The 57,671-nt window shown below is 64.6% G+C and carries 41 protein-coding genes and 1 pseudogene (2 of these 42 cut by a window edge); 19 read left to right on the top strand and 23 right to left on the bottom strand.

Going from position 1 to position 57,671, the window contains the following annotated elements:
* The 6 genes and pseudogenes from CAG29_RS04035 to CAG29_RS04015 all read left to right on the top strand — a co-directional run.
* On the top strand, nucleotides 1-1,091 hold the 3' portion of the coding sequence (locus CAG29_RS04035) for a bifunctional diguanylate cyclase/phosphodiesterase (RefSeq protein ID WP_085636524.1). Its footprint begins 784 nt before the window's first position; only the last 1,091 of its 1,875 coding nucleotides appear in the window; its start codon lies beyond the left edge, outside the window; its stop codon occupies nucleotides 1,089-1,091.
* Nucleotides 1,088-2,050 (top strand): cytochrome-c peroxidase, encoded by a 963-nt coding sequence (locus tag CAG29_RS04030; protein ID WP_085580157.1) that lies wholly within the window; start codon nucleotides 1,088-1,090, stop codon nucleotides 2,048-2,050. Before CAG29_RS04035 ends, CAG29_RS04030 begins: the two co-directional genes overlap by 4 nt.
* Nucleotides 2,047-3,861 carry a DAHL domain-containing protein gene (locus CAG29_RS04025; RefSeq protein ID WP_085580155.1) on the top strand — a complete coding sequence of 605 codons (1,815 nt, stop codon included), beginning with the start codon at nucleotides 2,047-2,049 and terminating at the stop codon, nucleotides 3,859-3,861. Before CAG29_RS04030 ends, CAG29_RS04025 begins: the two co-directional genes overlap by 4 nt.
* Nucleotides 3,858-5,261 carry an ATP-binding protein gene (locus CAG29_RS04020; protein ID WP_085655969.1) on the top strand — a complete coding sequence of 468 codons (1,404 nt, stop codon included), beginning with the start codon at nucleotides 3,858-3,860 and terminating at the stop codon, nucleotides 5,259-5,261. Before CAG29_RS04025 ends, CAG29_RS04020 begins: the two co-directional genes overlap by 4 nt.
* Nucleotides 5,262-5,359: 98 nt before the next feature.
* Nucleotides 5,360-5,446: pseudogene (locus CAG29_RS28710) on the top strand (helix-turn-helix transcriptional regulator); the annotation flags it as partial.
* Between the two features lie 151 nt (nucleotides 5,447-5,597).
* Nucleotides 5,598-7,217, top strand: coding sequence for an FMN-binding glutamate synthase family protein (locus CAG29_RS04015; RefSeq protein ID WP_085693879.1), 1,620 nt, complete (start codon nucleotides 5,598-5,600; stop codon nucleotides 7,215-7,217).
* Between the two features lie 33 nt (nucleotides 7,218-7,250).
* On the opposite strand, the gene CAG29_RS04010 is transcribed toward CAG29_RS04015, so the two are convergent.
* From CAG29_RS04010 to CAG29_RS04000, 3 genes are all read right to left on the bottom strand, one after another.
* Nucleotides 7,251-7,625, bottom strand: a complete 375-nt coding sequence (locus tag CAG29_RS04010) for a GtrA family protein (protein WP_085629435.1) — start codon at nucleotides 7,623-7,625, stop codon at nucleotides 7,251-7,253.
* Between the two features lie 84 nt (nucleotides 7,626-7,709).
* The gene (locus tag CAG29_RS04005; RefSeq protein ID WP_085629433.1) at nucleotides 7,710-9,215 is read right to left on the bottom strand and encodes a glucosyltransferase domain-containing protein; all 1,506 of its coding nucleotides are present in this window, start codon (nucleotides 9,213-9,215) and stop codon (nucleotides 7,710-7,712) included.
* A gap of 185 nt (nucleotides 9,216-9,400) precedes the next feature.
* A complete protein-coding gene (locus tag CAG29_RS04000) occupies nucleotides 9,401-10,822 on the bottom strand; it encodes an amino acid permease (protein WP_085693878.1) in 1,422 nt (473 codons plus the stop codon).
* A gap of 508 nt (nucleotides 10,823-11,330) precedes the next feature.
* On the opposite strand from CAG29_RS04000, the gene CAG29_RS03995 reads away from it, so the two are divergent.
* Both CAG29_RS03995 and CAG29_RS03990 read left to right on the top strand, forming a co-directional pair.
* Nucleotides 11,331-16,271, top strand: a complete 4,941-nt coding sequence (locus tag CAG29_RS03995; protein WP_085693877.1) for an NEL-type E3 ubiquitin ligase domain-containing protein — start codon at nucleotides 11,331-11,333, stop codon at nucleotides 16,269-16,271.
* 141 nt (nucleotides 16,272-16,412) lie between these two features.
* The gene (locus CAG29_RS03990) at nucleotides 16,413-19,547 is read left to right on the top strand and encodes a transglycosylase domain-containing protein (protein ID WP_085580141.1); all 3,135 of its coding nucleotides are present in this window, start codon (nucleotides 16,413-16,415) and stop codon (nucleotides 19,545-19,547) included.
* Here CAG29_RS03990 and CAG29_RS03985 read toward each other — a convergent pair.
* The 8 genes from CAG29_RS03985 to CAG29_RS03950 form a co-directional block, all read right to left on the bottom strand.
* The gene (locus CAG29_RS03985; RefSeq protein ID WP_085580139.1) at nucleotides 19,544-20,788 is read right to left on the bottom strand and encodes a hypothetical protein; all 1,245 of its coding nucleotides are present in this window, start codon (nucleotides 20,786-20,788) and stop codon (nucleotides 19,544-19,546) included. The genes CAG29_RS03990 and CAG29_RS03985 overlap by 4 nt on opposite strands.
* 57 nt (nucleotides 20,789-20,845) lie before the next feature.
* On the bottom strand, nucleotides 20,846-22,054 hold the full coding sequence (locus CAG29_RS03980) for a hypothetical protein (protein ID WP_085580137.1): 1,209 nt from the start codon (nucleotides 22,052-22,054) through the stop codon (nucleotides 20,846-20,848).
* Nucleotides 22,055-22,244: 190 nt separating this feature from the next.
* Nucleotides 22,245-22,748, bottom strand: a complete 504-nt coding sequence (locus tag CAG29_RS03975; RefSeq protein WP_085580135.1) for a CS1 type fimbrial major subunit — start codon at nucleotides 22,746-22,748, stop codon at nucleotides 22,245-22,247.
* A 65-nt stretch (nucleotides 22,749-22,813) separates the two neighbouring features.
* On the bottom strand, nucleotides 22,814-23,314 hold the full coding sequence (locus tag CAG29_RS03970) for a CS1 type fimbrial major subunit (RefSeq protein WP_085580132.1): 501 nt from the start codon (nucleotides 23,312-23,314) through the stop codon (nucleotides 22,814-22,816).
* 29 nt (nucleotides 23,315-23,343) lie between these two features.
* The gene (locus CAG29_RS03965) at nucleotides 23,344-24,087 is read right to left on the bottom strand and encodes a pilus assembly protein (RefSeq protein WP_085580130.1); all 744 of its coding nucleotides are present in this window, start codon (nucleotides 24,085-24,087) and stop codon (nucleotides 23,344-23,346) included.
* Nucleotides 24,088-24,127: 40 nt separating this feature from the next.
* Entirely contained in the window at nucleotides 24,128-25,318 is a 1,191-nt protein-coding gene (locus tag CAG29_RS03960; protein ID WP_256575639.1) for a hypothetical protein, read from the bottom strand.
* A 33-nt stretch (nucleotides 25,319-25,351) separates the two neighbouring features.
* Nucleotides 25,352-27,874: a TcfC E-set like domain-containing protein gene (locus CAG29_RS03955; RefSeq protein WP_085629421.1), complete on the bottom strand. Its 2,523-nt coding sequence runs from the start codon at nucleotides 27,872-27,874 to the stop codon at nucleotides 25,352-25,354.
* 101 nt (nucleotides 27,875-27,975) lie between these two features.
* Nucleotides 27,976-28,467, bottom strand: coding sequence for a CS1 type fimbrial major subunit (locus CAG29_RS03950; RefSeq protein WP_085580638.1), 492 nt, complete (start codon nucleotides 28,465-28,467; stop codon nucleotides 27,976-27,978).
* 525 nt (nucleotides 28,468-28,992) lie between these two features.
* Here CAG29_RS03950 and CAG29_RS03945 point away from each other — a divergent pair.
* Nucleotides 28,993-29,568: a PadR family transcriptional regulator gene (locus CAG29_RS03945; protein ID WP_085580124.1), complete on the top strand. Its 576-nt coding sequence runs from the start codon at nucleotides 28,993-28,995 to the stop codon at nucleotides 29,566-29,568.
* Nucleotides 29,565-30,347 carry a siderophore-interacting protein gene (locus CAG29_RS03940; protein ID WP_085636512.1) on the top strand — a complete coding sequence of 261 codons (783 nt, stop codon included), beginning with the start codon at nucleotides 29,565-29,567 and terminating at the stop codon, nucleotides 30,345-30,347. Before CAG29_RS03945 ends, CAG29_RS03940 begins: the two co-directional genes overlap by 4 nt.
* 155 nt (nucleotides 30,348-30,502) lie before the next feature.
* Here CAG29_RS03940 and CAG29_RS03935 read toward each other — a convergent pair whose 3' ends face one another.
* Complete coding sequence (locus CAG29_RS03935) at nucleotides 30,503-31,153, bottom strand: Pr6Pr family membrane protein (protein ID WP_085580120.1); 651 nt, start codon at nucleotides 31,151-31,153, stop codon at nucleotides 30,503-30,505.
* A gap of 1 nt (nucleotide 31,154) precedes the next feature.
* Complete coding sequence (locus CAG29_RS03930; protein ID WP_085580118.1) at nucleotides 31,155-31,385, bottom strand: VF530 family DNA-binding protein; 231 nt, start codon at nucleotides 31,383-31,385, stop codon at nucleotides 31,155-31,157.
* A 278-nt stretch (nucleotides 31,386-31,663) separates the two neighbouring features.
* On the opposite strand from CAG29_RS03930, the gene CAG29_RS03925 reads away from it, so the two are divergent.
* The 9 genes from CAG29_RS03925 (at nucleotide 31,664) to CAG29_RS03885 (ending at nucleotide 46,164) form a co-directional block, all read left to right on the top strand.
* A complete protein-coding gene (locus CAG29_RS03925) occupies nucleotides 31,664-33,025 on the top strand; it encodes a carbohydrate porin (protein ID WP_085580116.1) in 1,362 nt (453 codons plus the stop codon).
* Nucleotides 33,026-33,198: 173 nt separating this feature from the next.
* The gene (locus CAG29_RS03920; protein ID WP_085580114.1) at nucleotides 33,199-35,610 is read left to right on the top strand and encodes a glucose/quinate/shikimate family membrane-bound PQQ-dependent dehydrogenase; all 2,412 of its coding nucleotides are present in this window, start codon (nucleotides 33,199-33,201) and stop codon (nucleotides 35,608-35,610) included.
* 790 nt (nucleotides 35,611-36,400) lie between these two features.
* The gene (locus CAG29_RS03915) at nucleotides 36,401-37,561 is read left to right on the top strand and encodes an efflux RND transporter periplasmic adaptor subunit (RefSeq protein WP_085629416.1); all 1,161 of its coding nucleotides are present in this window, start codon (nucleotides 36,401-36,403) and stop codon (nucleotides 37,559-37,561) included.
* Nucleotides 37,558-40,659, top strand: a complete 3,102-nt coding sequence (locus CAG29_RS03910) for a multidrug efflux RND transporter permease subunit (protein WP_085584873.1) — start codon at nucleotides 37,558-37,560, stop codon at nucleotides 40,657-40,659. Before CAG29_RS03915 ends, CAG29_RS03910 begins: the two co-directional genes overlap by 4 nt.
* A gap of 9 nt (nucleotides 40,660-40,668) precedes the next feature.
* Entirely contained in the window at nucleotides 40,669-41,346 is a 678-nt protein-coding gene (locus CAG29_RS03905; RefSeq protein ID WP_085584871.1) for a heavy metal response regulator transcription factor, read from the top strand.
* A complete protein-coding gene (locus tag CAG29_RS03900) occupies nucleotides 41,336-42,700 on the top strand; it encodes a heavy metal sensor histidine kinase (protein ID WP_085584869.1) in 1,365 nt (454 codons plus the stop codon). The genes CAG29_RS03905 and CAG29_RS03900 overlap by 11 nt, the downstream gene beginning before the upstream one ends.
* Nucleotides 42,701-42,822: 122 nt before the next feature.
* On the top strand, nucleotides 42,823-43,047 hold the full coding sequence (locus CAG29_RS03895; protein WP_085584867.1) for a hypothetical protein: 225 nt from the start codon (nucleotides 42,823-42,825) through the stop codon (nucleotides 43,045-43,047).
* A 195-nt stretch (nucleotides 43,048-43,242) separates the two neighbouring features.
* Nucleotides 43,243-44,559, top strand: a complete 1,317-nt coding sequence (locus CAG29_RS03890) for an OprD family porin (protein WP_085693876.1) — start codon at nucleotides 43,243-43,245, stop codon at nucleotides 44,557-44,559.
* A 99-nt stretch (nucleotides 44,560-44,658) separates the two neighbouring features.
* Nucleotides 44,659-46,164 carry a sensor domain-containing diguanylate cyclase gene (locus tag CAG29_RS03885; RefSeq protein WP_085584863.1) on the top strand — a complete coding sequence of 502 codons (1,506 nt, stop codon included), beginning with the start codon at nucleotides 44,659-44,661 and terminating at the stop codon, nucleotides 46,162-46,164.
* A gap of 207 nt (nucleotides 46,165-46,371) precedes the next feature.
* Here the strand turns inward: CAG29_RS03885 and lpxC are convergent, their stop codons facing one another.
* The 10 genes from lpxC to mraY all read right to left on the bottom strand — a co-directional run.
* The gene (gene lpxC / locus CAG29_RS03880) at nucleotides 46,372-47,283 is read right to left on the bottom strand and encodes a UDP-3-O-acyl-N-acetylglucosamine deacetylase (protein ID WP_085584860.1); all 912 of its coding nucleotides are present in this window, start codon (nucleotides 47,281-47,283) and stop codon (nucleotides 46,372-46,374) included.
* 112 nt (nucleotides 47,284-47,395) lie between these two features.
* Entirely contained in the window at nucleotides 47,396-48,595 is a 1,200-nt protein-coding gene (gene ftsZ / locus CAG29_RS03875; RefSeq protein ID WP_085584858.1) for a cell division protein FtsZ, read from the bottom strand.
* 67 nt (nucleotides 48,596-48,662) lie between these two features.
* Nucleotides 48,663-49,922 (bottom strand): cell division protein FtsA, encoded by a 1,260-nt coding sequence (gene ftsA / locus CAG29_RS03870; RefSeq protein ID WP_065261511.1) that lies wholly within the window; start codon nucleotides 49,920-49,922, stop codon nucleotides 48,663-48,665.
* Nucleotides 49,923-49,937: 15 nt separating this feature from the next.
* A complete protein-coding gene (locus CAG29_RS03865; RefSeq protein ID WP_085584856.1) occupies nucleotides 49,938-50,804 on the bottom strand; it encodes a cell division protein FtsQ/DivIB in 867 nt (288 codons plus the stop codon).
* A 4-nt stretch (nucleotides 50,805-50,808) separates the two neighbouring features.
* On the bottom strand, nucleotides 50,809-51,771 hold the full coding sequence (locus CAG29_RS03860; protein ID WP_085584855.1) for a D-alanine--D-alanine ligase: 963 nt from the start codon (nucleotides 51,769-51,771) through the stop codon (nucleotides 50,809-50,811).
* Entirely contained in the window at nucleotides 51,768-53,228 is a 1,461-nt protein-coding gene (gene murC, locus CAG29_RS03855; protein WP_085584853.1) for a UDP-N-acetylmuramate--L-alanine ligase, read from the bottom strand. Before murC ends, CAG29_RS03860 begins: the two co-directional genes overlap by 4 nt.
* A complete protein-coding gene (gene murG / locus CAG29_RS03850; protein ID WP_085584851.1) occupies nucleotides 53,221-54,291 on the bottom strand; it encodes an undecaprenyldiphospho-muramoylpentapeptide beta-N-acetylglucosaminyltransferase in 1,071 nt (356 codons plus the stop codon). Before murG ends, murC begins: the two co-directional genes overlap by 8 nt.
* Nucleotides 54,281-55,498, bottom strand: a complete 1,218-nt coding sequence (gene ftsW / locus CAG29_RS03845; RefSeq protein WP_085584849.1) for a putative lipid II flippase FtsW — start codon at nucleotides 55,496-55,498, stop codon at nucleotides 54,281-54,283. Before ftsW ends, murG begins: the two co-directional genes overlap by 11 nt.
* The gene (gene murD, locus CAG29_RS03840; protein ID WP_085584847.1) at nucleotides 55,495-56,841 is read right to left on the bottom strand and encodes a UDP-N-acetylmuramoyl-L-alanine--D-glutamate ligase; all 1,347 of its coding nucleotides are present in this window, start codon (nucleotides 56,839-56,841) and stop codon (nucleotides 55,495-55,497) included. Before murD ends, ftsW begins: the two co-directional genes overlap by 4 nt.
* 5 nt (nucleotides 56,842-56,846) lie before the next feature.
* On the bottom strand, nucleotides 56,847-57,671 hold the 3' portion of the coding sequence (gene mraY / locus CAG29_RS03835; RefSeq protein ID WP_085584845.1) for a phospho-N-acetylmuramoyl-pentapeptide-transferase. The gene runs 258 nt beyond the window's last position; only the last 825 of its 1,083 coding nucleotides appear in the window; its start codon lies beyond the right edge, outside the window; it ends in the stop codon at nucleotides 56,847-56,849.

Here is a 57,671-nt window from a genome sequence, read left to right as displayed (position 1 = left end):
AATCCGACTCGGTGTTCCGCTACGGCTCCGACGAATTCGTGGTCATCCTCAGCGACATCAACCATCCCCAGCAGACCCGCGGCATCGCCGAAAAGCTGCTGGCCGCCATCCGCAGCCCGCACACCCTGGCCGGACACGACCTGACCGTCACCGCCTGCCTGGGCATCAGCATCTACCCGGACGACGGCGGCGAAGCGATCGAACTGATCAAGAAGGCCGAGACGGCCATGCGCAACGTCAAGGACAACGGCCCGGACAGCATCGGCTTCTTCATCGAGGCCATGAACCAGAGTGCCCGTGAACGGCAAAGCATCGAGTCGGGCATCCGCCAGGCCCTGGCGCGGCAGGAATTCGAGCTGCACTACCAGCCCAAGGTCGAACTGGACAGCGGCAAGGTCATCGGCGCCGAAGCGCTGATCCGTTGGTACCGGCCGGGGCATGGCTGGGTCTTTCCCTCCGACTTCATTCCCGTGGCCGAAGACAGCGGCCTGATCGTGCCGCTGACCCGCTGGGTGCTGACCCAGGCTTGCCTTCAGGCCCAGGCCTGGCGGCAGGCGGGGCTGCCGGACGTGCGCATGTCGGTCAACGTGTCGGCCATCGACTTTCGCCAGGGCGACTTCGTCGAGACCGTCGAACAGGTGCTGCAGGCCAGCGCCCTGCCGGCCTCGCTGCTGGAGCTGGAAATCACCGAAGGGGTGATGATGCAGAGCGTCGAGGCCACCATGACCGCCCTCGACCGGATCAAGGCGTTGGGCGTGCGGCTGGCCATCGACGACTTCGGCACCGGCTATTCCAGCCTGAGTTACCTGCACCGCTTCCCGGTCGACGTGCTGAAGATCGATCAGTCGTTCACCCGCACCCTCGACAGCGAAGGCGGCGATGACGCGCTGGTCGGCGCGATCATCAGCCTGGGCAAGAGCCTGCGCCTGAACGTGATCGCCGAAGGGGTCGAGACGCAGCGGCAACTGGACGTCCTCAAGGCCCACGGCTGCGAGGAAGGCCAGGGGTATCACTTCAGCAAAGCCGTGCCGGCGGACGACTTCGCCCGGCTGCTGGCCGCCGGTCCCTTGGGCGGCAGGGCAAAGCCATGAGCCGCCGGCGGACGCTTCCCCTTCTGCTGGCCGCCCTGCTGTGCGGGCTGTGTGCAGGCGCCGGCGCGGAGCCGCTGGACGAACCGCTCAAGCCCCTGCCGGACGCGCCGCCGCTGGATCCGGCGCGGGTGGAACTGGGCCGCAGGCTGTTCAACGATCCGCGGCTGTCGGCCAACGACACGCTGTCATGCGCCAGTTGCCATCACCTGGACAAGGGCGGCGCCGACGTCCGGGCCCTCTCCATCGGGTTCGACGGCAAGCCGGTCAGCGTCAATACGCCGAGCGTGCTCAACGCCAGCCTCAACTTCCGCCAGTTCTGGGACGGCCGGGCCAAGACGCTGGAGGAACAGGTCCACGGCGTGGTCTCCAGTCCTGTCGAAATGGGCAGCGACTGGGACACCGTCGTGCGCAAGATCGGCGCGGATCCCGACTACCGCCGGGCCTTTGCCGCCGCCTACCCGGATGCGGTGACCCCGGCCAACATCCAGGGCGCCCTGGCCGACTACGAGCGCACCCTGTTGAGCCCGCGCTCGCGCTTTGACCGCTACCTCTCGGGGGACACGGACATCCTGACCCTGGAAGAGAAGTACGGCTACCAGCGCTTCAAGGACTACGGCTGCATCGCCTGCCATCAGGGGGTGAACATCGGCGGCAACATGTACCAGAAGTTCGGCGTGTTCGGCGATTACGTGGCCGACCGCGGCAACCCGACCGAGGCGGACCTGGGGCGTTTCAACGTCACCGGCGACGAAAGCGACCGCGCCGTGTTCAAGGTGCCGAGCCTGCGCAACGTCGCGCTGACCGCACCGTACTTTCACGACGGTTCGGCGGCCACGCTCGAACAGGCCGTCGATGTGATGTTCCGCTATCAGCTGGGGCGCCAGCCCAGCGGCGAGGACAAGGATCTGATCATCCGCTTCCTCAAGACCCTGAGCGGACAATGGGAGGGCCAGCCATGACCGACATTTCGCGCCGCACCAGCCTGCTGCTGCTGGCCGTCATGGCGCTGGTGCTGGCGTCGATCCTGATCTTTCTGTACCTGAAGTCGAGCTCCGAGAAGACGGCGGCCTACACCGAGTCCCGGGACCTGATCCGTCAGATCAAGCAGCAGGACGCCCAATGGGAAACCGAGGTGCTCAAGGCGCGGGTGGCGATTGCCCACAACTACGACCCGCTGGTGGCGCCGATGAACGAGATGAACCGCCTGTGGGAGCGCTTCGACAGCATGGAGTCGGGCCATGGCCGCAACGACTCCGGGCTGTGGAACGATGCCCACGAGGGCTTCCTCGGGGCGATGCAGGAAAAGACCCGGCTGGTGGAGCGGTTCAAGTCGCACAATGCCCTGTTGCGCAATTCCCTGGCGTTTCTGCCCACCGCCGACGACGACATCCAGGCGCAACTGGCCAACGTGCCCCAAACCGACCCGTCGCGCCTGCTCAACATCGCCAGCGACACCTACGACCTGCTGCTCAGCAGCCTGGAGTTCGCCCAGGTCGCCTCCGACGACAAGGCCGTCGACATCCAGCTGGGGCTGAACAAGCTGGCGGTGAATGCGCAGCGGCTGCCGCAAGCGTTCCAGGATCCGATCCGGATCCTGAGCAACCATGTGGCGCTGATCCTGCGCGAGCAGCCGATCGTCAACAGCCTGCTGCAAGACATCGAAGCGGTGCCGGTGGCCGAACGGCTGGACACCATCACCGGCCTGCTCGACAGCGACCAGCAACGGGTCGAGCGGATCGATCAGCGCTACCACTTCTACCTGCTGGTGTTTTCCGGCCTGCTGGTCTTGACCCTGGTGTGGCTGACCATCCGCCTGATCCGCAGCTTCAGCGAGATCAACCGGGTCAACAAGGCCCTGCAGACCGCCAACGAAGAACTGGAGCGCCGGGTCGAGGAACGCACCCGCGAGCTCAAGGGCGCCCAGAGCGAACTGGTCGACGCCGCACGCCATGCGGGCATGGCCGAGATCGCCACCAACGTGCTGCACAACGTCGGCAACGTCCTCAACAGCGTGAACATCTCCTCCGACCTGATCTCGCGCAGGCTGCGCAGCAGCAAGGCCCAAGGCCTGGGCAAGGCGATGCAACTGATCAACGCCCACCCCGAGGACCTGGGCGAGTTCCTGACCCGGGACGAAAAGGGCAAGCTGCTGCCCGGCTACCTCAACCAGTTGGCGGAGGCCATCGCCCGGGAACAGCAGGAGATGGCCGACGAACTGACCCAGATGAGCAAGAGCGTCGATCACATCAAGGACATCGTCGCCACCCAGCAATCCTACGCCGGGGCCAACAGCCTGACCGAACCGCTGTACATCGACCGGTTGCTCGACGACGCCCTGCGCATGAACGCCGGCGCGCTGAACCGGCACCACGTCACGGTGGTCAAGGCCTATGCCGACGTGCCGCAGATCATGGGCGACAGGCACCGCCTGCTGCTGATCCTGATCAACCTGATCAGCAACGCCAAGTACGCCATGGCCGACCTGAGCAACCGCCCGCGGCAGATCACCTTGGGGGTGGAGATCGTCGACGACAGCGTTGTGCAGATCAGCGTCAAGGACGACGGCGAAGGCATCGCACCGGAGAACATGACCCGGATCTTCGCCCACGGCTTCACCACCCGAAAGGACGGCCACGGCTTCGGCCTGCACAGCTGCGCCTTGGCGGCGATCGAAATGAACGGCCATCTCACCGCCCACAGCGACGGACCGGGCCAGGGCGCGCTGTTCACCCTGCAGATCCCGTTGGTGCGGGTCACGGAGGACGCATGAGCGAACAGTCCAACCGGCGCATCCTGCTGATCGACGACACCCCGTCGATCCACGACGACTTTCGCAAGATCCTCACCCCGGCAAGGGCCGGCTCGGCGCAGCTGGACGAAATGGAAGCGGCGCTGTTCGGCAGCGAGATCAAGGCTGCCCGGCCGGCCTTCGAGCTGGATTCGGCCTACGGCGGCCAGGAAGGCCTGGGCAAGCTCATGCAGGCCCTGCAGGAACATCGTCCCTACGCCGTGGCCTTCGTCGACATGCGCATGCCCGACGGCTGGGACGGGGCGAAGACCATCGAGCACCTGTGGCAGGAGGATCCGAAACTGCAGGTGGTGGTGTGCACCGCCTACTCCGACTACTCGTGGGACGAACTGCTGGACCGCCTCCAGGCCCATGACCGCCTGCTGATCCTGAAAAAGCCGTTCGACAACATCGAAGTGCAACAGATGGCCAACACCCTGCTGACCAAATGGGAGATGACCGAACGGGCATCGATCCAGATGCATCACCTGGAACACCTGGTGGACGAAGGCACCGCCCAGTTCCGCCAGGCCAGCGAGGCCCTGCAGCGGGAGATCGACGAGCGCCGGCAACTGGAGGGGCAGTTGGTGCAGTCGGAAAAACTGGCCTCGCTGGGGCAGCTGGCGGCAGGGGTCGCCCACGAGATCAACAACCCGATCGGGTTCATTTCCTCCAACCTCGGCACTCTGGACGGCTACATCAAGCAGTTGCTGGAGATGCTCGACGCCTACGCCGCCGCCAGCCGGACGCTGGACACCGGCGCTGCGGCACAGCTTGAGCAACTGCGCGCACGGCTGGAGCTGGACTATCTGCTGGAGGACATTCCCCAGCTGATCGGCGAATCCAAGGAAGGCATCGGCCGGGTCGGCCGGATCGTCAAGGACCTGAAGGACTTTTCCCGGGTCGACACCAACCAGGAATGGCAGTGGGCCAACCTTCAGCAGGGCATCGAATCGACCCTGAACATCGTCGCCAACGAACTCAAGTACAAGGCCGACGTGGTCAAGGAGTACCAGCCGTTGCCGGACATCGAATGCCTGCCGTCGCAGATCAACCAGGTGATCATGAACCTGATCGTCAACGCGGCGCAGGCCATGGGCCCGGAACGCGGCACCATCACCTTGCGCACCGGGCAACGGGCGGACACGGCCTGGGTCGAGGTCGCCGACACCGGTTCCGGGATCGCGCCCGACACCCTGCAGAAGATCTTCGACCCGTTCTTCACCACCAAACCGGTGGGCCAGGGCACCGGGCTGGGGCTGTCCCTGTCCTATGGCATCGTGAAAAAACACGGCGGGGAGATCTCGGTGCGCAGCGAACTGGGCGCCGGCACCACCTTCCGCGTGGAGCTGCCGCTGCGCCAGAACCGGCCGGCTGCCTGAGGACAGACCGGCATTCCCACAAAACACATTCCGGACCGGACGGGCATGGCCAGCGCGACTTTCGTCGCAATGCCATGGCCGACCGAATCCCGTTCAATGGCCGCCCGATGCCCGACGGTTGCTCCACAAACGAAATCGCCCGTAAGCTGCCAATCGCCGTCGAAACCGTGCAAGCCCATAAAAAAGCCGTTCTTCAGGCGCACAACGCCTGAAAACCCTCGGCATGCAGCACCGCTCCGTGACCTGGAGATGTCTTTGCGGCGAGGGAGCTCGCTCCGTCACCGCAAGAACCTGCCTGCCGCAGACCGATACCGAGTCCGAACCCAAGGAAACCGTATGAGCCTGTCCCTCCTGAGCCGCTACGCCTTCTTTGCCGCCTGCGTGATCTTCACGCTCGCCAGCCTGCCGTTCCTCGACCATGACTGGCTGTGGCCCTTCACCGCCATCACCGGCGTACTGAGCCTGCTGGGCCTGTTCGACCTGATGCAGAGCCCCCACGCGGTGCGCCGCAACTACCCGATCCTGGGCAACATCCGCTACCTGGTCGAAGGCATCCGCCCGGAGATCCGCCAGTACCTGCTGGAGTCCGACAGCGATGCCCTGCCCTTCTCCCGGGCCCAGCGCTCGCTGGTGTATTCCCGGGCCAAGAACGAGACCGCCGACAAGCCCTTCGGCACCCTGATCGACGTGTACCAGTCCGGCTTCGAGTTCATCGGCCATTCGATGCGCCCCGCGCCGCTGAGCGACCCGAACACGTTCCGCGTCACCGTCGGCGGCCCGCAGTGCACCCAGCCGTACTCGGCGTCAGTGTTCAACATCTCGGCCATGAGCTTCGGCTCCCTCAGCGCCAACGCCATCCGCGCCCTGAACCAGGGCGCCAAGCTGGGCAACTTCGCCCACGACACCGGCGAAGGCAGCATCAGCCCCTACCACCGCGAACACGGCGGCGACCTGACCTGGGAGCTGGGCAGCGGCTACTTCGGCTGCCGCACCGCCGACGGCCGCTTCGACCCGGAGCGCTTCGCCGCCCAGGCGCAGAACCCGCAGGTGCGGATGATCGAAATCAAGATGAGCCAAGGCGCCAAGCCCGGCCACGGCGGCATCCTGCCCAAGCACAAGGTGACCCGGGAGATCGCCGACACCCGCGGCATCTCCATGGGCGAGGACTGCATCTCGCCGTCGCGCCACAGCGCCTTCTCCACGCCGCTGGAGATGATGCAGTTCATCAAGCGGTTGCGTGAGCTGTCCGGCGGCAAACCAGTGGGCTTCAAGTTCTGCCTCGGCCATCCGTGGGAGTTCATGGGCATCGCCAAGGCCATGCTGGAGACCGGCATCCTGCCGGACTTCATCGTGGTGGACGGCAAGGAAGGCGGCACCGGCGCGGCCCCCGTGGAATTCACCGACCACATCGGCGTGCCGATGCGCGAAGGCCTGCTGTTCGTCCACAACACCCTGGTGGGCCTGAACCTGCGGGACAAGATCAAGCTCGGCGCCAGCGGCAAGATCGTCAGCGCCTTCGACATCGCCAGCGTGCTGGCCATCGGCGCCGACTGGGCCAACTCGGCGCGCGGCTTCATGTTCGCCATCGGCTGCATCCAGTCGCAGAGCTGCCACACCAACAAATGCCCGACCGGCGTCGCCACCCAGGACGCCCTGCGCCAACGCGCCCTGGTGGTGCCGGACAAGGCCCAGCGGGTCTACAACTTCCACCGCAACACGCTCAAGGCCCTGGCCGAAATGCTCGCCGCCGCCGGGCTGGAGCACCCTTCGCAACTGTCGGCCAAGCACCTGGTGCGGCGCATGTCGGCCACCGAGATCAAGCTGTTCTCGCAGTTGCATGTGTTCCTCAAACCGGGGGAACTGCTCACCGGGGAGGTGAACGGTGAGTTCTACTCGCGGATGTGGCAGATGGCGCGGGCGGACAGCTTCGAGCCGCAGGACGCGGCCGTCGCCTGAACCCGGCGCCGGTCCGCCCGACGGGCCGGCGCATCAGCCATCGCTTGGGCGGAACAGCACGAACCGGAAGAAGCCGTAGCCCAGCAACAGGTTCAGCAGCGTGAACGCGACCGCCGTCACCAGCCCCGGCAGATCCCGCTCATCGGCGACCAGGCCGACGCCGTAACTGACCCCGCCCATCACGGCGATGAACAGCAGATAGGCCGTCAGCGACGTATTGAGCTCGAAGGTGTACAGCACATTCATGTAGAACGAGAACGAGGCGGCCACGCCGTAGGCCGCCACGTTGCCCTGGGCTTGGGAAAGCTGGACCGCCGTGAGCAACACAAAGAACACCTGCCAATGAATCAGCGTGGCCACCGCGCCGATCGCCACCTGAGTGAGGATTCCCTTCCAGAACATGTTCATGCCGCCGCCTCTCCCGATGTCGGGCCAACGCTAGGGCATGCGCAACGCTCGGTCTACTGACAGAAATTACAGGTCGGCGCCCGCTCACCATTGCAGCGAACGGCCGTGGGGCGGCTCCTTCATGACGATGAAACCGTAGTCGCCGATCAGGTAGATCCGGTAGTACAGGCTGTCCACCAGCGGCGGATAGCCCATTTGGCCGACATGGGTGGCATTGCGCCGCTCGCGTTCGGCGATCACATTGGTGATGCCCGCCGAGGGCAGGTTCTCGGCGAGCATGTAGAAGTCGACGTTGAGCAGGTAACGCAGCACCGGCAACGTGCGGAACGAACCGCCGGCGGCGGCCAGCCAGCGGTCGGACCAGGTCACCGACAGGTAGATCCGCTTGGCTTCGCGCAGCGCCGGGCGGGAGGCGATGTCCTGGCTGAGGCTGTGCAGGGCGCTGTCGGCGAAGGTCTTCTGCATCGTCAGCACCCGGCCGTAGGCGAACGACAGCGAGAGCGACGCCGACAGCGCAACCGCCAGCAGCAGCGGCAGCCGCCGGTGCAGCGGCGCCAGCCCCAGGTACGCCAGATAGGCCAGCAATGTCAGCAGCGCGCCGAACCCCATCAGGGTACGCGCGCCCTCGTTGAAGTCGCGGAACACCAGGGTCATGCCCGGCACCATCAGCACCGCCAGCGGCAACGTCAGCAGGCAAGCCGCACCCAACAGCGAGTCCTTCCAGGCAGGTTCCTGCCGCTGCGCCAGGCGCTGCCCCACACGGACCGCGCCGAGCAGCGCACACAGCGCCAACGCAACGGACACCCCGAGGTATCCGCCGTTGAACAGCAGCGCGACCTTCTCCGCCACCCGTCCGAGGTTGATGCCGACCTGCGACAGAGGGCTGGCGCCCCCGTTCAGCATTTCAGTGCGTGAGGCATCCGTGAACGGCAAGACCGTGACGCCGTAGATCAGCACCGCGAGCAGCAACTGCGCGAGCTTGCCGCCGATCAAGCATCCGATGTCTCGCCAGGGCAAGCGAGCCTGCACGGCGCGGATCAGCTCCACGGCGCACAGGCCGAGAAACACGTTGACGCTGATCTGGTACAGCCCGAACGCCAGCGCCAACAATGCCGCCGGCGCCAGCCAGCGCCGTATCCGGGAACCGCTGCGGTAGGTGATCGCCCAGATCACCGCCGCCAGGCTCAGCGCCGTGGCCGGCCCGTCGTACTGGTAGGACAGGTTCTGCAGCAGGAACGGGTTGTACCAGAGCGGCAACGGCACCAGGCAAGCGGCCAGGCAAGGTTGCGGGAAAAGGTGGAAGGTCAGCCGGGTCAGGGCCGCCGCCATCGCCAGCGTGGCCAGCAGCAACGGCAGCGGGAAGATGTTCGGCGCAGCGTCGCTGAACGTCAGGGCCTTGTACAGCCAGTCGACGAACAGCCGCCCTTGCCCGGCCCAGGCATTGCCGGCGGCCAGCGCCCGCCAGTTGTCGTCGATGTAGGGGTAGTCCGCGAGGATCAGCGGCAGGACATAGAGAAAGGCCGCGAACACAAAGAACCGCATGACCTGATGGCGGCTCAGCTCGCGGTCGACAAGATCGGTCATCCTCATAACCTGCGCCTCCCATCGCTGGCGGAATCGACAGCGATAGAGTTTGGAGCATGGCCCGGCACCGGAAGTCGCTGCGCACTCCCCTTTCAGACCGACGGTCGCACCGCTGCCCTCGCCAGCGCGTTGCCCAAACGCAAAAGCCCCGGCCTTGCGGGCCGGGGCTCAGGTGTTTCAGGCGTCAGGGCTTATGAAGCCGAACGCACCGCGCCCTGCTCCGCAGGGTTCGGCTGCAGCTTGAACACATAGAACAGCGCCGTCAGCAGCACCAGGAACGCAGGCCCCACGTACAGCGCCACCCGGGTGTCCGGGAAGTACGCCATCAGGCCCACCACCAGCACCAGGAACGCCAGGGCGAACCAGGAGCTGACCGGGTACAGCCACATCTTGTACTTGAGGGCGCCCCGTTCGGCGGCGCTCAGGCCTTTGCGGAACCGGAGCTGGGCCAGCAGGATCATCACCCAGGTCCAGATCGCGCCGAAGGTGGCGATGGAGGTCACCCAGACGAAGACTTTCTCCGGCACCAGGTAGTTGAGCAGCACGCCCAGCAGCAAGGCGAAGATCGACAGCAGCAAGGCGCGGCGCGGCACGCCGTTGCCGGAGGTCTTGGCGAAGCCGGCCGGGGCCTGGCCGTTCTGCGCCAGGCTGTAGAGCATGCGCCCGGTGCTGAAGATGCCGCCGTTGCACGACGACAGCGCCGCAGTGATGACCACGAAGTTGATGATGCCGGCGGCGGTCTTGATGCCCAGACGCTCGAAGGTCATCACGAAGGGACTGCCCTGGGTGCCGATCTCGTTCCACGGGTAGATCGACAGGATCACGAACAGCGCGCCGACGTAGAACAGCAGGATCCGCCAGAACACCGAGCCGATGGCGTCGGGAATGGTCTTCTGCGGGTTCTTCGCTTCGCCTGCGGTCAGGCCGATCATCTCCACGCCCAGGTAGGCGAACATCACCATCTGCAGGGACATCAGCACGCCCTGCACGCCGTTGGGCATGAACCCGCCGTGGCTCCACAGGTTGGAGATGCCCAAGGCCACGCCGTCGTTGCCGAAGCCGAAGCCGATGATGCCGATGCCGCCCAGCACCATGGCGATGATGGTGACGATCTTGATCAGGGCGAACCAGAACTCGAACTCACCGAAGGCCTTCACCGCGATCAGGTTGACCCCGCCCATGCTGACCAGCGCCGCCAAGGCCCAGATCCAGCGCGGCACGTCGGGGAACCAGATGCCCATGTACACCGCCACGGCGGTGATTTCCGCGACGCAAGTCACCAGCCACAGGAACCAGTAGTTCCAGCCGGTGAGAAAGCCCGCCAGCGGGCCGAGGTAATCCTGGGCGTAGCGGCTGAACGAGCCGGCCACCGGGTTGTGCACGGCCATTTCGCCGAGGGCGCGCATGATCACCAGGATCGCTAGGCCGCCGATGATGTAGGACAGCATGATGGCGGGGCCGGCCATCTCGATGGCCTTGGCCGAACCGAGAAACAGGCCGACGCCGATGCAGGCGCCGAGCGCCATCAGGCGAATGTGCCGTTCGCCGAGCTCGCGCTTGAGCGGGCCGCCTTGGGCGGTCTCGCCGTGGGGTGAGTGGTTGCCGACTGGCATGGGAGACATCCTCGTCTTGTTATTGGATAGGGCCACCGAGCGGCGAAGCCTTGGCCGATGGGCCGGGGCTTGCCGGTGCCGCGTCTGCCTCGTGGGCAAAGGCGTCCCCCAGGCATCGCCTGCGGGATCGGCGGGGCATGCAGTATAAAAAGCCCGCCACAGAGAGTTTCGCTTTAAAAACCACAGAAAACAGCCACACAACCTGCAGAACCGTCTTTCGACAGAACAGACCACCTGTTGTTTTGCAAAAAATGTCGTGAACGGGACGCCGCGGAGTATCGCACGCCCGGCGCGGGGCGGTCATGCGCACGGCAGAGAAACAATCGCCAACGCCCCATCGCGCGCACAGGCATCCTGATGCGCACAAAGGTAGTAGCCACCTACTTTTTAAATATCAGATTTAAATGTTTCCTCTTTATCCGACGCGTCGACCCCACCAACTTTTGAATTATTTTTCTTGAACACTGGCGTTAGCCTGAAGCCCCTATCCTAATTACGGGCACACGCCATGAGCGAAACAAATAGTTATTCAGGGAAACATCACGAATTGATAAAGTCGCGCATCCCTCCGGTCTTCGCCAATATGGCATTGCACCGCAGCGAAGCACTACGCAACATCCGGCCGCAACGTGCCGCCTGGATGAACCCGGAAGACGCCAGCCTCAAGCGAAACCTGGCCTACAGCAACCGCCAGGCGTGGGAGACGCAAAACGCTGTCGACACATTATTCTCCTCACTCAGGGATGTGAGGACATTCGCCGAACCCTTGCTGAAGGACAAACTTCTTCAGCAGTACAAGCTTGATGTCGACGTGAGAAACATCCACATAAGACTCTATAAAAAAGTTGAACTTGGTGGATTCAAACCCACGACCATTTCATTACTTGACGCTGCCCTGCACAACTTTCCGCAAAATGAAACATTCGACGCCGCGTCCGATTTCCTGATCTCGACCGATCCGAACAAGGGGCTCTACGACATTTATCCCATCAAGCAATTGATCAGCATCGACCAGTTCAAGCGGTTGTGCCGGGACCTGGACATCGGCGCACGCTACAAGGAGCGTCTGGAGGCGCTGCTGCTCACCACGAACCGCGTCGCCCGCACCTATCTGGAAACCAGCGTCCAGAACAACATGAGGACCGCGTTGAAGGCCGCCGCACGAATGGCCCTGGCGAGCGGAGACATCACGCCTGAAGCCTTCACCCTGATCAATGCGCTGCATTCCGGGCAGACAAACCTGGCGCTCAAAGGCCAGGCGATGCAGCTCTTCGAACTGGGCTTGCTGGAGGCAAGGCTCACCGGCATCCTGCTCATCGCTCCCACGCCCGGCGAGCCGCTGATCTCGGATACGGTCATTGCCTACGTTCCCCACGACCCTCGGCATCCGCTCAAGCAATACCGCAACGCAAACGTCTTCAGGGACGAACTGTTCTGGCAATTGCGGGAGAACCAGACGCTTGCCTCCAGCGGCCAGAGCTACCTTCAGTTCTTCAGTCAGTTCGTCGACCATGGGCAGCGCGGCCAATTCTTTGCCAGGCTGGCGCAGCACCTGGCGCCCGTTACCTTTCACGGTTGGGCTGCGGGCGACCCGCGTCCGGCCTGGCGCGAAAATCCGCCGGATCTGAGGGCGCTGCGTTTCGAGCTGTTTCCCGTCACCCAACCCCTCTGGAGATATCTCTACCGGCGCTTGGCCAACAAGGTTCTCAACGATGCGCGCACGCTCGCCGTCCCGACCGCCGACGTCGACCGTCTGCAACGTCAGGCATGGTGGGACAGAATCGAGAAAATCGCCCTGGAGATCCTCAACGTCGCCGTGATGGTCGTCGCTCCCTTCGTGCCGGGCCTGGGCGAGTTGATGCTGGCCTACACCGCCTATCAGCTGGCCAATGAAACCCTCGAGGGCGTGGTCGACCTGGCCGAAGGTGTCTGGCGCGAGGGCACGGAGCACATTGTCGGTGTGGTCAGCGACATCGTTCAGCTGGGCGCGGTGGGGGCCGGCATCCCGATCGCCCGGGAGTTCAAGCTCAAACTGTCACCGACAATCGAATCCATGCATGCGGTGACCTTGCCCAACGGGGAGACACGCCTGTGGTATCCGGACATCGCGCCCTACGAACACAGTCTGGCGTTGCCCGACACCCTGACGCCCGACGCCCAAGGCCTGTACCGGCATGAGGGGGACAATGTACTGCGCCTCGTAAACCGTCACCTGAAAGTGCACAAGGATCCGGCCAGCGGGCAGTACCGCATCCGCCACCCCAATCGCGCCGACGCCTACGAGCCCAGGCTGGAGCACAACGGCCGTGGCGCCTGGCGGTACGAAAGCGAAAACCCCTACGAGTGGGACAGCGCCACGCTCATGCGCCGGCTCGGCCACAGCACCGACGGGCTCAGTGCCGAGCAGCTGGAACACGTACGCCGGATCAGTGCCACGGATGTCGAGACGCTGCAACGCATGCACGCCGATAACGCTCCGCCCCCGCTCCTCCTGGACGATACCCTCAAGCGTTTCAAGGCGTTCGAGGATGTCGGTCTGGCGAAACGGCGGATTCGCACAGGCGCGGCGCTTGACCCGAGAGATACGTGGTTCCCCCAGATAGTCACCGAATTACCGGGATGGCCGCCCGAATGCGCCTTGAAAGTGTTTCACGGATCCGACTTCAACGGTGGCCACTACCGCTACGGCAATCCCAAGGCCAGTCCGCACTCCACCTTGTCCGTCAGCCAGACGCAGGTGCTGAACGGCGATCTGCCGGTGGCCGTGGTCGGGTTCCTCGATGACTCGCAGATGAAACGCCTGCTCGGACCGGACGTGCCGGTGAGCGAACGTTTGCCGGCGCTGCGCAATCGTTTGGCGGACATGCTGGATTCGCGCGCCGAGTCGATTGCGGACCACACCTACGGCAGTCGCGAGCAAAGCCAGGATCCGCACGCTCGCCGCCTGCAGGGGCTGCACCCTGAACTGTCTGCAGCCATTGCCGAGCGGCTGATCGGGGAAGCACCGCCCGCTGCCCTGGAGGCGCTGGCCAGTCGACGCCGCCTGCCACACGACTTCAAGGTCAAGGCCCGTGAATGCGCGTTCGAGATCCGCCTCGCCCGAGCGTATGAAGGGTTCTACAAGAGTCGTCCGCTGACCGCCGACACCGAGCGCCTGGCCCTGGAGACGGTGATGGATCGCAAGGCGCTCAAGGATGTGCGTATCGAGATCCGTGACGACAATCTCGACAACACCTTGCGCAGCAGCGTCGGCCCCCAAGACGCCTCCCACCGCCGTGTGCTGCTGCGCCGCCAGCGGGGCGACTACGCTGTCCTCGATGGTGGCCGCAACCCGCTGTTCGACGCCCAGACCGTATACGAAGCGATCCTGCAGGCCTTGCCCGAAAAATCGGGATTCAATCTGAAGCCGGGGGACGGCCCGATCCTTCGCCAGTGGCTGACGGACAAGAATCTCTCGCCCGAGGTGCGCCGAAAGGCGATGCTGACGGCGCCTTTGCGCCCGGTGGCCGCCGAAGAAACCCACTGGATGCTGCGTGCCACCTGGAACTGGATCGTCTCCTTCTTCCACCGTCCCGGCCGAACATTCACGGTGCTGGAGAAACGCGTGCAACGCCTGTATCCGCGACTGAGAGAGACAGAGCGCGATACGTTCATACGATCCCTGCCCGTCGGCACCGACCCCATCGAAGTGGTGGAAAAACTGGAGATCCAGTTGCGCGAGATTGATACGGCGCTGGATAACTGGGGCGTACGGATGTCCAGCCCCCTGCCTGACGAGCCGTCGATCCCGCCCCGCAACGCCCACCACATCATCCAAAGGATGAAAGCCTGTTTCAGGCGTGAGTCCAACGTGTTCGGTGTACGCAACATCCGCTTCGACGACGGATACATCCTGGATCTGTCGAAGGAACTGCTTGGCTTTGAGCTGGAATCCTGGTGGAAAAAATTGCTTGAGATGGACATCAAGACATACCTGGATCAGATCACTGTGATGAACCTGGACAACATGAGATTCTCCGCGCGCGCCACGGGGATGCTGAAGGACTTCCCCCGACTGCGCCGGCTCAGCGCCCGCAACTGTGACCTGACCGAGGTGCCTGAAGCGGTCTACTCGATGAAGGGGTTGGAAACCCTGCGCCTGAACGATAACCGGATTGTCCTGACGGACGCCTCCGTGGAGGGCCTCAGACAGCTGACCGCACTGCAGACCCTGCAACTGGACAGTAACCCGTTGACCCTACCGCCCGATGTCTGCGACATGCCCGATCTCAGGGTGCTGTCACTGCGCAGGACCAACCTCACGGACTGGCCGGTCGGGTTGTTGAGCAGACCCCGCCCTCGTGGCCTTAATGTCGATTTGACCGGCAGTCCGATCCAGACCGTACCGAAGGTACTGAACGTCACGCGTGACTCACCCGAAGCGTGGATCGTGGCCCGCACCCGGATCTCCCAGTGGAAACTGCCGGAAGATGAACGTAAACGGCTGTTCGACTACCGCGAAAAAGTAGGCAGACCTAAAGAAGTCAACGTTGAGCAGCCCACCGAAAACGACATTGAAAAGTGGCCGCTGGAGACCGACTCGCTGCTGTTCAAACCCGATCCGGGGCTGGGTGAGCAGCGCAAGGAAGCTTGGCAAAGCCTGAAGGCCGAAGAGAAAAGCAAAGGCTTTTTCAAGGTCATCAACCGGCTGACCCGATCCGCCGACTACACCGCCGCAGATGAAGAGCTACGCAAGCAGCTCGCGCGCCGGGTCTGGAATGTGATCGAGGCAATGGATCTGAATACGCAGTTGCGTGAGGACGTATTCGCAACGATAGAGAACCCGGAAACCTGCGTCGACGCCGTCACCGAGGAGTTCAACAAGATAGGGGTACTGGTGCTCGCGTCACAGGCCTATGACTACTCGACGTCCCATGAGGAACTGGAACGCCGTCTCCTGGCCTTGGCCAAGGGGGCCGCACGTCTGGAAAGCGTGAACACCATCGCCCGGGAAGAAGTCCGCAAACGCCCAAGCCGAGCGGAAGAGGTTGAAATCTATCTCGCCTACCAGATCGGTCTTAGCGCACGTCTGGGATTGCCCTGGCAATCCGAGCGCATGCTGTACCGGCAGATCGGTGGGGTCAGCCACGACATGCTCGACGCGGCTTACAGGACCGTCCTTTCGCTGGAGGCGGGCGACGGCCTGGTCAACGGGATGCTCGAACTCGAATTCTGGGAAAATTTTCTCAAGGCACAATACGGTGACACTCTTGATCAAGACGTCGCCCAATACACCCGAAAACTGGCAGAGCTTGATGATCAGTACGAACGCAAAGAACTGACGGAGAACGAGTACGAGGCAAAATCCAAGGACATCAGGTACGAGAAACAGCAATCACGTCGCAACAAGACGAAAGCGCTGCTCGAAAAGCACAACCTGCTCGGAAACGACAGCGCGCCCACACGCTGATCCCCGAGGCCGCTGCTTCCGGTCACCCCCGACCGGTCGGCAGCGGCCACCGCTCGTTCCATCACAAAATTTTCACCTGTTCCAACCACCGTCTAAGCTTCAGACAAGTCCGATCAATCTGCGTGAATGGATCAATCGACTATGGGCGCTTTGCTGCAGACCGATTCGAGTGAAAACGTGATTCCGACTGACCGTGTGGATCAAGCGCCTGTCCCTGAAAAACCGCCCCGCAGCCGTACCCGGCATGGCTGGAAGGCGTTCTGGCTGCTGGTGCTGATCATTGCCGTGGTGGTGGGCCTGGCGGCGACCAAGGAAATCCGCACCTCGCGCTTTCAGTCCCGCGAGGTCAGCCAGTACGCGCAATCCTTGACCTATACGCTGGAACAGGGCCCCAGCGAGGCGATCCGCTATCCCGGCAACGGGCCGTTCGACCTGCGCCTGGGCTACAGCGCCCTCGACGAATTTCTGCCGCGCCTGCTCAAGCGTTCCTACGTGATCACCGAGCAGACCCGTTTTTCACCGGCCCTGCTCGGCTACACCGACAAGGGCCTGTTCGTGCCCTATTCCGAAAAGATCCAGGCGGGGCTGTCGATCACCGACTGCCGCGCCGCACCGCTGTACCAGTACAACTATCCACAACAGTTGTACGCCAGCTTCGACTCGATTCCACCGGTGGTGGTCAACAGCCTGCTGTTCATCGAGAACCGCTTCCTGCTCGACCCCAAACAACCGCTGGCCAACCCGGCGGTGGATTGGCCGCGCTTCGGCATGGCCGCGTGGTCGCAGGTGGCCAAGATGCTCCACCTGCCCGGCCAGTCCGCCGGCGGCAGCACACTGGCCACGCAACTGGAGAAATACCGCCATTCGCCGGACGGCCTGACGGTGTCGGGCGCCGAGAAGATCCGCCAGATGATCTCCGCCAGCGTGCGGGCCTATCAGGCAGGGCCTGAAACCCTGGCGGCGCGGCAGAACATCGTGCGCGACTACCTCAACAGCGTGCCCCTGTCGGCGGTGCCCGGCCACGGCGAAGTGCACGGCATGGCCGAGGGGTTGCGGGTGTGGTACGGCAGCGACTTCGCCGAGGCCAACGAACAGCTCAACAGCCCCGCCGCCGACGCCAAGACCATGGCCGCCAAAGGCCTGGCCCTGCGCGAGATGCTCTCGCTGATGATCGCCCAGCGCCGTCCGTCCCATTACCTGACCAAGGGCCGCGAAGAACTCGCCGACCTCACCGACAGCCACCTGCGCCTGCTGCGCCAGAACGGCGTGATCGACGCCCCGCTGGCCGAAGCCGCGCTGGCCAGCAAGGTGAGCTACCGCGACTGGCAGACCCAGCCGACCATCCAGCCGATCGAGACCAACAAAGGCATCAGCGTCGCCCGCAGCCGTCTGGCCACGATGCTCAACCGGCCGCTGTACGATCTCGACCGCCTCGACCTGTCGGCCACCAGCACCCTGCAGGGCGATCTGCAGACCCAGGCCACCGAGTACCTGAAGAAACTCGCCGACCCCGAGTTCGCCAAACAGATCGGCCTGATCGGCGAGCGCCTGCTCACGCCCACCAGCACCACCCAGGTGCGCTACAGCTTCACCCTGTTCGAGCTGACCCCGGACGGCTCGCGCGTGCGGGTGCAGACCGACAGCACCGACCAGCCTTTCGACATCAACGAAGGCAGCAAACTGGAACTGGGCTCCACGGCCAAAATGCGCGTGCTGACCACCTACCTGCAGATCATCGCCGAGCTGCACGACAAGTACGCCGGCCTGAGCGTGCCGGAGCTGAAGAAGGTCGACGTGCCCGACCAGGACCGCCTGAGCCGCTGGGCGGTCGATTACCTGATCGAGAACAAGGACCGCGACCTCTCGAAAATGCTCGGTGCCGCCCTCGACCGCAAGTACTCGGCCAGCCCCGGCGAGGCGTTCTTCACCGGCGGCGGCCTGCACGTGTTCCACAACTTCCGCAAGGAAGACAACGGCCGCATGCCGACCCTGCGCGATGCCCTGCGCGAATCCATCAACCTGCCGTTCATCCGCCTGATGCGCGACCTGGTGCGCTACACCACCTATTCCGGCCCCAACAACAGCGCCGAGCTGCTCAAGGACGACCGCGACCCCCGGCGCCAGGAATACCTGGCCTCCTTTGCCGACCGCGAAGGCACCTCGTTCCTGCTCAAGTTCTGGAAGAAATACCGCAACAAGGACACCCAGGCGCGCCTCGACACCTTCCTCGACAGCATGCGCCCGACCCCGATCCGCATGGCCGCCGTGCACCGCTACCTGCTGCCCAACGCCAGCCAGGAAGACTTCAACACCTTCGTGCGCTCGCACCTCAAGGGCGCCAAGCTCACCGAGAAACTCACCGACGAACGCCTGGAACGGCTCTACCTGGCCTACGGGCCCGGCACCTACGACCTGCCGGACCAGGGCTTCATCGCCAAGGTGCACCCGCTGGACCTGTGGATGATGGGCTACCTGCTCAACCACCCGGACGCCGACTTCAAGCAGATCGTCAAGGCCAGCCAGTTCGAGCGCCAGGAGGTCTACAGCTGGCTGTTCAAGAGCAAGCACAAGGGGGCCCGCGACAGCCGCATCCGCACCATGCTGGAGATCGAGGCGTTCCTGGAGATCCACCAGCGCTGGCAGAAGGTCGGCTACCCGTTCGACCACCTGGTGCCGTCCCTGGCCACCGCCATCGGCAGCTCCGGCGACCGTCCGGCGGCGCTGGCCGAACTGATCGGCACCATCCTCAACGACGGCGTGCGCATGCCGACCCTGCGCATCGACAGCCTGCACTTCGCCGCCGACACGCCTTACGAAACACGGCTGGTGAGTGACCCGCACGTGGGCAAACGGGTCATGCCGTCCGAGGTTGCCACCGCCATGCGCGAAGCGCTTTCCCAAGTGGTGGATTCAGGCACCGCCAAACGGGTCTCCGGCAGTTTCAAACTGGCCGACGGCAGCCCGCTGACCATGGGCGGCAAGACCGGCACCGGCGACAACCGTATCGAGGCCATCGGCTCCGGCGGGCGCATCCTCAGTTCCAAGTCGCTCAACCGCACTGCCACGTTCGTGTTCTATATAGGCAGCAACCATTTCGGCACCCTGACCGCGTTCGTGCCTGGGCGCTCGGCAGAGAGCTTCACCTTCACCTCGGCCCTCCCGGTGCAGGTACTCAAGGGCATGGCGCCGATCCTCACGCCATACCTGCAACCGGGTACCCACACCCAATGTCAGCCGCCCGCAACACCGACCGTGGCCGTGACGGGAGACCGCTAGACCTCCGAGTCCCAGATCACCGTGACGTTGCCGACGTAGCGGTTGGCCTGACCGGGTTGCAGCATGTCCTCGACGTAGCTGCGCGGCACTTCGAAATGCAGGGTGCCCATGGTGCGATCCAGGAACCGCCCCGGCTGGAAGACCGGAGCATCGGGGTTTGCCGACAGCGGCTGGCGGCGCACCGGCCGGCCGTCGCTGTCCGTGATGCTGTCGGGCAGGCTGACGCTCAGGAACACTTGGGCGGGCGCACCGCCGCCGTTCTGGCTGCGCAGTCCGCACGACTGCAGCCCGCCGTGCTGGCATTCGAAAAACATCTTGAACCGCGACGAGGAGGTGATGGTGAAGGCCTGGTCGCGGAACAGCCGCTCCGGCTTGCGACCCTGGTGCAACCAAGCGCTCCAGCCGCCCTGCGGCACCAGCGCGACCTTGTTGCCGCCCGGTGGAATATCGACCTTCAGAACATGCTGCACATCCAGCACGAAGCGAAAGGTGACCTGCGAGCTGTCGGGCAGCAGGTTGTCGCCGGTGTCGAAATCCATGCCGGGCCCCACGCCGTAGGTCAGTTCACCTGTGTAGAGGCCCGCCGACATTTTCAACGGGTCGGGCATTTGCAACTCATAAGCCACGTCGAGGTAGCTGTAGGTCATCCACGGGATCGTGAAGGCTGTCTGTTTGGCGCAAGTGCCGATGACAGGCGTGAACCAGAAGAAACGGTAATTGTCGTCGCCAGCGACCGCCGCGGCTGCGGGCAGGCACGGTGGAGGCGCCGAGCCCCAACTGCGACCTCCCCACAAGGTATCGTGGGCCCGGTTGGGAATCCCCCCATGATCGCCGGTCAAGTTGGCGGCTGTGTCGCTCAGCACATATTCAGAGCCGAGTCCGCCGATGCGCATGCCCACGGTGGCCGTCTCGCCAGTGAACACATGCCTGACTTCCAGGCTGCGCCACTGTGCCGGGAAATTAAACATGGCGCCGTCGCGCAAGGTGTGGCCCGGCTCCATCGCCTGCACCGAACTGAAACGCACAGGAATCCGCACCCCTGACATCGGCTTGCAATCATTGGCAACGATGGCGCAGTAACCGCTCTGCGGTGTCTGGTTGACGAACCTGTTGGTCTGCGGATCAGCCGGATCGGGAATGTACACGGCACGGATTTCCTGAGTCAGCCCGTAAGCCGCCGTCGACAGCAGCCAGCCGCACAGGCCGGCCTGCCATCTCGCCTTGTTCAATGGTGAAGTCATGATTCAGCTCCCTGCTGAGTAAACGGTTCCCTGCCCATTGGCGGTCACCCCCGAGGTTCACACCTCCGAATCCAGAATAATGGTGACGCTGCCCTGATGCGTTCCGCCGGTGTAAAGCAATTGGTCGATAGCCATGGCATCCTTGATGAAAAAACGCAGGACACCTTGTCGCCGGTCGATGTAGCGGGCAGGTTCGAAGGGCCCCAACCAAGTGTTATGCATCAATGTGCCCGACCACCCGTCGGTGTTGCCTGGGCCGACGATGCCTCCCGGAACCGTCAAGCCCACCTGAAACTCGGTAGCGCCCCCTTGGCCGTTGCCCATGCTGCAGGGGCCACCGCTGGACCAGTGGCAGACCAGCATCACCTTGAAGGGTGACGAGGCAGACAGGAAAAACTTCTGCTCGCGGAAAACCTCCACCGGTTTTTTGCCCGACTCCAGCCAGCGCTGCCACCCTCCCGCCGGCTCCATCACGATCTTGTTGCCGCCCGGCGGCAGCTCGACCTTGAGGGTGTGCTGCACGTCCAGCACGAAGTCGAGGGTCAGCGTGGTGTCGACCGGATGCATCGTCGAACCCATCTGGAAATCGCCCGCAGGCCCCAGGGTGTAGGTCAGGGAGCCGGTGTACTGCCCCGACGACATGCCCAGAGGATTGGGCGTACGCAGTTCATAAGCGAAATCGAGGTTATCGAACGCCATCGCCGGAATCCGGTAGGCGGCCACCTTCGTGCAGGCGCTTTCGACAGGGACTTTCCAGAAGAACCGGTAGGTCTCGGGCGAATAGTACGCGACACCGCTGTAGGTGCACGGCGAGGGAGCGTAGACCCAACTGCTGGACCAGAGTTTCTCGTGCCCCTCAAGCGGATCGGTCACACCCACCAGGCTGGCGGCCGACTGGTACAGCCTGTAGGTCGAGCCAATGCCGATGATGCGCACCTCCACAGTTTCGCTGTCGCCCGTGATGGCGTTGGTCACCGTCAACCGCCGCCAATTGGCCGGTGCCTGTATCCCGACGCCCTCACCCGGCACGATCGCGCGCCCGACATGGAAGCGGGTGGGTATCTCAATGCTGAACATACCGTTGTTCGCACATTCGACCGGGTTAATCACACAGTAGCCACTGTTCGGCGTCTGGTTGACGAACAGGTTTTTACCCGGCTGTGACGGATCAGGCCGAAACAGCGCCCGGATCTCCAGATTGAGCGCCTGGGCCGGCGACAGGAACAACACCGCCAGCAGTCCCAGCCAGCAACTCGATCGTTTCATGGGTCAGCCTGCCTCCTGCTCGGTAGCAGTCATATCGGCCGGGGTCTGCGGCGCATGGATCATAGGGGGCAACCCGCAAGCCACCTCCGGTGGCGGTCCGTCGCATGGACCGGCCTGCCGGTTCGCCTTGTTCAAGGGTGAAGTCATGGTTCAGCTCCTGGTGAGCAAATGGTTTCGTGCGTCCCGGTGGTCAACCCGCCGGCGCCGCTATGTTGAAAATGATGTTGACGCTGCCGTGGTAGTCGCCCGGCTTGTAGCCGTCGGCATTCATCCTGGGGACGATTTCAAGCAGCACGCGCTTGCCCGCCACCGCTTCCTCGCGGGACACCACTTGGCGGGGAACCGGGTTGTTGCTCAACTCCGTACCGTTGAAGGTGACGTGCAGGCTGATGTCATCCCGGGCGTCCTGTCCGCCGGACAAGACGGGAAAACTCTCCAGCCGCGCTTCGATGGCGCTGCTGTCGGTCTTGACATCGAACTGTTTGCGCAAGCCGCCCAGCGTCGATGTGGCCGGACGCCATGGCAGGTGCTGCGCAAGGTGGATCCAGTCCGACTCGCTGGGGATCACGTAGAACTCCAGGGCCGGAATGTCGATGGACACTTCGAAGAGGCGTTTCTCCTGCGCCGCGAATGCCGCGCAGGCCAGCAATGCCGAAACGCCTACGGACACGGCAACGGTCACTTGCTTGATCATGTCAATTCCCTCGCATCGATACGCACGCCGTCTCCCCGACGGCACCCACGGCCGGTCGGCCCTGCTCAGCCTGCCGGTGCATTGGCGTTGAACAGCAGCAGCACATTGCCGCTGTACTCGCCAGGCTTGTAGCCGCCGGCCGGCATGATCGGGTCGATCTCCAACGGCACCCGCTTGCCCGCCGCCGCTTCGTCCTTGGTCAGCACCTGGCGAAAGCCCGGATCGGCGCTCAGCTCGACGCTGTTGAAGCGCACGCGCAGGCCGATCTCCTCGCCCGCCCTGCCCGTCGACAGGTACGGCACGCTTTCCAGGCGCGCCTCGATCGCGCTGGTGTCGTGCCGGACATCAAAGTTCTTGCTCAAGCCACCCAGCGTCGAGTCCGGGTAGTTCCATTGCAGGATCTGCTGGCGATGGATCCAGTCGGGCTCCGCCGGCAGGATGTAGAACCCACGGGTAGGGACGGTCACCGACACGTCGATGTCGAGCGTTTCCCGAGCCGCCCAAGCGTGGGTGGCGAACGCTCCGGCGATAGCCGCCAGGAGGGCGAAAGCGCAGGGTTTGTTCATGTTGCTCCCTGTTGCGTCATGCGCCGAGGTCATCGGCTGACAACCTTCATGTCTTGCCGGCGCTCGCCCTCGACCAGTTTGAAGCGGTACTCGCGCCCCTTTTCCTTGTCGAAGCTGAAAGTACGCCCGGCCATCACATGGTGTTTGACGGTGGCGCCGCAATCGGCCTCGTCGCTCAGCGAGCAGCTCTTGAACTCATCGACCACCACTACCGTGTTGCCGTTGTTGCGCACTTCATAGCGGGTGTCCGTATCGTTGAGCACCGTGTCATACCGTGTGCTGGCCGGTCGCACGAAAAACACCGTGCCGAACCCGGTCATCACGTTGACGCCCGCCGACAGGCTCTTCTTGTAGTCTTCGCGCTCCTCGCTGGAGACCACGAAATCATCTTCCTTCTCCGGCACCACCGGCACGAAGCGCACCCGGAAATAGCGCTCACGGTCACGCTCGCCCATGTACAGCAAACGGGTGCCCTGCATGCCCTCCGCCGGGATGATCAGCCGCGCCGGGCTGGCCATCAGCCCGTTGCGCAGGCTGCCGCCGGAGGCGGCCTCGACCGGGATTTCCCTGGGCGTGCCGTCGCTGTCGTAGACGATCTCCAGCACATTGACCTTGACGAACGCGGTGCTGTCGCCACTGTTGAACACACGCTTGAGGTAGGTGCTCTGGGCGCCGTCCAGATAGTCGTACACCGTGCCGACATTGATCTGCGGGCCGGCGCTTGCCGTTGCGCAGAATCCGCCGAACACCCACAGCAAACACAGACGTTTCATCGTCTTCGATCCTTTGAGAATGAGAGGGAAGAACCCGGATTCACACTTCCGAATCCAGAATGATGGTGACGCCGCCCTGGAACGTGCCGCCGTAACCGATCAGTGCCGGAATGGCCTGGGGAACGACGAAAAAACGCAGGGCTGCAGGCTTCCGGTCGATGTAGCGGGCAGGCTCGAAGGGGCCTGTCCATTGATTGTGCGCCAGCGGACCGCTCCACCGGTCGCCGCCGCCCGGGCCGCCAATGCCTGCCGGCAGCGTGAGCGAGACCTGAAAACTGGAATAGGCGCCGTCGCGGTTCGAGAACAGGCACGGCCCCTGGAAAACAGGCTGGATGTCGCAGACCAGCATGACCTTGAACCGCGACGAGGCGGACAGGAAAAACGCTTGGTCGCGGTAGATCTCGGTCGGACGCTGCCCGGACTCCAGCCAGCGCTGCCATCCTCCCACCGGCTCCATCACGACCTTGTTGCCGCCCGGCGGCAATTCGGCCTTGAGGGTGTGCTGCACGTCCAGCACGAAGTCCAGGGCCAACGTATCGTCGTCCGGAACCAGCGCCCCCATTTCGAAACCGTCGCCTGCGGCTGAAGGCCCCATTCTGTAGGCCAGCGAACCGGTGTATTCGCCGGACGACATGCCAAGCGGGTTCGGCGTGCGCAGTTCGTAGGCGATATCGAGCATACTGAAATACATGTGCGGGATCGGGTAAGCCGGCTGCTTGATGCACGCCTCCTGAACCGGAGTCCGCCAAAAAAACCGATAGGTGGTGGGCGTATAGGCGCCCACGCCAGTGACAACGCACGGCGCCGGCGCATTGACCCAGGTGCCGCTCCACAGTTTCCAGTGCCCCAGAATCGGCGTGCCGCTTTCCCCCACCAGACTCTCGGCCGACTCGCTCAGGACATACGTCGATCCGACACCGCTGATGCGTATCTCAACGGTTTCGGTTTGCCCCGTGTCCCGATGGGTGACCGTCAAACGCCGCCAGTCGGCGGGCACCTTCACCCCCACGGTTTCACCGACAGGAAGCGGCCGGGCGGAATCGAAACGAACCGGCATCTGAATACTGAATATGCCGTCACGCTTGCAAATGTCCGGGTAGGTGGCGCAGTACCCGCTGTTCGGCGTCTGGTTGACGAACTCATTCTTGTTCGGCTGCGACGAGTCGGGCTGAAACCTTGCCCTGATTTCGTGGTTGGCCGCCTGCGCCGACGACGTCCACAGCACCGCCATCAGGCACAGCCTCTCCCTCAATCGTCTCATGGGTCAGCCCGCTTTCTGCTCGGTGGAGGAAAGATCGGCCAGGGTGTCCGGCGTGCAGCGCAGATCCCCGATCATCAGCACGTTGTTCTCGCTGCGATGATCCTTCTCGTTCAGCCGGAACTGGCACAGCAAATTGTTCTCCCGCCGCACCTCAAGGGTCGGCGACCCGGCGTTCATCTCCATCGAGAAAAACCCGTCGACTTCCGTGACGCCGCGGCTGGCGTGGTTGATCACGTGATGGCCCTTGAGCGGCCGGCCTTGCCCGTCCACCAAGCGACCGAGCACGGTCAGGGTCTTCATCACCCGGACCTGGCGGTAATCCACACCCCCCTTGTTCAAGTGGTAACGGGTGCGCGCCGGGGCGATGGTGGCGGCCGGCACGTGGTTGCCCTCGAAATCGAAGCTCACGGAACTGTTGCGGTACGCGGTCAACGGGATGAAATTGCGCCCCGGCTTCAGCGCCGCGCCGCCTCCGCTGAGGTCATCGGCGCGCAGGACGATACCTTCGATGTCCGATTCCACATCGACGATCATCCCGGCCCCGCGCATTTCGTATTCACTGGTCATCATCAGTGTCTGTCCGCCTACCACCAGCGTGCTGTCGAGGTTGAGGCCGCCGGTGAAGTTGTCGTTGTACGAGGAGCGCTGGATGAAACCGTCGCCGTTGACGGTGTCGGTGCGAAAATTGGCCAGGCTCGTCAGGCCCAGGCCATAGGTGTCGCTCAGCGCCGTCACCGAAACGTTCTGCAGGACGTGATCCTTGAAGTCTTTGCGCCAGCCGAACGAAGCGTTGTTGTCCCGCCCGCCGTCACGGGCGGTGCGCGAACCGAGGCTGCCGGTCAACTGCTGGCCCGGTGCGCCGATCGCAAGGTTCAGGCTCAGGTCCACGCCCCGGTTGCGATCCTGGCCGCTGCTGTAGCTGCCCGGCCGGTCGAACAGCGACAGGCGCCAGTTGGCGTCGTTGCCGAACAGCACCGCACGCCGGCTCCAGCCCAGATCCAGCCCCATGCCCTCGACGTTGCCTTCGCTGTGCGACACCCGTGCGTTCAGCGAATTGCGCTGGTCGAGCCGGTGGTTGACCGCCAGCGACGAGTTGCTGGTCTGGCCGACGAACACGTTGCGTTGGCGCACCCGCGTGCCGTCGGGCAAGGTTTCGTACAGGTCGGTGGTGTCCAGCCAACTGCGGGTGTGGCTGAAGATCACACTGCCGGCCCCGTAGTTGAACAGGCTCTGCAGATCCAGGCCGGTGCCGTGGTCCTGGGTCCGGTAGGCGTTGGCGTACAGGCTGATGCGGTCGGCCAGCGTCCAGTCGATGGACGTGCCGTACTGCAGCTTCTCGCGGATCTGGCGTGCCGACAGCCCGAGAATCACGCGCGGGTGCGCCAGGTAGTTGACCGATGCGCCTGCCGTGACGTCGCCGCTGGCCTGCCGATCCCAGTTGCTCAGCAGTTTGCTTTCCTCGCCGGCGAACAGGTTGTAGCGCCAGCGCTCGTCGAGGTTGCGCCAGTTGCTCGGCTTGTAGACCAGTTCCTGGGTGCTGGAGGTGATCTGGCCGTCTTCGACCAGGCGCACTTCCACTTCATAGATACCGCCGGGCAAAGGCCGGGTGTCGAGGGTCTGCAGGCCGGCAGGCACCGATTGGGTGTTGATCAGCAAGCCGTCGCGGTAGATCTCCACCGATCCCTGACGGTTGGCCGTGACGTAGATCGGGTAGACGCTGGGCATCGCACTGTTGATGGCCAGACTGTCGGAGCTGCCGTACATCACACCGACCGCCGTGTCGGGGCTGGTGCCGAACGTACGGGGCTGGCGGGTCAGGCCTTCGGAGTTTGGGGTGAAATAGCCCAGGCGAAAGAAACTGCCTTGCAGTTCGCGCTGGGTGTAAAGCTCATGCACGGCGTGGTACAGCTTGTCGTCCGGGCCGCCCATGCGGGCCATCTGCATGTTGAACGTCTGGCTCCAGTTGCCCAGGCTGCCGCTGGCCTCCAGGCCCAGACGACCGCCCGTGTCCTGGCCCTGGCCGCCGTTGAGGTTGAGCTGGTTGCGCAACATCAGGCCGCTGCTGCCTTCCTCGGGCTGATCGTGGTAGCGCTTGGCTTCGAGATCGCGCTCGGCGTCGCGGGTCAGGATCGAGACCAGCGAGCTTTGCAGGTTGTAGTGCACCGCCAGCACCTGATCCGGACAAGACCCGGTGCAATCCCCCAGCGACACGCCGCCCTTGAGGTAGGCCGCCCACTTCTCCCGCTCGGCGGGGCCGTAGCGGTTCTCGCTGGTGTCGGTGAATTCAAGGAGCGTGATGCGGTCGTCGCGCGACAGCACCACCAGCGCCTCGCCCAGGGGTTGCTGATCGAGTTCGACCCTGACCGCCAGCGGCACATCAAAAAAATGCTGCTCGAAATCCGCCGGCAAACCCTTGGCTTGCGCCAGCAGACCGCGAGGTGTCGTACCCAAGGAAACGGGGGCTGCCGCCGCGCTACCGCAAAACAACAACGCAAGTGCAACCGCGATGGGTGTCATCGGGAACATGAACGCTTACTCTGATTTCGAACGGGTTGGAGTCCGGCGGGACAAACCGGTCGGTTCGTCCCGCCGAAAACGTTACTGAGCCGTCAGCGCAGATCGCCCGATCAAGGCGTGATCACAGGAGGGACAGCGTCAAACGTCATGGCGACGACACCGGTGTAATCGCCCGGCTGGAAGTTGTTGCCTTTGGCACTGATTTTCAGCGGCGCGCGGTAGTTGACATCGGATTCGGACTCACCGACCACCATTTGCGGGGTCTGGTTGAGCTCTTTATTGTTGAACTCAACTTTAAGGTCGATGACTTCGTTTCCGTAGATCAGTTGCGGAACACTTTCAAGGCTCGCATGAACCGAACCGTTGTTATTGCGTACGTCGAAGAAACCATTGACTTCGCGCATCTTGCCAGTGCTCGGCTGATAGCTCATGTCCTGATCCTTGTTGACCAAGTCGAAGTCGGTCGGAACCACATAGAAACCGTTGGTGGGAACATGGGCGACCAGACTGATCGAATGACGGGCCTCACCCGCGGCGAACGCCATGGAGGAACCCAGCGCGAGAACGGCCAGTGGAGCGGCGATTGCGAATTTCTTGAACATCATTTCAGTACCTGTCTCTATAAGGTTTTCGGTTCATTGAAAGTTGCAAAAGAACAAAAACCGTCACGAGCAGTTTTATGTTCCGCAGAACTTCCAACGCCGAACAATGTTCAAGCAATTCATCTTTGAAGTAAGCAGGCAAGTTCCCACAGTGGCGTAGCCCGTGTGCCACGGAAGCAGAAAGAAAAATACTGGAAAATTCAGAAAAACACTGAGCAACTGTAAGAGCCAGACTACACGAAGCCACTTCACAAATTAAAACCTGCGCAAACGCCTCAGCAACTTCTGTCAGACGGATACGACACTTTCAATAAATAAAGGCGAAAACGGATGTTTTAGAGAGTTAACACTAATCTCGGTTTTTTTGCCTCCGCATCCGGCTTTTTATAGAGAGACGAAAGCGCCATTTCAAACGACATTTTCGCCACCCCTCCTTGATCGACAGCCACGCCTTCGGTCGGTCGCGCTTGCAGAACCTAAAAGATATATCTTAAGTTGTATCTAAACACGACGAGAGAAAGCCCAATGAGAGACCATCATTCCCCCCACCGCGAACACGGCAACGGCCACGACGGCTTCGAAAGGCGACCCGGCCGCGAACGCGGCGGCCGCGGCCCGCGGGTGTTCGCCCCCGGCGACCTGAAACTGCTGCTGCTGGCGCTGATCGCCGACCAGCCCTGCCACGGCTATGACCTGATCCGACAGATCGAAGGCATGTTCGACGGGGCTTACAGCCCCAGCCCTGGCGTGATCTATCCGACCCTGACCTTCCTGGAGGAAAGCGAACTGATCCTGGGCGACGCCGAAGGCGGGAAAAAACGCTACAGCGTGACCGACGCCGGCCGTCAGTCCCTGAGCGATCAGGCCGTCGCCCTTGAAGGCGTGCGGGTGCGCATCGATGTCAGCAAACGCTCGCTGCGCGGCCATGACCGCCCGGCGCAGATCCACGAAGCGGTGCACAACCTGCGCCATGCCCTGCAAATGCACCACGGACGCTGGAGCCCGGAAGAGATCCACCGCGTCGCCGCCCTGCTCAACGACACCGCCAAGGCCATCGTCGACGGCCCGGCCGTTCAACCCGTCCAGGAGAAAACCGAATGACTGAAGTGACCGCGCCCGCCATCCACCGGGTCATGCACGAAATCAAACGCCGCCGCCTGCAAGTGCTGCGGGTGGTCGACCTGACCCCGCGCATGCGCCGCATCACCCTCGGTGGCCCGGAACTGGCCGGGTTCGTCAGCCTCGGCACCGACGACCATGTCAAGCTGCTGTTCCCGCAGAACGCCGAACAGGCGGCCGCGCTGGAGACCCTGGTGCTCGGCGCCGGCAAGGACGGCCCGATGCCGGAAATGCGCGACTACACCCCGCGCCGCTACGACCTCGACTCGCTGGAACTGGACATCGACTTCGTCCTGCACGGCGACGGCCCCGCCTCGACCTGGGCCGAGCAGGCCAAGCCCGGCCAGTTCCTGCACATCGGCGGCCCGCGCGGCTCGATGATCGTGCCGGACATCTTCGACAGCTACCTGTTGATCGGCGACGAAACCGCCCTGCCCGCCATCGCCCGGCGCCTGGAAGGCCTGGCCGCCAACCGCAAGGCCCTGGTGGTGGTCGAGGTGGAGAACGGCAAGGAACAGCAGACGCTGGAAAGCCCGGCGCAGGTCAACGTGATCTGGGTGCTGCGCGAAGGCGGCAAGGACAACCTGCTGGCCACCGTGCGTCAGTTGCAGGTGCCCAAGGACAATCTGTACGCCTGGGTCGCGACGGAAACCAAAGTTTCACGGCAGATCCGCCGGGTGCTTCTCGACGATCACGGGCTGGACGAGCAGTTCGTCAAGGCCGTCGGCTACTGGCGCGCCGAAGGCTCCGAAGCGGAGTGACGCCCAACGGCTGGCGATGGCGGTCTGCCTGACACATCGATGCCGGATGTGCCGTCGTCATCGCCAGCAGGCTGGCTCCCGCAGGGAGCTCGGTTGGACGCAGCATTTGCGGTCACCGCAGAACAAACGTGGGAGCCAGCCTGCTGGCGATGGCGTCAGTCCAGGCCCCGCAAGCCCCGCCCCTTCCAGCGGTCGATCCCGATCACCGCCAACGCGATCAGCACAAACCCCGCCAGAATCTCCCCGGCATTGATGAACACCTGTGGATAACCCAGCGTCGCCACATCGATGAACGGATACGCATACGCCCCCAGCAGATGCCCGCGCCACAGCGCATAGGCGAAGTACCCCAGCGGGTAGATCAACCACAGCGGCAGGTGCTTCAGACGCAGCGTCCCCTTGGGCACGCAAAACCACCAGTACGCCAGAAACACCAAAGGCATGACGTCATGCAACAGTTCATCGGCGATGAACTGCCAACCCTGCGGATGCCACAGGTGACGCAGCAGAAGGCTGTAGGCGAGCCCCACCACCGCGATGCTCACCGCCACCGCACCGCACACGGACGGTTGCAGGAACCAGCGCCGGGCGGCGGACTCGCGGCGGGTCACCGCGCAGGTCAGCACCGTCGCCGCCAGGGTGTTGGTGAGGATCGTGAAGTAACTGAAGTAGCTCACCATACCGCCCAGCAGGCTGGCGCCGACGCTCCAGCGCGCGAACAGGATCAGGTACAGCTGAATGCCCAGGCCGCCCCAGCCGAGCACGGCCGCCAGGGTGACCCACCGTCGCCGCAGCACGGCGTCCATGTCAGAGCGGGCGCTTGGTGCGCATCAGCTTCACGTACAGGCGCTCGACCTTTTCCCGGGCCCACGGGGTCTTGCGCAGGAAGGTCAGGCTCGACTTGATGCTCGGATCGCTCTTGAAGCAGCGGATGTCGATGCGCTCGGCCAGCCCCGACCATTCGTAATGGGCCACCAGCGCGGTGAGGATCTGTTCGAGGGTCACGCCGTGCAGCGGATCGGGGTTGTGTTCGTTCATGCCGGGCCTTTGGGCGAAGTGAAGACGCAGAAGCCGCGCACCTTAGCCGAGGGCTCGGGCTGGGGGAAGCGCGGCTTCCTTAAATGTAGGTGATGCGCCACCGGCCGGGCGCCCTTAGCGGACTGTTACCGAATCCGAAATGATCCATGTCAGCAAAAGCGCTTTGTGTTTTTGTAACAGGACATTATCCTGCCGCCCGGCCGCTGAATCGCTTCACTGCCTGCGACATATCGTAGCGGCCCCTCCAATCCCCAAAAACGATCAAGAAAGACCTCTTCATGCCTGATTTTCCGCCCCTCAGAGACAGCGCTGTCTCAACCCTCCGCCTGCTCGGCGGCTGCACCGCCCTGGGCCTTGCCACCTGCGCCCAGGCCGCTCCGGCCTTCGACAGTGACTCGCCGTGGATGCTCGGCGACTGGAACGGCACCCGCAGCGAACTCGCGCAGAAGGGCTACGACTTCAAGCTCGACTACACCGGGGAGATGGGCAGCAACCTGCACGGCGGCTACGACCACGACCGCACTGCGCGCTACAGCGACCAGTTCGCCCTCGGCACCCACCTGGACCTACAAAAGATCCTCGGCTGGGACGACGCGGAATTTCAGCTGACGATCACCAAGCGCAGCGGCAACAACATCAGCAACGACCGCATCAACGACCCGCGCGTGGGCGGCTTCACCTCGGCCCAGGAAGTCTGGGGCCGGGGCCAGACCACCCGCCTGACGCAGATGTGGTATCAGCAGAAGTTCTTCGACCGCAAGCTCGACATCAAGGTCGGCCGCTTCGGCGAGGGCGAAGACTTCAACAGCTTCCCCTGCGACTTCCAGAACCTGGCGTTCTGCGGCTCCCAGGTCGGCAACTGGGTGGGCGGCATCTGGTACAACTGGCCGGTCAGCCAGTGGGCGCTGCGGGTCAAGTATCACCTGACGCCGGAGCTGTACGCCCAGGTGGGTGCCTATGAGCAGAACCCGTCGAACCTGGACCGCGGCAACGGCTTCAAGCTCAGCGGCAGCGGCACCCAGGGCGCCGTGCTGCCGGTGGAACTGGTGTGGACGCCGAAGCTGGCGGGCCTGCCGGGCGAATACCGCGCCGGCTACTACTACAGCAGCGCCAACGCCACCGACGCCTACAAGGACCGCAACGGCCAGCCGGCGGCCCTGAGCGGCGAGGCCTACCGCAGCGCCTCCAGCAAGCACGGCGTGTGGTTCGGCGCGCAGCAGCAGGTCACCAGCGTCGCCAGCGACAACAGCCGTGGCCTGAGCCTGTTCGCCAACGCCACGATGCACGACAAGAAAACCAACGCCATCGACAACTACGTGCAGGCCGGCCTGGTCTACAAAGGCTTGTTCGACGCCCGCGCCAAGGACGACATCGGCTTCGCCCTGGCCCGCGTGCACGTCAACCCGGCCTACCGCAAGAACGCCGAGGCCAGCAACCAGGCCCGCGCCGTCTACGACTACGACGACCCGTCGTTCCTGCCGCCCCAGGACACCGAATACAGCGCCGAACTCTATTACGGCGTGCACCTGGCGAACTGGCTGACCGTGCGCCCGAACCTGCAGTACATCCGCCACCCCGGTGGCGTGGACAAGGTCGACGACGCGCTGATCGGCGGGATCAAGATCCAGTCGTCGTTCTGAGGAATACGGAAAGTACCTGTGGAAGCCGTCCTCACTGACGCCATCGCCGGCAGGCCGGCTCCTGCAGGAACAGGCATCACCCCGACAGATTTATCTGAACCATGCCCGCGCCGGATCGTCATCTACAGTGACTACAGCGCGGGTCTCTTTGAAACGTCACGGAGAATCACACTATGAGCACTGAAGGTGCCTCGAGTCGAAGCCGTCTGCTGCCGAGCCTGCTCGGCATTCTGCTTCTGTTGATGGGCCTGGCCATGCTGGCCGGGGGGATCAAGCTGAGCCTGCTCGGCGGTTCGCTGTACTACCTGCTGGCGGGCCTCGGCATCGCGGTCACCGGCATCCTGCTGCTGCGCGCCCGCCGCGCGGCGCTGGGCCTGTACGCCGTGGTGCTGCTGGCCAGCACCGCGTGGGCCCTGTGGGAAGTCGGCCTGGACTGGTGGCAACTGGTGCCGCGCCTGGCGCTGTGGTTCGCCCTCGGCGTGGTCATGCTGCTGCCGTGGTTCCGCCGTCCGCTGCTGCTGGATGGCCCCGCTCCGCTGGGCACCGGCGCCCTGAGCGTGGCCGTCGTCCTGGCCGGCGCCAGCGCCGTGGCCAGCCAGTTCACCCACCCGGGCGAAACCCTGGGCGAACTGGGCCGCGACACCGCCGACATGACCAGCACCGCGCCGCAGATGCCTGAAGGCGACTGGCAGGCCTACGGCCGCAGCGAGTTCGGCGACCGCTATTCGCCGCTCAAGCAGATCACCCCGGCCAACGTCGGCAAGCTGCAGGAAGCCTGGCGCATCCGCACCGGCGACCTGCCGACCGCCGACGATCCGGTGGAACTGACCAACGAAAACACCCCGCTCAAGGCCAACGGCATGCTCTATGCCTGCACCGCCCACAGCAAGGTGCTGGCGCTGGATCCGGACACCGGCAAGGAAATCTGGCGTTTCGACCCGCAGATCAAGAGCCCGGTGGGCTTCAAGGGCTTCGCCCACATGACTTGCCGCGGCGTGTCGTACTACGACGAAGCCGCCTACGCCAAGGCTGAAGGCGCAGCGTCCGCCGTCATCTCCGAGGCCGGCAAGGCCGTTGCCCAGGCCTGCCCGCGCCGCCTGTACCTGCCGACCGCCGACGCCCGCCTGATCGCCCTCAACGCCGACACCGGCAAGGTCTGCGAAGGCTTCGGCAAAAACGGCGTGGTCGACCTGACCCAGGGCATCGGCCCGTTCACCCCGGGCGGCTACTACGCCACCTCGCCGGCCGCGATCTCTCGCGATCTGGTGATCATGGGCGGTCACGTCACCGACAACGAATCGACCAACGAGCCGTCCGGCGTGATCCGCGCCTACGACGTGCGCGACGGCCACCTGGTGTGGAACTGGGACAGCAACAACCCGGACGCCACCGAACCGCTGGCGCCGGGCCAGACCTACAGCCGCAACTCGGCCAACATGTGGTCGCTGGCCAGCGTCGACGAGAAGCTCGGCATGGTCTACCTGCCGCTGGGCAACCAGACCCCTGACCAGTGGGGCGCCGACCGCACCCCGGGCGCCGAGAAGTTCAGCGCCGGCGTCGTCGCGCTGGACCTGGCCACCGGCAAGGTGCGCTGGAACTACCAGTTCACCCACCACGACCTGTGGGACATGGACGTCGGCAGCCAGCCGACCCTGCTGGACATGAAAACCGCCGACGGCGTGAAACCTGCGCTGATCGCCCCGACCAAGCAAGGCAGCCTGTACGTCCTCGACCGCCGCGACGGCACGCCGATCATCCCGATCCGCGAAATCCCGGTGCCGCAGGGCGCCGTGAAGGGTGACCGCACCGCGCCGACCCAGGCCCGTTCGGACCTGAACCTGCTGGCCCCGGAACTCACCGAAAAAGCCATGTGGGGCGCCAGCCCGTTCGACCAGATGCTGTGCCGCATCCAGTTCAAGGAACTGCGCTACGAAGGCCAGTACACCCCGCCGTCCGAGCAAGGCAGCCTGGTGTATCCGGGCAACGTGGGCGTGTTCAACTGGGGCGGCGTCTCGGTGGATCCGGTCCGCCAGATGCTGTTCACCAGCCCGAACTACATGGCCTTCGTCTCGAAGATGGTGCCGCGCGCCCAAGTCGCCGCCGGCAGCAAGCGCGAAAGCGAGACCGCCGGCGTGCAGCCGAACACCGGCGCACCGTACGCCGTGATCATGCACCCGTTCATGTCGCCGTTCGGCGTACCGTGCCAGGCCCCGGCCTGGGGCTACGTGGCCGGCATCGACCTGACCACCGGCAAAGTCGTGTGGAAACGCAAGAACGGCACCAGCCGCGACAGCTCGCCGCTGCCGATCGGCCTGACCCTGGGCGTGCCGAGCATGGGCGGCTCGATCGTCACCGCCGGCGGCGTCGGCTTCCTCAGCGGCACCCTGGACCAGTACCTGCGCGCCTATGACGTCAACACCGGCAAGGAACTGTGGAAATCCCGCCTGCCGGCCGGCGGCCAAGCCACCCCGATGACCTACACCGGCAAGGACGGCAAGCAATACGTCCTGCTGGTGGTCGGCGGCCACGGCTCGCTGGGCACCAAGATGGGTGACTATGTGATTGCCTACAAACTGTCCGAATAAGCGTCAGCGGCAATAAGGAAAAGGCGATGCCCGGTGTGGGCATCGCCTTTTTTGTTGGCGGCGGAACACTGCAAGCCTTTTGGGAGTGGGTGTGCCAGGTAGGGATTGGTCGGCTGCCAGGCCGTCATCGCCAGCAGGCTGGCTCCCACAGAAGATTGAGGTGGTCTGGGAGGGATTGGTCGGCTGGTAGGCCGTCATCGCTGGCAAGTCGAGTCGTCGCACCGCAGCTCCCACAGGGAATTGTGTCGGGCAGTCAGAAACAGGTCGGCTGTCAGGCCGCCATCGCGCGCCTCTCAAAAGGCCGAGTGTCAGCTCGCCTAGCGTTTGATCTTGATCTGCCGGCCCCTTCGGAAGGCTGAGCGGAGGGGTTCATCCGGGGGTGGGCGCGCAGCGCCGTTTGGCGCAGCCAAACACATCGCAAGGAGGTGCAGCGAAGCAAACCGTAGCCGATGCCCCCGGATGAATCCCGGAGCGAAGGACCCCCCGAGCCTAGGCGAGGGGCCGTACGCCGGGGCCAGACCTTTTGGTTACTTTGGGCTGGGCCGGCATTCCGGCGTCTGCCAAAAGTGACCCGCCGTAAGGGCGGAACCGCCAGCCGCCACACCCGAAGAAACGGATATACACACCAAACCACCCCCAACCTGGTCGGCCCAAAGGCCGCCAAGACCAAAACAAAAAAACCAAGAAGCCGAAACTGACAGCGCCGTCAGCCAGCCGTCACCCTCCCGACCCCCAAACCCGTTTATAAAGACACAACCTGCCCCAACTCCGTCCCCCTGGCGCCCACCGCATGCACATCCAGAAGAAACCCGCCCTGCTCGCCACCCTGCTGATCGCCCTGGCAGCCGCCGGCCTGTGGTACATCGCCAAACCCGCCCCGGCCAAACTGGCGGCCCCCACCGCCATCCCGGTGCAGGTCGTCAGCGTCAGCGAACAGGACGTGCCGCGCTACACCAGCGGCATCGGCTCGGTGCTCTCGCTGCACAGCGTAGTGGTGCGCCCGCAGATCGACGGCATCCTCACCAAGCTCTGGGTCAAGGAAGGCCAACTCGTGAAGGCCGGCGACCTGCTCGCCACCCTCGACGACCGCTCGATCCGCGCCAGCCTCGACCAGGCCCGGGCGCAACTGGGCGAGAGCCAGGCGCAGCTGCAGGTGGCGCTGGTCAACCTCAAGCGCTACAAGCTGCTCAGCGTCGACGACGGCGTGTCGAAGCAGACCTACGACCAGCAACAGGCGCTGGTCAACCAGCTCAAGGCCACCGCCCAGGGCAATCAGGCGTCGATTGACGCGGCGCAGGTGCAACTGTCCTACACCCAGATTCGCTCCCCGGTCACCGGCCGCGTCGGGATTCGCACGGTCGATGAAGGCAACTTCCTGCGCATGACCGACACCCAGGGCCTGTTCACCGTGACCCAGATCGACCCGATCGCCGTGGAGTTCTCCCTGCCCCAGCAAATGCTGCCGACCCTGCAAGGCCTGATCGCCGACCCGCAGCACGCGCAGGTCAAGGCCTACATCGGCGCCGACACCGACGGCGAGACCGGCAACCTGCTGGGCGAAGGCCACCTGACCCTGATCGACAACCAGATCAACGCCAACACCGGCACCATCCGCGCCAAGGCCGAGTTCGACAACCCCGGCCAGAAGCTCTGGCCCGGCCTGCTGGTGACGGTGAAGGTGCAGACCGCCCTGGATAAAGACGCCCTGGTGGTGCCGCCGACCGTCGTCCAGCGGGGGCTCGATCAACACTTCGTTTACCGGGTCAACGGCGACAAGGTCGAGGCGGTGCAGGTGCAGATGGTCTATCAGGGCAGCGGCCAGGACATCATCCAGGGCGTGAAGGCCGGCGACATCCTGGTCAGCGACGGCCAGTCGCGGCTCAAGCCCGGCTCGACCGTGCAGGTGATGAATGAACCGGTGCAGGTGGTGCAAGCGGAGCCGAAGCCATGAGCGTGCGCGGCGGGATGTCCGGGTGGTGCATCGATCACCCGGTGGCGACGATTCTTCTGACGTTCGCGTTGCTGCTGGTGGGGGCGATTGCCTTCCCGCGCTTGCCGATCGCCCCACTGCCGGAAGCGGAATTTCCGACGATCCAGGTGTCCGCACAATTGCCCGGCGCCAGCCCCGACACCATGGCGTCGTCGGTGGCCACGCCGCTGGAGGTGCAGTTCAGCGCCATTCCCGGCATGACCCAGATGACCTCCAGCAGCGCCCTGGGCTCCAGCCTGCTGACCCTGCAGTTCACCCTCGACAAGAGCATCGACACCGCCGCCCAGGAGGTGCAGGCCGCGATCAACACCGCCGCCGGCAAACTGCCCAAGGACATGCCGACGCTGCCGACCTGGAAGAAGGTCAACCCGGCCGACAGCCCGGTGCTGATCCTCAGCGTCAGCTCGACGCAAATGCCCGGCACCGAACTGAGCGACCTGGTGGAAACCCTGCTGGCCCGCCAGATCAGCCAGATCGACGGCGTCGGCCAGATCAACATCACCGGCCAGCAGCGCCCGGCCATCCGCGTGCAGGCGTCCGCCGACAAACTGGCGGCCATCGGCCTGACCCTGGCCGACATCCGCCAGGCGATCCAGCAGACCAGCCTCAACCTGGCCAAAGGCGCGCTGTACGGCGAGTCGAGCATTTCCACGCTGTCGACCAACGATCAGCTGTTCCATCCCGAGGAGTACAGCCAGCTCATTGTTTCCTACAAGGACGGCGCCCCGGTTCACCTCAAGGATGTCGCCAAAGTCGTCAACGGTTCGGAAGATGCCTACGTGCAGGCCTGGGCCGGCGACCAGCCGGGGGTGAACCTGGTGATCTCCCGCCAGCCGGGGGCCAACATCGTCGAGACGGTGGACCGGATCCAGGCCGCCCTCCCCGCCCTGGAGGCCATGCTGCCGGCCTCGGTGCAGGTCAAGGTGCTGATCGACCGCACCCAGACCATCCGCGCCTCGCTGCATGAGGTCGAGATCACGCTGATGATCGCGATTCTGCTGGTGGTGGCGGTGATGGCGCTGTTCCTGCGCCAACTGTCGGCGACGCTGATCGTGTCGGCGGTGCTCGGCGTGTCGCTGACCGCCAGTTTCGCCCTGATGTACCTGCTCGGCTTCAGCCTGAACAACCTGACCCTGGTGGCGATCGTGGTGGCCGTGGGGTTTGTGGTGGACGACGCGATCGTGGTGGTGGAGAACATCCACCGTCACCTGGAGGCCGGCGACGACATGCGCGAGGCCGCGATCAAGGGGGCCGGCGAGATCGGCTTCACCGTGGTGTCGATCAGTTTCTCGCTGGTGGCGGCGTTCATTCCGTTGCTGTTCATGGGCGGCGTGGTCGGTCGGCTGTTCAAGGAATTCGCCCTGACCGCCACCTCGACCATCATGATTTCGGTGCTGGTGTCGCTGACCCTCGCGCCGACCCTTGCCGCCCTGTTCATGCGCCGGCCCACGCACCACGCCCACGACAAGCCCGGCTTCAGCGAGCGCCTGCTGGCCGGCTACGAGAAAGGCCTGCGCCATGCCCTGGCCCACCAGAAACTGATGCTCGGCGTGTTCGGCCTGTCGTTGGCGCTGGCGATCGGTGGCTATGTCTTCATTCCCAAGGGGTTCTTCCCGGTGCAGGACACCGGCTTCGTCCTCGGCACCACCGAAGCTGCCGCAGACATTTCCTACGGCGACATGGTGAAAAAACACCTGGCCATGGCCGAGATCGTCGCCGCCGACCCTGCCGTGCAGGCGTTCTCCCACTCGGTCGGGGTCTCCGGCAGCAACCAGACCATCGCCAACGGCCGCTTCTGGATCGCCCTGAAAAAACGTGGCGACCGTGACGTCAGCGCCAGCCAGTTCATCGACCGCATCCGGCCCAAACTGATGAAAGTGCCGGGCATCGTCCTCTACCTGCGTGCCGGGCAAGACATCAACCTCAGCTCCGGCCCGAGCCGGGCGCAATACCAATACGTGCTCAAGAGCAACGACGGCGCGACCCTGGCCACCTGGACCCAGCGCCTGACCGAAAAGCTGCGCGGCAACCCGGCGTTCCGCGACATCTCCAACGACCTGCAGCTGGGCGGCAGCATCACCCACATCAGCATCGACCGCAGCGCCGCCGCGCGTTTCGGCCTGACCGCCAGCGATGTCGACGAAGCGCTCTACGACGCCTTCGGCCAGCGGCAGATCAACGAGTTCCAGACCCAGGTCAACCAGTACAACGTGATCCTGGAGCTGGACACCAAACAGCGCGGCAAAGCCGAAAGCCTCAACTACTTCTACCTGCGCTCGCCCCTGAGCGGGGAAATGGTGCCGCTGTCGGCGCTGGCCCGGTTCGACCCGCCCACGGTCGGCCCGTTGTCCATCGCCCACGACGGCATGTTCCCGGCCGCCAACCTGTCGTTCAACCTGGCGCCCGGCGTGGCGCTGGGCGATGCGGTGATCCTGCTCAACCGGGCCAAGGCCGAGATCGGCATGCCCACCGCCATCAGCGGCAATTTCCAGGGCGCGGCCCAGGCGTTCCAGAGTTCGCTCAAGAGCCAGCCGTGGCTGATCCTGGCGGCGCTGGTGGCGGTGTACATCATCCTCGGCGTGCTGTACGAAAGCTTCGTGCACCCGCTGACGATCATTTCGACCCTGCCGGCGGCGGGCCTCGGTGCGGTGATCATGCTGTGGCTGTGCGGCCAGGACTTCTCGATCATGGCGCTGATCGGCCTGGTGCTGCTGATCGGCATCGTGAAGAAGAACGGCATCCTGATGATCGACTTTGCCCTGGAGGCCCGGCGCAACCGCGGGCTGGCGCCGCAGGAGGCAATTTTCGAGGCCTGCCTGACGCGGTTCCGGCCGATCATGATGACCACCCTCGCCGCCCTGCTCGGCGCCCTGCCGCTGATGCTCGGCTACGGCACGGGCGCCGAGCTGCGCCAGCCGCTGGGCATCGCGGTGGTCGGCGGCCTGCTGGTGAGCCAGGCCCTGACGCTGTTCACCACGCCGGTCATATACTTGTGGCTCGAACGGCTATTCCATCGACCTGCACCGGCGCCCGCCGCGGCGCTGGCGACCACAGACTGAGGCAGGGTCATGCGCGTCCTGATTATCGAAGACGAAGAAAAAACCGCGGACTACCTGCACCGCGGCCTGACGGAACAGGGCTACACCGTGGATCTGGCCCGCGACGGCATCGAGGGCCTGCACCTGGCGCTGGAAGGCGACTACGCGGTGATCGTGCTCGACGTCATGCTGCCGGGCCTGGACGGCTTCGGCGTGCTGCGCGCGCTGCGGGCGCGCAAGCAGACGCCGGTGATCATGCTCACCGCCCGGGAACGGGTCGAGGACCGGATCAAGGGCCTGCGCGACGGCGCCGACGATTACCTCGGCAAGCCGTTCTCGTTCCTGGAACTGGTGGCGCGCCTGCAAGCCCTGACCCGGCGCAGCGGCGGCCACGAGCCGGTGCAGGTGAGCATCGCCGACCTGTGGATCGACCTGATCAGCCGCAAGGCCACCCGCGCCGGCACCCGCCTGGACCTGACCGCCAAGGAGTTCTCGCTGCTCAGCGTGCTGGCCCGGCGCCAGGGCGAGATCCTGTCCAAGACCGCCATCGCCGAGATGGTCTGGGACATCAATTTCGACAGCGACGCCAACGTCGTCGAGGTCGCGATCAAGCGCCTGCGGGCCAAGCTCGACGGGCCGTTCGACGAGAAGCTGCTGCACACCATCCGCGGCATGGGATATGTGCTGGAGAGCCGCGGTGTCCAGTAACTCGATTGCCCTGCGCCTGAGCGGCCTGTTCACCCTGGTGGCGCTGCTGGTGTTCCTGCTGATCGGCGGCGCGCTGTACCAGCAGGTGGACAAGGGCTTGGGCCTGCTGCCGGAAGCCGAGCTCGACGCGCGCTACAGCGTGCTGGAGTCGGCGCTCAACCGCTTCGGCACGCCCGAGCACTGGGTGAAGATCAACGCCAAGCTCAACCTGCTCGGCGAAGAGGACAAGCGCATCCGCTTCTGGGTGGTCAGCGGCGATCCGGGTTATGAGTACGGCAGCCCGGACGCCCTGATCCGCGCCTTCGCCCAGGGGCCGCTGGGCATGCGCGACCTGCAACTGCCCGGCCACGCCTACCCGCTCAAAGTGCTGCTGACCGAACTGCCGGCCAAGGATCAGCGCCCGCCCCTGCGCTTCATGATCGGCATCGACACCGAGACCTTCCACGAGACCCAGCACCGCTTGCTGATCGCCCTGGTCAGCCTGGCGGCCGTCGGCGTGCTGCTGGCCTCGGCGCTGGGCTACTGGGTGGCGCGGATCGGCCTCAAGCCGTTGATCAAACTGTCCCAGGAGGCCCAGCGCCTGGCGCCGCCCTTGCGGGCCGGGCGCTTGCGCCTGTCGCCGCTGCCGCCGGAGCTGGCGCAGTTCGTCAGCTCGTTCAACTCGACGCTGGAACGGGTCGAACAGGCCTATTCGCGGCTGGAGTCGTTCAACGCCGACGTCGCCCACGAACTGCGCTCGCCGCTGACCAACCTGATCGGCCAGACCCAGGTCGCCCTCACCCGGGGGCGCTCGGCGGAACATTACTTCGAAGTGCTGCAATCGAACCTCGAAGAGCTGGAGCGGCTGCGTTCGATCATCAACGACATGCTGTTCCTGGCCAGCGCCGACCAGGGCAGCAAGGCCACCAAACTGACGCAGACTTCGCTGGCCGACGAGGTGGCCACCACCCTCGAATACCTGGACTTCATCCTCGAAGACGCCCAGGTGCAGGTGCAGGTCAGCGGCGACGCCCAGGTGCGCATCGAGATCGCCCACCTGCGCCGGGCGCTGATCAACCTTTTGAGCAATGCCGTGCAGCACACGGCGCCGGGCCAGGTGATCGAGGTGCACATCGAGGTGCAAGAGCATCAAGTCAGCATCGGCGTGGCCAACCCCGGCTCGCCGATCGCCGGCGAGCACCTGCCGCGGCTGTTCGAACGCTTCTACCGGGTGGATGCGTCGCGCAGCAACAGCGGCAACAACCACGGCCTGGGGCTGGCCATCGTCAAGGCGATCGCGCTGATGCACGGCGGCGACGTGTTCGTGCAAAGCGACCGCGGCATGAACACCTTCGGCATGCACTTGCCTGTCTGACGCCCGGGATCTTTGCCTGCGCTGTAACAGTCATTTATGAAAATCACGCTGTTTCCCGGTGTCCGGCGACCTTATCTTTGCCCGCAACCACACAGCACTTGCCAAGCAAGAAGGTTTTCGAGATGTCCAACAGTATGGGAATTGCCAGCGCGTTCGTTTTGTCCTCATTGATCCTGTCGCCTTTGGCGATGGCCGAAGAATCCCAGTCATTCGTGGCGCACAACGCCGCCCGCGCCCAGGCCTTCGAGCAGCATCAGGCAGAGATGATGGCCAAGGCCCAGAACGCCGCGCAGTCCCCGCAGGCCGCCACTTCCCAGGCACAGCCGTCGCTTGAGAAAGACAGCTGAGCCACGCTCCTTCCGATTTCCCTCGACGCGGTCGTTTGGCTCTTCCCGTTCGACCGTCGTCACTCCAGGCCGCTGAATTTCAGCGGCCTTTTTTTCGTTGTGGTCTGAAGGCCGTCCGGATCGTCTTTAACAATTAGAAACATCCCGCCCCTCAAGCGATTGAAGGGAACGTTGACCCAAGGAGCTTTACCGCACGTGCGTTACCCAGTCCGTTTCACCCCGCTGTTCATTGCAGTCGCCGCAACGATTGCCCCGGCAGCCCAGGCCGCCGAACCCGAGAAGGCAGGCTTCGTCGAAGGTTCGAGCCTCAACCTCAACGCCCGCAACTACTACATGAACCGCAACCGCCTGCAGCAGGCGGACGACAACATCGAGTGGGGCCAGGGCTTGCTCGGCAAGTTCGAGTCCGGCTACACCGAAGGCACCGTCGGCTTCGGCGTCGACGCCCACGCCATGCTTGGCCTGAAGCTCGACGGCGGTGGCGGCACCGACAACTCCAGCATCCTGCCGGTGAGCGACGGCAGCGGCAAAGCGCCGGGCTCGTTCTCCACGGCCGGCGGCACCCTGAAAATGCGCGCGTTCGACACCGAGCTCAAGGTCGGCGACCTGTTCCTCACCAACCCGGTGATCGCCGGCGGCGAGAGCCGCATGCTGCCGCAGACGTTCCGCGGCCTGAGCCTGACCAACCGCAGCTTCGACGGCTGGCTGATCGAAGGCGGCCAGGCCAGCTTCACCAAGCCCTACAACCAGAGCGGCCACAAGCGCATCGGCACTTCCTACGGCAGCCTCCCCGACAGCGACGAAAGCCGTCACCTGAACTGGGCCGGCGTGGCCTGGAGCGGCGTCGAAGGCCTGACCAGCAGCCTGTACGCCTCCGAACTCAAGGACATCTGGAACCAGTACTACTACGACCTGGACTACACCTGGGCGCTGAACGATCTGGTCAGCCTCAACCCCGGCCTGCATTACTACCACACCCAGGACACCGGCGAGGCGCTGCTGGGCGACATCGACAACAACACCTGGAGCGTGCACTTCACGGTCGGCATCGGCAGCCACAGCCTCACCGCCGCCTACCAGCGGGTCAACGGCAACACGCCGTTCGACTACATCAGCCAGGGCGACAGCATCTACCTGGACAACTCCCAGCAGTACTCGGACTTCAACGGCCCCAACGAGCGCTCGTGGAAGCTCAAGTACGCCTACGACTTCGCCGGCGTCGGCCTGCCGGGCCTGACTTCGGCGGTGTCCTACTCGCGCGGCACCCTGGATCTGACCAAGACCGACCCGAACAGCCCCGGCTACGCCGCGTGGTACAGCGCCGAGGGGCGCAACGCCAAACACTGGGAACGCGACATCGACCTCAAGTACGTGGTGCAGAGCGGCCAGGCCAAAGACCTGGCGGTGCGCCTGCAATGGGCGACCAACCGTGGCGGCAACGGCTACGGCGCGCTGGACTCCGACACCGATGAATACCGCGTGATCATCGACTACCCGATCAACGTCTTCTAAGATCGGCGCTACGCTAGAGGATCGGCCTGACCCTCAGGCCGCTCCCACAATGGTATCTGCAGGCCTACGCTTACAAAAATCCACAACCGAACGCCCACCATGATCGCAAGCCGCACCCCACCTGCTTCGGGCAAGACCGGACGTTCCGTGCCGCTGCTGATTCTCGGCAGCCTGCTGACTGTCGTCGCGATCGTGTGCATCGTCACCTTCCTGCTGATCCGCGAGCACGCCAACGCCCAGGAATCGGCCACCCGCAGCGCCACCACCATCGCCCAACTGATCGACGCCGATGTGCTGCGCACCGTCGAGCTGTACGACCTGACGCTGCAAGGCCTGATCGCCGCCGCCCAGCGCGAGGACCTCAAGCACGTGTCGCCGCAGATCCGCCACATGGCCCTGTTCGACCGCTCCACCGCAGTGCGCTTCAAGGGCGACATCCTGCTGCTCGACAAGCACGGCGAGGTGGTGGCCGACTCTTCCCGGGTCGAGCCGAAACCGGGCAACTTCGCCGACCGCGACTACTTCCTGGCCCATGCCTTCAACCGCGACGCGGGCCTGTTCATCAGCCGTCCGTTCAAGACCCGCTGCGACTGCGACGAGGCCGACCAATGGCGGATCAGCTTCAGTCGGCGCATGTCTTCCGACACCGGCGAATTCATCGGCGTGGCGGTGGCGTCGATGAAGCTCGATTACTTCGACCAGCTGTTCAACAGCCTCGACATCGGCGTCGACAGCACCCTGAACATCATCAACAGCGACGGCCTGCTGCTGGCACAGAAGCCTTACCTGCAAAGCGACTCCATCGGCAAGAGCTTCGCCAACCGGCCCAACGTGATCCGGATCCTCGGCGACAGCGGCGGCAACGGCAGCTTCAACAGCATTTCCAGCATGGATCTGCGGCAGCGGCTGTACACCTACTCCCGGGTCGGCAATTTGCCGCTGACGGTGATCGTCGCCCTGTCCGGCGATGCGGTGTTCGGCGCCTGGCAGCGCACGGCGATCCTGATCAGCGGCGCCACCGGCGTGCTCTGCGCCGGCCTGCTGTGGCTGACCTGGCTGCTGGCCCGGGAACTGCGCCTGCGCCACCGGGCCGAGCGGGAGTTGGCGCAGCTGGCGGCCACCGATGCCCTCACCGGCGTGGCCAACCGGCGCATGCTCGACCAGTCGCTGCGCCACGAGTGGTTCCGCGCCCAGCGCTCGGGCAAGCCGTTATCGGTGCTGATGATCGACGCCGACCGCTTCAAGGCCTTCAACGACCGCCACGGGCACCAGGCCGGGGACCGGGCATTGCAGGCGCTGGCCCGGGTGGTCAGCGCGAACGTGCGACGCCCGGCGGATCTGGTGGCCCGTTATGGCGGCGAGGAGTTTTCGGTGATCCTCGCCGAGACCGACAGCGCCGGCGCCCGGCAGATCGCCGAGCACATCCGCGCGGCGGTGGAGCAGTTGCCCCACGCGGACGGCGATGAGGCGCCGATGACCGTGAGCATCGGCGTCAGCACCTGGACGACGGCAATGGACTCAAGCCTTGAGCAACTGCTGTTTGCGGCGGACAAGGCGCTGTACCAGGCCAAGGAAGGTGGGCGCAACCGGGTGGTGGTGGCCTGAACCTTGTGCTGACGGTGCTGACGCCATCGCCAGCAGGCTGGCTCCCACAGGGGGCACCGGGTGTTCGCAAGATTCATGCACACCACTACAACTGTGGTGGCTACCCCACTGCCATCACCAGGGGGCTGGCGCCCGCTGTGCAACGAATCCGGGCATAAAAAAAGGCCACCCAAAGGTGGCCTTCAAAAAACTAGAGAGGTTTTTTACTTACACCGCCGCAACCGGGCGCATGTAAGAGATCGGAGCGGTGCTGGCGTCTTCGAACGTCACGACTTCCCACGCATCTGTCTGCTCAATCAACTTGCGCAGCAGCTGGTTGTTCAGTGCGTGACCGGACTTGAAGCCCTTGAACTCACCGATCAGGCTGTTGCCCAGCAGGTAGAGGTCGCCGATCGCATCGAGGATCTTGTGCTTAACGAATTCGTCTTCGTAGCGAAGGCCGTCTTCGTTCAGCACGCCATCGGCATCGACCACGATCGCGTTTTCCACGCTGCCGCCGAGTGCGAGGTTGTGCTTGCGCAGGTACTCGATGTCACTCATGAAGCCGAAGGTACGGGCGCGGCTGACTTCCTTCACGAACGACGTGCTGGAGAAGTCCACGCTTGCACTTTGGGTGCGGTCGCGGAAAACCGGGTGATCGAAATCGATCTCGAAGCTCACCTTGAACCCGTCGAAAGGGACGAAAGTGGCGCGCTTGTCGCCGTCTTCCACGGTCACTTCCCGCAGGATGCGGATGAACTTCTTGGCGGCGTCCTGCTCTTCCAGGCCAGCCGACTGAATCAGGAATACGAAAGGTCCGGCGCTGCCATCCATGATCGGGACTTCGGACGCGGAGAGCTCGACGTAGGCGTTATCGATGCCCAGGCCAGCCATGGCCGAGAGCAAGTGCTCCACCGTGTCCACCTTCACGTCACCGTTGACCAGCGTCGTCGACATGGTTGTCTCGCCGACGTTGGCGGCGCGGGCCGGGATCTCGACGACTGGGTCGAGGTCGGCACGACGGAAGACGATCCCGGTGTCGATCGGCGCAGGCTTGAGGGTCAGGTAGACCTTCTCGCCGGAGTGCAGGCCAACACCGGTGGCACGGATAATGTTTTTCAGTGTGCGTTGTTTAATCATGGCATGGGCCGCTTCAGCGCAAATTGCGAACTGGTATCAACAAAGGCTGGCGATGATAGCAGACCGAGCCTTTGCTGAACACCAATCACCTGAATACCCCTGATACATTTCATCAATCGGCCTGACGACGCAGGAAAGCCGGGATGTCCAGGTAGTCCAGGTCATCTTGCGGATTCATCTTCGCGGCAGTCGCAGCACCGGCCTGGGCCTGGTTGCGCATGACGGTCGGACGGTCCAGGTCACGGTAGTTCACCGCTGGCTGCTCCTGACGTGCAGGCGCCTGCTGCGGCTGTACCGGGGCGGCGGCCATGGTGGTGTGGACGGTGTTGTCGATGACCTTCACAGGCTTCTCGATCTTAGCGCCCAGACCGGTGGCGACCACGGTCACGTGCAGCTCGTCGCGCATGTCCGGATCGATCACGGTGCCGACCTTGACCATCGCGTGCTCGGAGGCGAAGGCTTCGATGATCGAACCCACGTCGGAGTACTCGCCCAGGGACAGGTCGGGACCTGCGGTGATGTTCACCAGGATGCCGCGTGCGCCCTGCAGGTTCACGTCTTCGAGCAGCGGGTTGCGGATGGCCGCTTCGGTGGCTTCGCGCGCACGGTTCGGACCGCTGGCGCAGCCGGTGCCCATCATCGCCATGCCCATTTCGCTCATCACGGTGCGCACGTCGGCGAAGTCGACGTTGATCATGCCCGGACGCTTGATGATGTCGGAAATGCCGCGCACGGCGCCGGCCAGCACGTCATCGGCCTTGGCGAAGGCGGACAGCAGGCTGGCGTCCTTGCCCAGGATGGTCAGCAGCTTCTCGTTCGGGATGGTGATCAGCGAGTCGACGCTTTCGGACAGCATGCGGATGCCTTCGTCGGCGATCTGCATGCGCTTGCGGCCTTCGAACGGGAACGGACGGGTCACGACCGCAACGGTCAGGATGCCCATTTCCTTGGCCACTTCGGCGATGATCGGCGCCGCACCGGTGCCGGTGCCGCCGCCCATGCCGGTGGTGATGAACACCATGTTGGTGCCGGCCAGGACTTCAGCGATGCGCTCGCGGTCTTCCAGCGCGGCCTGACGGCCGACTTCCGGGTTGGCGCCCGCACCCAGGCCCTTGGTCACGCCGGTGCCCAGTTGCAGGATGGTGCGCGCACCGATGTTCTTCAGGGCCTGGGCATCCGTGTTGGCGCAGATGAACTCGACGCCTTCGATGTTGCTCTTGACCATGTGATTGACGGCGTTGCCGCCGCCACCGCCGACACCGATAACCTTGATTACCGGGCTTGCGGGGATGTTGTCTACGAGTTCGAACATTTTCCCTCTCCTTACATTCTCTAGTTTTTTCGCCTACTGCCGTTTGTTGCGGTGCTGCGGTAAAGCTTCAGAAATTGCCTTGGACCCACTTCTTCAGTCGGTCGAGCAACGGCGCCTGCGGCTCGTCGTTGCTGTAGCTGTCGCGGCTGCCGATGCCCGAGAACGAGATCCCGTCGGACTGCTTCTGCAGGCCGTACATCAGCAGGCCCACGCCGGTCGAATAGATCGGGTTGCGCACCACGTCGTCGAGGCCCTTGACGCCGTGCGGCACGCCCAGGCGCACCGGCATGTGGAAGATTTCCTCGGCCAGCTCGGTGGCGCCTTCCATCTTCGAGGTGCCGCCGGTCAGGACGATGCCCGCCGGGATCAGGTCTTCGTAGCCGCTGCGGCGCAGTTCGGCCTGGATCAGGGTGAACAGCTCGTCGTAGCGCGGCTCGACCACTTCGGCCAGGGCCTGGCGGGACAGCTCGCGCGGCGGACGGTCGCCGACGCTCGGCACCTTGATGGTCTCGCCGGCGCCGGCCAGCTTGGCCAGGGCGCAGGCGTAGCGGATCTTGATCTCTTCGGCGTACTGGGTCGGGGTGCGCAGCGCCATGGCGATGTCGTTGGTCACCTGGTCGCCGGCGATCGGGATCACCGCCGTATGGCGGATGGCGCCTTCGGTGAAGATCGCGATGTCGGTGGTGCCGCCGCCGATGTCCACCAGGCACACGCCCAGTTCCTTTTCGTCGTCGGTGAGCACCGAGTAGGCCGAGGCCAGTTGCTCAAGGATGATGTCGTCGATTTCCAGGCCGCAGCGGCGCACGCACTTCTCGATGTTCTGCGCGGCGTTGACGGCGCAGGTGACCACGTGGACCTTGGCCTCCAGGCGCACGCCGGACATGCCCAGCGGCTCGCGCACGCCTTCCTGGTTGTCGATCACGTAGTCCTGCGGCAGGGTGTGCAGCACCCGCTGGTCGGCCGGGATCGCCACGGCCTGGGCGGCGTCGAGCACGCGCTCAAGGTCGGCGGAGCTGACTTCGCGGTCGCGGATCGCCACGATGCCGTGGGAGTTCAGGCTGCGGATGTGGTTGCCGGCCACGCCGACGAACGCCGAGTGGATCCGGCAGCCGGCCATCAGCTGCGCCTCTTCGATGGCGCGCTGGATCGACTGCACGGTGGATTCGATGTTCACCACCACGCCTTTCTTCAGGCCGCGGGACGGATGGGTGCCGATCCCGACGATATCGAGCGTGCCGTCGTCAGCGACCTCGCCTACCAGCGCCACCACTTTGGAGGTGCCGATATCCAGACCGACGATCATTTTGCCGCTTTGCACGTTTGCCATGGGTCCTGCCTCTTCTTAATTCTTTGCGACAGCGGGTTGGGCTGCCGGCGGCGCTACAGGTTCCCGCCAGCCAACGGCCAGGCCGTTGGCGTAGCGCAGATCGATGCGCGCAATGTTCGTAATCTGTTCTTTGAGCGTCTTGTCGTAGATGGCAATGAAGCGGCGCATCTTTTCCACCAGGTTGCCGCGTCCCAGCAGCAATTCGATGCCGGGGCCGGAACTACCGGCACCGGTGGTCAGGAACCAGCTGCCCCGCTCGCGCAGTTCCAGGCGCGCGATCGAGAAGCCCAACGGCCTGAGCATCTGGCTCAGCACCTGATACTGCTGCATCACTTGCTGCTGGGCCCGCTGGGGGCCGAACAGCTGCGGCAGGTGTTCGTAGTTCGCCAGTTCCTTGGGCGTGAACGCCTGGCCCTGGTTGTTGAGCAGCGACTCGTCGCCCCAACGGGCCACCGGCAACTGCTCTTCGAGGCGGATCACCACCTGGTCCGGCCACACCCGACGCACTTCGGCGTGGGCGATCCACGGCATCTGCTCAAGCTCCGTGCGCATGCTGGCCAGGTCGATGGTGAAGAAGCTCGACGCCACGTACGGGGCGATCCGCTGCTGCACCGCCTGCTGGCTGATGTAGCTCAGGTCGCCCTGCACCGCGATCTTGGTGATCGGCCGGTCGGCGTACGGCAGCAGCCGCTGCGCGCCTTCGTAGGTGCCGAACCCCAGGGCCACCAGCAGCACCGGCCAGAACAGCCCTTTGAGGAAGCCGAAATTGGCTTTGGGCAGGCGCGCGGACATCGGCTCTTTGGCCACCATGCGGCTGGCGCCCCGCGGCACCGGCTTGCGGCCGGGTGCGGAGGGCTGATGTCTGAGCTGTGCGCCTTGCATGGCCTTAACCTCGCGCGTCTGCTTCGACACTGGCGGCCAGGATGGCCAGAACCAGTTGCTGGAAATCCAGACCGGCGGCCCGGGCCGCCATCGGCACCAGGCTGTGGTCGGTCATGCCCGGAGCGGTGTTCACTTCCAGGAACCAGAACTGCCCGTCGGCGTCCTGCATCACGTCCGCACGTCCCCAGCCGGCGATGCCCAGCGCGTCGCAGGCCTTGGCCGTCAGGTCCATGAGTTCCTGTTCCTTGGCGGCATCGAGCCCGCACGGAATGCGGTACTGGGTATCGTTGGCGATGTACTTGGCGTCGTAGTCGTAGAACGTGTGGGGCGTGCCCAGGGCGATCGGCGGCAACACCTGGTCGCGCAGGGTGGCGATGGTGAACTCCGGACCCTGGATCCATTGCTCGACCAACACTTGCGAATCGTAGGTACTGGCCGCTTTCCAGGCGTCGATCAACTCGGACGCGGAAGTCACTTTGGCCATCCCGATACTTGAACCTTCATGGGCCGGTTTGACGATCAAAGGGAAGCCCAGTTCCGCCGCCGCCGAAATACAGTCCGCTTCGCTGCGCAGCACGGCGTGGCGCGGCGTCGGGATCCCGAGGCTGTGCCAGACCTGCTTGGTGCGCAGCTTGTCCATGGCCAGCGCCGAGGCCAGGATGCCGCTGCCGGTGTACGGAATGCCGGCGACTTCGAGCAGGCCCTGCATGCTGCCGTCCTCGCCGCCACGACCGTGGAGGATGATGAACGCGCGGTCGATCTTCTCGCTCAACAGGCGCTGCAGCAGGTCGTCGCCCACGTCGATGCCGAACGCGTCCACGCCGGCGCTCTGCAGCGCGGCGAGCACGGCGTTGCCGGACTTCAGCGAGACTTCACGCTCGGCGCTCTTGCCGCCGAACAGCACGGCGACGCGGCCGAAGTCTTTCGGCGCGATGGTGGAGAACAGGTTCGCGTAGGCAGCACTCATTTCAACTTCCCCTCGACCGGCGCCGCGACGGCCCCGGCGAACAACTCGCTTTTCAACAGTTTCGGCGCCAGGCCGCCGATGTCACCGGCGCCTTGGCACAGCAGAATGTCGCCGGCGCGCAGCAGCGGCTTGACCACCGGCGCCAGATCGGCGCCACGCTCGATGTAGATCGGGTCGAGCTGGCCGCGCTGACGGATGCTGTTGCACAGCTTGCGGCTGTCGGCGCCGGGGATCGGCTCTTCGCCGGCCGGGTAGACCTCCATCAGCAGCAGCACGTTGGCGTCGGCCAGCACGTTGACGAAATCGTCGTACAGGTCGCGGGTGCGGCTGTAGCGGTGCGGCTGGTAGACCATCACCAGGCGGCGCTCAGGCCAGCCGCCGCGCACGGCCTTGATCACGGCCGCGACTTCGGTCGGGTGGTGGCCGTAGTCGTCGACCAGCATCACGTTGCCGCCGTCCACCGGCAGCTCGCCGTAGACCTGGAAGCGCCGGCCCACGCCCTGGAAGCCCGACAGGCCCTGGACGATGGCTTCGTCGCTGACGCCTTCGTCGGTGGCGATGCAGATGGTCGCCAGGGAATTGAGCACGTTGTGGTTGCCGGGCATGTTCACCGACACCTCCAGCGGCTCGCGGTCGGGGCGCAGCACGGTGAAGAAGGTCTGCATGCCTTGCTGGCGCACGTTGATCGCGCGCACGTCGGCGTCTTCGCTGAAGCCGTAGGTCACGGTCGGACGCTTGACCTGCGGCAGGATCTCGCGCACCACCGGGTCGTCCAGGCACATCACCGCCAGCCCGTAGAACGGCAGGTTGTGCAGGAACTCGACGAAGGTCTTCTTCAGCTTGTTGAAGTCGCCGTCGTAGGTCGCCATGTGGTCGGCGTCGATGTTGGTGACCACGGCCACCAGCGGCTGCAGGTGCAGGAAGCTCGCGTCGCTCTCGTCCGCCTCGGCGACCAGGTAGCGGCTGGTGCCCAGCTGCGCGTTGGTGCCGGCGGCGTTCAGGCGCCCGCCGATGACGAAGGTCGGATCCAGGCCGCCGGCCGCGAACACCGAAGCGATCAGGCTGGTGGTGGTGGTCTTGCCGTGGGTGCCGGCGACGGCGATGCCGTGGCGGTAGCGCATCAGCTCGGCCAGCATCTCGGCACGGGGCACCACGGGAATGCGACGCTCAAGGGCGGTCGCCACTTCCGGGTTGGAGGTGTTGACCGCGCTCGACACCACCAGCACGTCGGCTGCGGCGGCGTTCTCGGCACGGTGGCCGATGAAGATCTGCGCGCCGAAGGACTCCAGGCGCTCGGTGACCGGGGAAGCCTTCAGGTCCGAGCCGGACACGGCGTAGCCCAGGTTCAGCAGCACCTCGGCGATGCCGCACATGCCCACGCCGCCGATGCCGACGAAGTGGATGCGGCGGATGCGGCGCATTTCCGGTTGCGGCATGGCTTTCTGATTCTCAACCATGGGCCACCTCCAGGCAGGTGTCGACCACGCTACGGGTGGCATCGGGTTTGGCCAGACGGCGGGCCGCTTGGGCCATTTGTTCGAGTCGTTGCGGTTGCATCAAGACCTCTGTCAGGCGCGCGGCAAGGTCCGCTGCGCCGGTCGTTCTTTGCGGCATCAGGAAGGCAGCGCCTTCGCGGGCCAAATAATCGGCGTTGCGGGTCTGGTGATCGTCGATGGCGTGGGGCAAGGGCACCAGCATCGAAGGCAGACCGGCGGCGGCCAGTTCACTGATGGTCAGGGCGCCTGCGCGGCACACCACCAGGTCAGCCCAGCCATAGGCCTGGGCCATGTCTTTGATGAACGGCTGCACCTGCGCGTCGACGCCGGCGGCGCGGTAGCGCTCTGCAGTCACTTCATCGTGGTGCTTGCCGGCCTGGTGGAACACCTCCGGACGCAGGTCGGCAGCGACTTGCGCCAGGGCTTCAGGCAACAGCTTGTTCAACGGTTCTGCGCCCAGGCTTCCGCCCAGGATCAGCAAACGTGCCTTGCGACCGGCCAGGGCCTGCCGCGGCGTTTCGAGGAACAGCTCGCTGCGCACCGGGTTACCGGTGGTGCGGCGGCTGTCCGACAGGGTAAAGGTGTCGGGAAACGCTTCACACACCCGGGCGGCGAACGGCACCAGCATCCGATTGGCGGTGCCGGCCACGGCGTTCTGCTCGTGAACGATCACCGGCACGCCGGCCAGCTTCGCGGCGACACCGCCGGGGCCGGTCACATAACCGCCGAAACCGACCACGCACACCGGCTTGAGGCGGCGCATCACGGCACGGGCCTGCAGCACCGACTTGAGCAGCATGAACGGCGCCTTGAGCAGCGACAGCTTGCCCTTGCCCCGCAGGCCGGTGGCGTTGATGCGGTGCAGCTCAAGGCCGGCGGCCGGCACCAGGTCGTTCTCGATCCCGCGCGGGGTGCCGAGCCAGTGCACGGTGTAGCCGCGCGCCTGGAACTCGCGGGCACAGGCCAGCGCCGGGAACACGTGGCCGCCGGTGCCGCCGGCCATGATCAATACGTTAGCGCCCATGGTTCGGCTCCTCGGCGAAGTCGCTCTCATGGAATTCCATCTCTTCGCTGCCCAGGTGCGTGCGGCTCTCCCACTCGATCCGCAGCAGCAGGCCGAGGCAGGCGCAGCAGATCACCAGGGAGCTGCCGCCGTAGCTGAGGAACGGCAAGGTCAGGCCCTTGGTCGGCAGCAGGCCGACGTTCACGCCGATGTTGATCAGGAACTGGCCGATCCACAGGAACGACAGCCCGTAAGCGACATAGGCGGCAAAAAACTGTTTGGCCTTCTCGGCCCACAGGCCGATGTACATGCCACGGATGCACACGAACACGAACAGCGCCACAGTGCACAGCGAACCCACGGCGCCCAGCTCCTCGGCCAGCACCGAGAACACGAAGTCGGTGTGGGCTTCCGGCAGGTAGAACTGCTTCTGCACGCTGTTGCCCAGGCCGACGCCCAGCCACTCGCCGCGGCCGAACGCGATCAGCGCCTGGGACAGCTGGTAACCGGCGCCGAACTGGTCGGCCCACGGGTCGGCGAAGTTGGTCAGACGCGCCATCCGGTACGGCTGCATCTGGATCAGCAGCACCACCGCCGCGACCGCCAGCACCACCATCAGGGAGAACCGGAACAGGCCGACGCCGCCCAGGAACAGCATCGCCGCGGCCGCGCCCATCATCACCACGGTGGCGCCGAAGTCCGGCTCCATCAGCAGCAGGCCCGCCATCGGCAGCAGCACGATGAACGGCTTGAAGAAGCCCATCCAGCTTTCGCGCACTTCCTTTTGCCGGCGCACCAGGTAGCCGGCCAGGTAGATCACCACGAACACCTTGGCGATCTCGGAGGGCTGCACGTTGAAGAAGCTGAAGCCGATCCAGCGCATCGAGCCGTTCACCTCCCGGCCGATGCCAGGAACGATCACCATCACCAGCAGGCCGAAGGCGCCGATCAGCATCATCCAGCCCATGCGCTGCCAGGTGGCGATCGGGATCATCATGGTCACGACGCAGGCGCCCAGCCCCAGCACGATGTAGATCAGGTGGCGGATCATGTAATAGAGGGCGCTGCCCGACTGGGCCGCCGCCACTTCGGTCGACGCCGAGGCGATCATGATCAGCCCGAGCCCCAGCAGCGCCAGGCAGCCGGCGAGCATCGGGAAGTCGAGGTCGATGCCGCGTCCGGTGATGATCGGCGACGGGTACGGCTTGATGATCCCTTTCAGGCTCATGCCAGATCCTCCACGGTGCGGACGAACTGGTGGCCCCGGTCTTCGTAGTTCTTGAACATGTCGAAACTGGCGCAGGCCGGCGACAGCAGCACCACATCGCCCGGGCGGGCGGCGGCGCGGCATTGCGCAACGGCTTCGGCCAGGGAGCCGGCACGGATCAGCGGCACGGCGTCGCCGAGGGCCTCGCCGATCTTGTCGCTGTCGCGGCCCATCAGGACCACGGCGCGGCAGTGGGCCGCCACCGGATCGCGCAGGTCATGGAATTCGGCGCCCTTGCCGTCGCCGCCGGCGATCAGCACGATCTTGCCGTCGATGTCCGCGCCCAGGCCTTCGATGGCGGCCAGCGCGGCGCCGACGTTGGTGGCCTTGGAGTCGTTGTAGTAGCCGACGCCGTCCACGTCACGCACCCACTGGCAGCGGTGCTCGAGACCGGCGAAGTTGCGCAGCGCCGCGAGCATCGCGTCGAACGGCAGGCCGACCGCATGGCCGAGCGCCAGCGCCGCCAGGGCGTTGGACTGATTGTGGGCGCCGCGGATCTTCAGTTCGCGCACCGGCATCAGGTTCTGGAATTCGAAGGCCAGCCACTTCTCGCCGTCCTCTTCGCGAATGCCGAACGCCTTGAAGTCCGGTTTGGTCAGGCCGAAGGTCCAGCACGGCTGGCCCTCGCCCATCAACGGACGGCTCAGGGCGTCCTGGCGGTTGACCACGAACTGCTTGGCGCCCCGGAAGATCCGGTGCTTGGCCAGGTGGTAGGCCGGCAGGCCGCTGTAGCGGTCCATGTGGTCTTCGCTGATGTTGAGCACGGTCGCCACTTCGGCGTTGAGCTGGTCGGTGGTCTCCAGCTGGAAGCTCGACAGCTCCATCACGTACAGCTCGACGTCGTCGCTCAGAAGGTCCAGCGCCGGTGTGCCGAGGTTGCCGCCCACCGCCACGCGTTTGCCGGCGGCAGCCGCCATCTCGCCGACCAGGGTGGTGACGGTGCTTTTCGCGTTGGAGCCGCTGATGGCCACGATCGGCGCCTTCGCGTTGCGCGCGAACAGCTCGATGTCGCCGGACAGTTTCACGCCACGGGCCGCTGCGGCCTGCAGGGCCGGGGTCGCCAGCGCCAGGCCGGGGCTCACGTAGAGTTCGTCGGCACGGCACAGGAACTCGACGTCCAGCTCGCCACAACGCACTTCCACGTGCGGATAGTCACGCTTGAGCGTGGCCAGTTCCGGCGGGTTTTCCCGCGTGTCGGCCACCGCAAACGCCACGCCCCGGTTCGCCAGGAAGCGAACCAGGGACATGCCGCTCTTGCCGAGGCCGACAATGATGCGGAAGTGGTCGGAAGCGATCAGGGACACTCGTTCTACCTCAGCTTCAGGGTGGCAAGGCCGATCAGCACGAGAATCACGGTGATGATCCAGAAACGGACGATCACGCGCGGCTCGGGCCAGCCCTTGAGTTCAAAGTGGTGGTGGATCGGCGCCATGCGGAACACGCGGCGGCCGGTCAGTTTGAAAGAGGCGACCTGGATGACCACCGAGAGGGTCTCCATCACGAACACGCCGCCCATGATGAACAGGACGATTTCCTGGCGCACGATCACGGCGATGGTGCCCAGCGCGGCGCCCAGCGCCAGCGCGCCGACGTCGCCCATGAAGACTTGGGCCGGATAGGTGTTGAACCACAGGAAGCCCAGGCCGGCGCCGATCAGCGCGCCGCAGAACACGATCAGTTCGCCCGCGCCCGGCACGTAAGGGATCAGTAGGTATTCGGCGAACTTCACGTTGCCCGACAGGTAGCAGAAGATGCCCAGGCCGCCGCCGACCATCACGGTCGGCATGATCGCCAGGCCGTCGAGGCCGTCGGTCAGGTTGACCGCGTTGCTCGACCCGACGATCACGAAGTAGGTCAGCACGATGAAGCCGGCGCCCAGCGGAATGCTGTAGTCCTTGAGCATCGGCAGGATCAGGGTGGTTTCCACCGGCGTCGCGGCGGTCATGTAAAGGAAGATCGCGGCGCCGAGGCCGAACACCGACTGCCAGAAATACTTCCAGCGGCTCGGCAGGCCACGGGAGTTCTTCTCGATCACCTTGCGGTAGTCGTCGACCCAGCCGATGGCGCCGAACAGCAGGGTCACCAGCAGCACGACCCAGACGTAACGGTTGGTGAGGTCGGCCCACAGCAGAGT

Origin of the sequence: Pseudomonas sp. B7(2017) (genome assembly GCF_002112745.1) — a bacterium.
Taxonomy (GTDB): domain Bacteria; phylum Pseudomonadota; class Gammaproteobacteria; order Pseudomonadales; family Pseudomonadaceae; genus Aquipseudomonas; species Aquipseudomonas ekonensis.
The sequence above is the reverse complement of the archived record's forward strand: the minus strand, read 5'-3'. Positions and strand labels throughout refer to the sequence as shown.

Excerpts from the sequence above, each read along its gene's own strand:
- CAG29_RS04030 (WP_085580157.1), top strand. The coding sequence starts at position 1,088 with ATGAGCCGCCGGCGGACGCTTCCCCTTCTGCTGGCCGCCCTGCTGTGC.
- CAG29_RS04025 (WP_085580155.1), top strand. The coding sequence starts at position 2,047 with ATGACCGACATTTCGCGCCGCACCAGCCTGCTGCTGCTGGCCGTCATG.
- CAG29_RS04020 (WP_085655969.1), top strand. The coding sequence starts at position 3,858 with ATGAGCGAACAGTCCAACCGGCGCATCCTGCTGATCGACGACACCCCG.
- CAG29_RS04015 (WP_085693879.1), top strand. The coding sequence starts at position 5,598 with ATGAGCCTGTCCCTCCTGAGCCGCTACGCCTTCTTTGCCGCCTGCGTG.
- CAG29_RS04010 (WP_085629435.1), bottom strand. The coding sequence starts at position 7,625 with ATGAACATGTTCTGGAAGGGAATCCTCACTCAGGTGGCGATCGGCGCG.
- CAG29_RS04005 (WP_085629433.1), bottom strand. The coding sequence starts at position 9,215 with ATGAGGATGACCGATCTTGTCGACCGCGAGCTGAGCCGCCATCAGGTC.
- CAG29_RS04000 (WP_085693878.1), bottom strand. The coding sequence starts at position 10,822 with ATGCCAGTCGGCAACCACTCACCCCACGGCGAGACCGCCCAAGGCGGC.
- CAG29_RS03995 (WP_085693877.1), top strand. The coding sequence starts at position 11,331 with ATGAGCGAAACAAATAGTTATTCAGGGAAACATCACGAATTGATAAAG.
- CAG29_RS03990 (WP_085580141.1), top strand. The coding sequence starts at position 16,413 with ATGGGCGCTTTGCTGCAGACCGATTCGAGTGAAAACGTGATTCCGACT.
- CAG29_RS03985 (WP_085580139.1), bottom strand. The coding sequence starts at position 20,788 with ATGACTTCACCATTGAACAAGGCGAGATGGCAGGCCGGCCTGTGCGGC.
- CAG29_RS03980 (WP_085580137.1), bottom strand. The coding sequence starts at position 22,054 with ATGAAACGATCGAGTTGCTGGCTGGGACTGCTGGCGGTGTTGTTCCTG.
- CAG29_RS03975 (WP_085580135.1), bottom strand. The coding sequence starts at position 22,748 with ATGATCAAGCAAGTGACCGTTGCCGTGTCCGTAGGCGTTTCGGCATTG.
- CAG29_RS03970 (WP_085580132.1), bottom strand. The coding sequence starts at position 23,314 with ATGAACAAACCCTGCGCTTTCGCCCTCCTGGCGGCTATCGCCGGAGCG.
- CAG29_RS03965 (WP_085580130.1), bottom strand. The coding sequence starts at position 24,087 with ATGAAACGTCTGTGTTTGCTGTGGGTGTTCGGCGGATTCTGCGCAACG.
- CAG29_RS03960 (WP_256575639.1), bottom strand. The coding sequence starts at position 25,318 with ATGGCGGTGCTGTGGACGTCGTCGGCGCAGGCGGCCAACCACGAAATC.
- CAG29_RS03955 (WP_085629421.1), bottom strand. The coding sequence starts at position 27,874 with ATGTTCCCGATGACACCCATCGCGGTTGCACTTGCGTTGTTGTTTTGC.
- CAG29_RS03950 (WP_085580638.1), bottom strand. The coding sequence starts at position 28,467 with ATGTTCAAGAAATTCGCAATCGCCGCTCCACTGGCCGTTCTCGCGCTG.
- CAG29_RS03945 (WP_085580124.1), top strand. The coding sequence starts at position 28,993 with ATGAGAGACCATCATTCCCCCCACCGCGAACACGGCAACGGCCACGAC.
- CAG29_RS03940 (WP_085636512.1), top strand. The coding sequence starts at position 29,565 with ATGACTGAAGTGACCGCGCCCGCCATCCACCGGGTCATGCACGAAATC.
- CAG29_RS03935 (WP_085580120.1), bottom strand. The coding sequence starts at position 31,153 with ATGGACGCCGTGCTGCGGCGACGGTGGGTCACCCTGGCGGCCGTGCTC.
- CAG29_RS03930 (WP_085580118.1), bottom strand. The coding sequence starts at position 31,385 with ATGAACGAACACAACCCCGATCCGCTGCACGGCGTGACCCTCGAACAG.
- CAG29_RS03925 (WP_085580116.1), top strand. The coding sequence starts at position 31,664 with ATGCCTGATTTTCCGCCCCTCAGAGACAGCGCTGTCTCAACCCTCCGC.
- CAG29_RS03920 (WP_085580114.1), top strand. The coding sequence starts at position 33,199 with ATGAGCACTGAAGGTGCCTCGAGTCGAAGCCGTCTGCTGCCGAGCCTG.
- CAG29_RS03915 (WP_085629416.1), top strand. The coding sequence starts at position 36,401 with ATGCACATCCAGAAGAAACCCGCCCTGCTCGCCACCCTGCTGATCGCC.
- CAG29_RS03910 (WP_085584873.1), top strand. The coding sequence starts at position 37,558 with ATGAGCGTGCGCGGCGGGATGTCCGGGTGGTGCATCGATCACCCGGTG.
- CAG29_RS03905 (WP_085584871.1), top strand. The coding sequence starts at position 40,669 with ATGCGCGTCCTGATTATCGAAGACGAAGAAAAAACCGCGGACTACCTG.
- CAG29_RS03895 (WP_085584867.1), top strand. The coding sequence starts at position 42,823 with ATGTCCAACAGTATGGGAATTGCCAGCGCGTTCGTTTTGTCCTCATTG.
- CAG29_RS03885 (WP_085584863.1), top strand. The coding sequence starts at position 44,659 with ATGATCGCAAGCCGCACCCCACCTGCTTCGGGCAAGACCGGACGTTCC.
- lpxC (WP_085584860.1), bottom strand. The coding sequence starts at position 47,283 with ATGATTAAACAACGCACACTGAAAAACATTATCCGTGCCACCGGTGTT.
- ftsZ (WP_085584858.1), bottom strand. The coding sequence starts at position 48,595 with ATGTTCGAACTCGTAGACAACATCCCCGCAAGCCCGGTAATCAAGGTT.
- ftsA (WP_065261511.1), bottom strand. The coding sequence starts at position 49,922 with ATGGCAAACGTGCAAAGCGGCAAAATGATCGTCGGTCTGGATATCGGC.
- CAG29_RS03865 (WP_085584856.1), bottom strand. The coding sequence starts at position 50,804 with ATGCAAGGCGCACAGCTCAGACATCAGCCCTCCGCACCCGGCCGCAAG.
- CAG29_RS03860 (WP_085584855.1), bottom strand. The coding sequence starts at position 51,771 with ATGAGTGCTGCCTACGCGAACCTGTTCTCCACCATCGCGCCGAAAGAC.
- murC (WP_085584853.1), bottom strand. The coding sequence starts at position 53,228 with ATGGTTGAGAATCAGAAAGCCATGCCGCAACCGGAAATGCGCCGCATC.
- murG (WP_085584851.1), bottom strand. The coding sequence starts at position 54,291 with ATGGGCGCTAACGTATTGATCATGGCCGGCGGCACCGGCGGCCACGTG.
- ftsW (WP_085584849.1), bottom strand. The coding sequence starts at position 55,498 with ATGAGCCTGAAAGGGATCATCAAGCCGTACCCGTCGCCGATCATCACC.